Raw genomic sequence first — 56,225 nt, 5'->3', positions numbered from 1 at the left:
CCAGGACCTGGGACGGATCCACCTGGTATCCGGAGTCGCGCAGTGTCTTGTCCGCAATGGCCTTCTTCAGCTCGGGAAGGCCGGACGCCGGGGAGTACCGGTGGTACTTTGGCTGGCTGGCGGCCTCAATGGCAGCCTGCACAATGTAATCCGGGGTGGGGAAGTCGGGTTCACCGGCACCGAAGCCAATCACGGGGCGGCCCGCGGCCTTCAGTGCCTTGGCCTTGGCATCAACGGCAAGGGTGGCGGACTCGGCAATGGCGGAGATTCGTTGTGAAATGCGGGCGGCAGGTGTTCCGGCAGACATCTATGTACCGTTCTTCGCAGGCAGCTCGTGGGCTGGATGATGGGATTCGACGTAAACTACCTTATGCTGTTCTGCGGAGCTCCCGGGTGAGTGGCAGGCAATGTGACTGATGGTGCTGGTCACAGCGCATGCAACACGCCGGAAAGCCCCGGAATCGAGCCGGTTCGACTATCGCGAAATTCTTGCGTAGACTGGTTCACCGGTGTTGAAAAGCATCACAGGCTGTTCTGCGGCCTGAAACATGGATTCGATCCATAGGGTAGTGGCGCAATTGGTAGCGCAGCGGTCTCCAAAACCGCAGGTTGCAGGTTCGAGTCCTGTCTGCCCTGCGCAGGCTGTTCCGGCGGAAACGCCGGGACAAGCGCAGCAACCATGGCTCTGATCAGGGCCGGGTCAACGACTTTTCAAGGTGAGTGAGGACCAGGTGACCGAAACAGCTGCCAGCAGCTCGAAGGGCCGTCCTGCCAAGAAAGCCGAAGCCGGTTTCTTTGCCCGGATCGCACTCTTCGTCCGCCAGGTCATCGGCGAGCTGAAGAAGGTCGTCGCTCCGACCCGTAAAGAACTGATCAACTACACGCTCGTGGTGCTGGTGTTCGTCGTCATCATGATGGTCATCGTGACCCTTCTGGACCTTGCCTTCGGCACGGGTGTCAGCTGGGTCTTCGGAGGGTCAGGCGCTACGGACCGCTAAGCGGATCTGTCCGCAAGCCATGTGAAACCCCTGGAAGCAGGGATTTTGCGGGGCTTGCGGAATTGAGCCATTTAAATAGGCATGTTAGGCAATGAGGAAGCAGGAGACCAAGTGTCTGAGCAGGAGCTCGAGGTAAACGAGACTGAGCTGGATGGGACCGAAGAGAACACGACCGCTGCCGCGGACGAGTCCGAGGTCGATTCCGCTGCACCCGAAACTGCCGACGTCGACGATTCCGAAGAGGCTTTCGAGGCTGACGTAGACGACGAATCCGACGATGAGTCGGACAGCAACGACGAAGCAGACAGCGACGACGAAGCGGAAGGCGTTTCCCTGGAAGCCGCTGCCGCTGCCGCGCCGGTTGACCCCGCCGAGGAGTTCAAGTCCAAGCTTCGTCGCCAGGAAGGTGACTGGTACGTCATCCACTCCTACGCCGGTTACGAGAACCGCGTCAAGGCGAACCTGGAGACCCGCATCCAGACCCTGGACATGGAAGATTACATCTTCGAAATCCAGGTCCCCATGGAAGAGGTCGTGGAGATCAAGAACGCGCAGCGGAAGGTCATCAACCGCGTGCGCATCCCCGGCTACGTGCTGGTCCGCATGGACCTGACGGATGCTTCCTGGGGCGCCGTCCGGCACACCCCGGGTGTCACCGGCTTCGTGGGCAACGCCCACAACCCCGTGCCGCTGCGCCTGGACGAGGTCTTCTCCATGCTTGCTCCGGTCTTCGAAGAAGAGCAGGCCGAGAAGGGCAAGCCGGTCAACAAGCAGCACCAGGCTCCCGTGGCTGTCGACTTCGAAGTCGGCGAGTCCGTCATCGTCAAGGAAGGCCCGTTCGAGACCCTTCCGGCTACGATTTCCGAGATCAAGCCCGAGTCGCAGACCCTCGTGGTGCTGGTTTCGATCTTCGAACGCGAAACCCCGGTTACGCTCGCCTTCAACCAGGTCACCAAGATCTAGTCGATTCAAAGATTTCGCTCCCGGCCGCCTGCTTAGCGGTACGGAAGCGGCCGGCCGCCTTGCCATGGCGGCCACCAACCTGGGACGCGCTCCTGTGCCCCAGGAAGCTATTGAGAGAAGGACCCTACATTGGCTCCCAAGAAGAAGGTCACCGGCCTCATCAAGCTGCAGATCCAGGCAGGTGCCGCTAACCCGGCTCCGCCGATCGGTCCTGCGCTTGGCCAGCACGGTGTCAACATCATGGAATTCTGCAAGGCGTACAACGCTGCTACGGAATCCCAGCGCGGAAACGTTATCCCGGTGGAAATCACGGTCTACGAAGACCGTTCCTTCACCTTCATCACCAAGACCCCGCCGGCTGCAGAGCTCATCAAGAAGGCTGCAGGCGTCGCCAAGGGTTCGGCTACCCCGCACACCGTCAAGGTTGCCAAGCTGACCCAGGCACAGGTCGAGGAAATTGCTTCCACCAAGATGGAAGACCTCAACGCCAACGACATCGCGGCAGCAGCCAAGATCATCGCAGGCACCGCCCGTTCCATGGGCATCACCGTCGAGGGCTAATCACCTCAAAGGCTCCGTTGAGCCTTCCCGCCGGGCAACCGGCATCTGAAACATTGAAATGTCGCAGGATCCTTGCCGGATCCACGACTGTGGCAGGGCCCAGCGCGGTCCGCAGACCACAACTGCACAAGGAGAAACAAGCAGCATGGCAAAGCGCAGCAAAGCATATGAGGCAGCCGTAGCCAAGATCGAGGCGGACAAGGTCTACGCCCCGTTCGAGGCCATCACCCTCGCCAAGGACACCAACCCGTCCAAGTTCGACGCAACCGTTGAGGTAGCTTTCCGCCTCGGCGTTGACCCCCGCAAGGCCGACCAGATGGTCCGCGGTACGGTCAACCTCCCCCACGGCACCGGCAAGACCGCCCGTGTCCTGGTCTTCGCAACCGGTGACAAGGCTGAGGCAGCAATCGCAGCCGGCGCCGACTTCGTTGGTTCCGATGACCTGATCGAAAAGATCGCAGGCGGCTGGACCGACTTCGACGCAGCCGTTGCCACCCCTGACCTCATGGGCAAGGTTGGCCGCCTCGGTAAGGTCCTCGGCCCGCGTAACCTCATGCCGAACCCGAAGACCGGTACGGTTACCCCGGATGTCACCAAGGCTGTCAACGACATCAAGGGCGGCAAGATCGACTTCCGCGTCGACAAGCACTCGAACCTGCACTTCATCATCGGCAAGGTTTCCTTCGACGCCATCAAGCTGGCCGAGAACTACGCAGCAGCACTGGAAGAGGTGCTTCGTTTGAAGCCGTCCGCTTCCAAGGGCCGCTACATCCAGAAGGCCACCGTCGCCACCACGTTCGGCCCGGGCATCACCGTTGACCCGAACGTCACCAAGGTTCTCACCGAGGCGTAAGCTTCGTAGGGCTCTGGCTCTGAAGAAGGACCGTCCGGCTTTTGCCGGGCGGTCCTTTTCGTTGTCCCGGAAGAGACAGTCCGCACTCTTGTCCCCGCCAAAGGCGGGCCATAGGCTGTGGGGCGTGGCGTCGTCGAACGTTTCTCCCAGCAACCGCCTTACCGTAGAACGCATCAACGTTCCCCCAGGCCCGGACGCCGACGTGTCCGCCGACTTCCTGGCCTTCCACCGGATGCGCGTTGCCCACGAAACTGCACTGTGGGGGACCGCCGACCGGGCACCCACCCTCGCCGAAGACATCATGTTCTGGCTGGGCAACGAATACGAAGAACGCCACGTGTACCTCGCACGGCTCGGCGGCACCGTGGTGGGCAGCGGAACGCTGACGCTTCCCCTGAGCGAGAATACGACGACGGCGGGCGTGGACGTGCTGGTGGACGCCGGCTACCGGCGGCGAGGCTTTGGAACGGCGATCCTGCAACATCTGGAAGATACAGCCCGTGCGCGGGACCGGGTGTCCTTCGACGGCTATTGCGGAGCACCGATAGAGGCCGGTGTCCCGTTGGTGGACGCGAAGTCGGGCAGCGGTGGATTTCCACTGGACTCCGACGCCACCGGTTTCGCATTACGCCATGGCTATTCGCTGGAGCAGGTGGAGAGCAACAGCACGCTGTCTTTGCCTCCTGATGGGGAACTTCTGGCTTCTCTGGAGTCCGGTGCCTTGCCGTCGGCGCAGGGTTACAGCGTCATCTCCTGGCGTGACAAGTGTCCGGATGGGTTGGTAGAGGCGTTCGCTGCCCTGAAAAGCCTGATGAGTACCGAGGTTCCCATCGCGGGATTGGGGTGGGAGGGGGAGGACTGGGACGCAGCCCGTGTCCGGCAAGAGGAAGCGACGTGGCGGTCTAGCGGCATCGACGCGATCGTGGCAGCGGCGCGGCACGACGAAACGGGCGAACTGGCTGCCTACACGGTGCTGATCCACCGTGCGGAAGCGCCGGCCGTGGTCTACCAGGAAGACACCCTGGTGGCGCCCGGGCACCGTGGGCACCGGCTGGGCATGCTGGTGAAGATCGCCAATCTCCGCCAGGCCGGAGTGACGTGGCCGGACGCCACCTGGGTCATGACATGGAACGCCAGTGAAAACCGGCATATGCTGGCCATTAATATCGCCCTGGGATTCAAGCCTTCCGGCTTGGAAGGCGAATGGCAGAAACGGCTGGGATGACTGTAGACGAGGCGAAGACCGTTCAGGTGGAGCAAGTGTGGGTGCCGGATAACCTGGACAGCCCCAATGCCAAGGACTTCCTGGACGCGGTGGAAGTTGGCCGGCGGGTCCGCATGCAGACGTGGGGGAGCGACGACCTCGCCTACACACCCTTGGAGAAACTGCTGGAGTTTTCCGATCCCTATGAGCGCCAGATCATCCTCGTGGCCAAGATTGACGGCGAGATCGTGGGCACCGTGGACATCGCCCTTCCGTTGATGGACAACATGGACCTCGCCGAGTTCACCTTGGACATCCTTCCCGAATACCAACGGCAGGGCGTTGGCCGCCAACTCCTGGACGCGGCCGAGCAACTGGCCCGCGCCGAGGGTCGCACCATGATCCTGGTGGACACCAACCATCCGGCGACGTCCCTGACCGAGATCCCCGAGGACCAGTTGATCCCCGGCAGCGGCCCGGGGTTTGTCCCCGTCAGCAGCCGGGAAGTGGATTTTGCCCAGCGCGCGGGTTACACCCTGCAGCACATTGAGCAGTTCAGCTCCTGCATCCTTCCGCTCGACACCAAGCTGGTAGGCGATCTCCAGGCCGAGGCAGAGGAGACGAACGCCGGCCGCTACGCGCTGCACCATTGGACGGACCGCTGCCCGGCTCCGTGGCTGGAGGCGGTCGCCGAGCTTGAGAATGCAGCCGGTGAGGTAGTCCACGGCGAAGACGAGGAGGAAGACCCGGCAGCCGGGAGTCCCGGGATGGTTTTCGATGTCGGTGTCCTGCGCGAAACGGAAGACGCCGCCTTGGCGCAGGGCCGGCGCACCGTGGTGACCGCCGTCGAGCATCTCGCGTCAGGTCGCCTGGTGGGCCTGACCACCATCAGTGTCCTGGCGCATCGCCAGGACGTGGTCTTCCAGGACGACACCCTGGTGTTGCAGGAACACCGGGGGAACAAACTGGGCCTGCTCATCAAGGTGGCCAACATGGAACGGCTGAGCGAGCAGTTCCCGGACGCCCGGGTGATCTACACCTGGAACGCACCGGAGAACCGCTACCTCCTGACAGTGAACAAGCAGTTGGGGTTCACGACGGCGGGAGTCACCGGTCTGTGGCAGAAGGAACTTCCGGATCGGGGACCCAAGGTCACGTCATCGGACTAGGTCCCGGGCCCCGATTTGGTTTGCTGAACACTCTCCCGTAACCTTGAAGTACCAAAGACCGTCGGTTGATGGAAATCCACCCTTTCGAGCACAGCTCAACTCTGTAGCCACGCCCGTGAGAACCAGGTGAATTTCTTGACGAAGGACCCTGACATAGGGCGGCCAACGCAGGTGAACGAGTTGAGTCTCCACAGCCAAGCTGTGTTGAGCCAAGCCCCGTGCATCTGCGCGGGGCGTTTTTAGTTTTAGCTCTCATGAGCGGGGACCCGGAAGGCCGGCTTTATTCCCCGGAAGGAGGGTTATGACAACGCCTAGCAAGGTCTCCGCAGTTGCAGAGATCACCAACGATTTCAAGGAATCGACCGCGGCTGTCCTGACCGAATACCGTGGGCTCTCTGTTGCGCAGCTCAAGGAACTCCGTGTTGCTCTCGGCCAGGACACCAAGTTCTCGGTCGTCAAGAACACCCTGAGCGCCATCGCAGCCAAGGAAGCTGGTGTCGATGCATTCGACGGTCAGCTTTCCGGCCCCACTGCGATCGCCTTCATCAAGGGCGACGCCGTTGCTGCTGCCAAGAGCCTTACGGACTTTGCCAAGGCCAACAAGCAGCTGGTCATCAAGACCGGTCTGTTCGAAGGCAAGGCACTTGACTCTGAGGGTGTTGCCGCACTGGCTGCCCTTGAGTCCCGCGAGTTCCAGCTTGCACGTGTTGCCGGTGTCCTCAAGGCTCCTGCATCCGCTGCTGCACGCATCATCGATGCCCTGCGCCTCAAGCTTGAAGAAGAGGGCGGCGCACCTGCTCCGGCCGCTGAAGAAGCACCGGCCGCTGAAGAGGCTGCTGCTGAGGAAGCTGCGGCTCCGGCCGAAGCTGCTGAAGCCGCAACCGAAGAGAACTAAGTTCTCCCCCCATCAAACTCCGGTGCATGGAGCGGCAGAGTCCGGATCCGCACCACCTAATGGAAGGACGCCACCATGGCGAAGCTCAGCAACGAAGAGCTCATTGAAGCTTTCAAGGAACTGACCATCATCGAGCTCTCCGAGTTCGTCAAGCTCTTCGAAGAGACCTTCGAAGTTACGGCTGCTGCTGTTGCAGTTGCTGGCCCCGCTGCCGGCGGTGCCGCTGAAGCTGCTGAAGAGAAGACCGAATTCGACGTCATCCTCGAAGCTGCTGGCGACAAGAAGATCGCAGTGATCAAGGAAGTTCGCGCCATCACCTCCCTCGGCCTCAAGGAAGCCAAGGACCTGGTTGACGGTGCACCGAAGGCTGTTCTCGAAGGCGCCAACAAGGAAGCCGCAGAGAAGGCAAAGGCTCAGCTCGAAGAAGCTGGCGCAACGGTTACCATCAAGTAACTCGTTCTGCTTGGGAAGCCCCGTCCGGTTCGCCGGGCGGGGCTTCCTGCGTTTAACAGCAACGCGGAGTCACGTACGGCCCACCCCAAGGGGATTTAGGGGCCGTAAGTGACGCCGCGTTGCTTTAGGAGGGTTCGCTGATGTCCGCGACGACCGCACCGAGTGCAGACGTGAGGGCGTCCGCGTCCACGAAGGCGCTGCGGCCGTGCGCGCCGGCGCCCATGGAGATCCGCCGTCCCGTGATGGTCGCATCCGCGTAGACCGGCCACGCGGTGGTGCTGCCCAGCGGAGTGATGGTTCCCCGTTCGTAACCGGTCGCGGCAAGGGCCACGTCCGCGTGCGGCAGCGAGAGCTTGTTCACGCCCACCAGCGCCCGCAGCTTGGGCCACGAGATCTGCCGGTCACCCGGAATCAGGGCGAACAGGAAGCTGCCGTCCCGGTGCTTGACCACGAGGGACTTGACGATGTCGCCGGGGTTGATGCCCAGGATTCCGGCCGCCTCTTCGAGGCTGCGGGCTGCGGGACGTTCGACGACGTCCACCTCCAGTCCGCGTGCGGCGGCATCCTCAAGGAAGCGCTCCGCTCCGTTGGCTGTCTGGGTCATGGGTTTCGGTCCTCGTTGGTCGCTGATGAGACGGTCGCTGGAGTTTCAGTCACGGTACAGGAGGAGGGCCTCACCCTGGCCTCCACCGCCGCACAGGGAAACTGCGGCCTTGCCGGTTCCCCGACGCTTGAGTTCGTGGGCCGCGTGCAGGGCAAGACGGGCGCCGGATGCGCCGATGGGGTGGCCAAGGGCGATGGCGCCGCCGTGGATGTTGCACTTCTCCAGCGGGTACTGGAGGTCCTTGAGCGACTGGACGGCCACCGAGCCGAAAGCCTCGTTGATCTCGATGAAGTCAAGGTCCTCCGCGGTCCAGCCCGCCTTCTTCAAGGCCTGCGCAATGGCATTGGAGGGCTGCGAGTGGAGGGAGTTGTCCGGCCCGGCAACCTGGCCCGGCTTGCCCACGACGGCGAGATAGTCCAGACCGTTGTCCCTGGCGAAGCGGCGGCTGGCCAGCACCAGTGCAGAGGCGCCGTCGGACAGGGGAGAGGAGTTGCCCGCCGTGATGGTGCCGTCTGTGGCGAAGGCCGCCTTCAGCGGAGCCAATGTTTCGATGGTGGTGTTGGGGCGGACGCCTTCGTCCGTAGTCAGGACCAGCGGCTCTCCCTTGCGCTGCTTGACGCTCACCGCAGCGATCTCGACGTCGAAAATTCCGTCCGCGGCCGCAGCGGCGGCGCGTTGGTGGGAAGCTGCTGCCACCTCGTCCTGTGCGCGGCGGTCGATGCCGAGCGTCACGTTCTTGGACTCCGTGGAGAGACCCATGGACTGGCCGTCGAACGCATCCGTGAGGCCGTCGTGCGCCGCGGCATCCAGGGCCTGGATGGAGCCATAGGTCCACCCCTGGCGTGAGCCCGGCAGCAGGTGCGGGGAGCGCGTCATGGATTCCTGTCCGCCGGCCACCACCACCGTGGCATCGCCGCTGCGGATCATCCGGGCAGCGTCAATGACGGCCGTCAGCCCGGAGAGGCACACCTTGTTGATGGTCACGGCAGGGATGTTCCAGCCCACACCGGCCGCGATCGCGCTCTGCCGGGCGGGATTCTGGCCCGCGCCGGCTTGCAGGACCTGGCCCATGATCACGGCGTCCACCTGTTCGGCTTTGACGCCGCTGGACGCCAGGGCGGCAGTAATGGCGTGGGCGCCAAGGTCGACGGCGGTGAATCCCGCCAACTGCCCGTTGAGGCGGCCCTGCGGAGTCCGGGAAGCGGCAAGGATGACAACGTCATTGTCGTCAGCGGAGGTGGTCATGGTCTCTCTTCCAGTCCGGTGGTGTTACTGCAAGGCTATCGCGGGGCGCGTCTCCAGGTATCCGTTCCAACGAATGTGGGCGCCGCCGCATTCCTGGGCTTAGGTGCCTGCAGCAACGGTGCTTGCATTCACGGACGATCTGGGGTAGACAGGAAGGCTGCATTGCCGTATTGTAGATATTTGCGTCTTCCCTGTTAACCTTCAGCCTTCATATAGCGGTGGGCTTTACCTCTCAGCTGCGTCAATTGGCATGCCGTCCATAGCGTGCAAATGCCTTTTGCAGGGCTGGGTCCGGGTCATATAGCGGAACCGGATTAAGTATGCTGCGGAGCACTCCGCAACATGCAAACGGGGGAGATCTGAAAACGCCTGAAGGTCTGTGGAAGGATCCCTCTTGGTCGCCTCGAGCACCTCTAATAACGAAACCGCTAACACGGCAAGCACCGATGGTGCCACCCGCCGCCTCTCATTCGCAAAGATTCACGAACCCCTTGATGTTCCGAATCTTCTCGCCCTGCAGACAGACAGCTTCGACTGGCTGGTCGGAAACGAACGCTGGCAGGCGCGGGTAGCGAAGGCTGTCGAGGAGGGCGACCTCAGCGTCGCCACCACCTCCGGACTTGCCGATATCTTCGAAGAGATCTCCCCGATCGAGGACTTCCAGGGCACCATGTCCCTGAGCTTCTCCGAGCCGGAGTTCGCTGACCCGAAGTACACCATGGCCGAATGCAAAGACCGTGACGCCACCTACTCGGCTCCCTTGTACGTCAAGGCCGAGTTCATGAACAACAACACGGGCGAAATCAAGCAGCAGACCGTGTTCATGGGCGACTTCCCGCTCATGACCGAAAAGGGAACCTTCGTGGTCAACGGCACCGAGCGTGTTGTTGTTTCCCAGCTGGTCCGCTCGCCCGGTGCCTACTTCGAGCGCGCTGCCGACAAGACCAGCGACAAGGACATCTTCACCGCGAAGATCATTCCCTCGCGTGGTGCTTGGTTCGAGCTCGAAATCGACAAGCGCGACCAGGTGGGCGTCCGCCTCGACCGCAAGCGCAAGCAGTCCGTCACGGTACTGCTGAAGGCCCTCGGCTGGACCGAAGGCCAGATCCTGGAAGAGTTCGGCCAGTACGACTCCATGCGCGCAACGCTGGAGAAGGACGCCACCGAAACCCGCGAAGACGCGCTTCTGGACATCTACCGCAAGCTGCGTCCGGGCGAGCCGCCCACAGTCGAGGCTGCCCAGTCCCTGCTGGACAACCTGTACTTCAACCCGAAGCGCTACGACCTCGCCAAGGTTGGCCGTTACAAGATCAACCGCAAGCTCGGCATCGACCGCTCCCTTGGCGACAAGGAAGCTTCGGTCCTGCATGTCGAAGACATCGTTGCCATGATCAAGTTCCTCGTTGCGCTGCACGCCGGCGAGAAGACCATCATGGGCAAGCGCGATGGCGAAGACCACGAGCTCCGCGTCGAGATCGATGACATCGACCACTTCGGCAACCGTCGCATCCGCGCCGTGGGCGAACTGATCGAGAACCAGGTCCGCACCGGCCTGTCCCGCATGGAGCGCGTCGTCCGCGAACGCATGACCACGCAGGACGTCGAGGCCATCACGCCGCAGACCCTGATCAACATCCGTCCGGTTGTGGCAGCCATCAAGGAGTTCTTCGGAACGTCCCAGCTGTCGCAGTTCATGGACCAGAACAACCCGCTCTCGGGCCTGACGCACAAGCGTCGTCTCTCGGCCCTTGGCCCCGGTGGTCTGTCCCGTGACCGTGCAGGCATGGAAGTCCGAGACGTTCACCCGTCCCACTACGGACGTATGTGCCCCATCGAAACCCCTGAAGGCCCGAACATTGGTCTGATCGGTTCGTTGGCTTCCTACGGCCGCATCAACCCGTTCGGCTTCATCGAGACCCCTTACCGCAAGGTTTCCAACGGTGTGGTTTCCGACGACGTCGAGTACCTGACTGCCGACGACGAAGCCGAGGTCCTGATCGCACAGGCCAACGCTCCGCTGGATGCTGACAAGCGCTTCTCCGAAGAGACCGTCCTTGTCCGTGCCCGTGGTGGTGGAGGCGAGCCGGTTCTGGTTCCCGCCGCAGATGTCCAGTTCATGGACGTTTCCCCGCGCCAGATGGTGTCCGTGGCAACTGCCCTGATCCCGTTCCTCGAGCACGACGACGCCAACCGCGCACTCATGGGTGCCAACATGCAGCGCCAGGCTGTGCCGCTGGTCCGTTCCGAGGCTCCGTTCGTGGGCACCGGCATGGAGCGCGCCGCAGCAGTCGACGCCGGTGACGTGGTCATCGCGAAGAAGGCCGGTGTGGTCACCGAGGTCTCCGCCGAGCTCGTAGTCATGATCAATGACGACGGCACGGAGACCAACTACCGCATCAACAAGTTCGCCCGTTCCAACCAGGGCAACTGCTACAACCACCGCGTCCTGGTCAACGAAGGCCAGCGCCTGGAAGTTGGCGGCATCATCGCTGACGGTCCCGCAACGGACCAGGGTGAGCTCGCCCTCGGCAAGAACCTCCTCGTGGCATTCATGTCCTGGGAAGGCCACAACTTCGAGGACGCCATCATCCTGTCCCAGCGCATCGTCGCCGAGGACGTCCTTTCCTCCATCCACATCGAAGAGCACGAGATCGATGCCCGCGACACCAAGCTTGGTGCCGAGGAAATCACCCGTGACATCCCGAACGTGTCCGAGGAAGTCCTTGCAGGACTGGACGAGCGTGGCATCATCCACATCGGTGCCGAGGTTGAAGCCGGCGACATCCTGGTAGGCAAGGTCACCCCCAAGGGTGAAACCGAACTGACCCCGGAAGAGCGCCTGCTCCGCGCCATCTTCGGTGAGAAGTCCCGCGAAGTCCGTGACACCTCCCTGAAGGTTCCCCACGGCGAGTCCGGTACGGTCATCGGCGTCCGCGTCTTCGACCGCGACAACGACGACGAACTGCCCCCGGGCGTGAACCAGCTGGTCCGCGTCTACGTGGCAGCCAAGCGCAAGATCACCGACGGCGACAAGCTCGCCGGCCGCCACGGCAACAAGGGTGTTATTTCCAAGATCCTTCCGGTCGAGGACATGCCCTTCCTTGCAGACGGTACCCCGGTGGACATCGTCCTGAACCCGCTTGGTGTTCCGGGCCGTATGAACGTTGGACAGGTCCTGGAAACCCACCTCGGTTGGGTTGCCAAGACCGGTTGGAAGATCGAAGGCGAGCCGGAGTGGGTCAAGAACCTCCCGAACCTGCCCCGTGAAACCGGCCAGACCACCGTTGCCACCCCGGTGTTCGATGGTGCCCGCGAAGAGGAAATCACGGGCCTGCTCGATTCCACCAACGTGACGCGCGACGGCGACCGCCTGATCGACTCCTCCGGAAAGACCCGTCTGTTCGACGGCCGCTCCGGCGAGCCGTTCCCGGACCCGATCTCCGTCGGTTACATGTACATCCTGAAGCTCCACCACCTGGTGGACGACAAGATCCACGCACGTTCCACCGGTCCGTACTCCATGATCACGCAGCAGCCGCTGGGTGGTAAGGCACAGTTCGGTGGCCAGCGCTTCGGTGAAATGGAAGTGTGGGCGCTCGAAGCTTACGGTGCCGCCTACACCCTTCAGGAACTCCTCACGATCAAGTCTGATGATATCCACGGCCGCGTGAAGGTCTACGAAGCCATCGTCAAGGGCGAGAACATCCCTGAGCCTGGCGTTCCGGAGTCCTTCAAGGTCTTGATCAAGGAAATGCAGTCGTTGTGCCTGAACGTGGAAGTCCTTTCCACCGACGGAACCACGATCGAAATGCGTGACTCTGATGACGCAGTCTTCACGGCTGCGGAGGAACTGGGCATCGATCTGTCTCGTGCAGAGCCCAGTTCCGTAGAAGAGGTCTAGCAGCCGTTCCGGCAGGCGGCACCAAGAATGCCGCCTGCCGGGCAGCTCCCTCTTTCCGTAACCAAGACTTCAGAATTTAGAGAACAAGAGAGAACAGGGACCATATGTCCAGCGAATCCTCCTTCGGCCTCATGCAGATCGGCCTCGCCACCGCGGAAGACATCCGTGGTTGGTCATACGGTGAGGTCAAGAAGCCGGAAACCATCAACTACCGCACTCTCAAGCCTGAGAAGGACGGTCTTTTCTGCGAGAAGATCTTCGGACCTTCCCGCGACTGGGAATGCTACTGCGGCAAGTACAAGCGCGTCCGCTTCAAGGGCATTATCTGTGAGCGTTGTGGCGTGGAAGTTACCCGCGCCAAGGTACGCCGTGAGCGCATGGGCCACATTGAGCTCGCCGCTCCCGTGACCCACATCTGGTACTTCAAGGGCGTTCCGTCGCGCCTTGGCTACCTCCTGGACCTGGCTCCGAAGGACCTTGAGAAGGTCATCTACTTCGCTGCCTACATGATCACCAGCGTTGACGAGGAAAACCGTCACGCCGAACTGCCCAACCTCCAGGTCGAGCATGACCTTGAGAAGAAGCAGATGGTGGACAACCGCGACAGCGACATCGCCACGATTGCACGCGACCTTGAAGACGAGCTTGCCCGTCTTGAAGGCGAAGGCGCCAAGGGTGCAGACAAGAAGAAGGCCCGCGATTCCGCTGACCGCCAGATGGCGAACGTCCGCAAGCGTGCCGACGCCGACATCGAGCGCCTCGAGCAGGTCTGGGACCGCTTCAAGAACCTCAAGGTTGCCGATCTCGAAGGCGACGAAGGCCTGTACCGCGAACTGCGTGACCGCTACGGCATGTACTTCGAAGGCTCCATGGGTGCAGAGGCGATCAAGAAGCGCCTCGAAACCTTCGACATGCAGGCTGAGGCCGAGTCGCTGCGCGACACCATCCAGAACGGCAAGGGCCAGCGCAAGACCCGTGCGCTCAAGCGCCTCAAGGTTGTCAACGCATTCCTGACCACCAACAACAGCCCGCTCGGCATGGTTCTCGACGCCGTCCCGGTGATCCCGCCGGAACTGCGCCCGATGGTCCAGCTGGACGGTGGCCGCTTCGCGACCTCCGACCTCAACGACCTCTACCGCCGTGTGATCAACCGCAACAACCGACTCAAGCGCCTGCTTGACCTCGGTGCCCCGGAGATCATCGTCAACAACGAGAAGCGCATGCTTCAGGAAGCTGTTGACAGCCTCTTCGACAACGGCCGTCGTGGCCGTCCCGTCACCGGTCCGGGCAACCGTCCGCTGAAGTCCCTGAGCGACATGCTCAAGGGCAAGCAGGGCCGTTTCCGCCAGAACCTGCTCGGCAAGCGTGTTGACTACTCCGGCCGTTCGGTCATCGTCGTCGGCCCGCAGCTGAAGCTGCACCAGTGTGGCCTGCCCAAGCAGATGGCCCTGGAGCTCTTCAAGCCGTTCGTGATGAAGCGCCTGGTTGACCTCAACCACGCCCAGAACATCAAGTCGGCAAAGCGCATGGTTGAGCGTTACCGTCCGCAGGTCTGGGACGTGCTGGAAGAGATCATCACCGAACACCCGGTGCTGCTCAACCGTGCACCTACCCTGCACCGCCTCGGCATCCAGGCCTTCGAACCGCAGCTTGTGGAAGGCAAGGCAATCCAGCTTCACCCGCTGGTTTGTGGCGCCTTCAACGCTGACTTCGACGGCGACCAGATGGCAGTCCACCTGCCGCTGAGCCCGGAAGCCCAGGCCGAAGCCCGCATCCTGATGCTGTCCTCGAACAACATCCTGAAGCCGTCCGATGGACGTCCGGTGACCCTGCCTTCGCAGGATATGATCATCGGCCTGTACCACCTGACCACCAAGCGCGTCGGCTCCGCCGGCGAGGGCCGCGTGTTCTCCTCGGTGTCCGAGGCCATCATGGCCTACGACGCCCGCGATCTTCACCTGAACTCCCAGGTCAAGATCCGTCTGGAGGACTTCGTTCCCTACGCAGGGTGGGAAGCTCCGGAAGGTTGGGAGCCCGGCCAGCCGGCGCTCGTTGAAACCTCCCTTGGCCAGGTCATCTTCAACCAGACGCTGCCTGAGGATTACCCGTGGGTCGAGGCTGTTGCCGACAAGGGCGAACTGTCCCGGATCGTCAACGACCTCGCCGAGCGCTACCCGAAGGTCGTTACGGCTGCCACGCTGGACAACCTGAAGGACGCCGGTTTCTACTGGGCAACCCGTTCGGGCGTCACGGTGGCAATCTCCGACATCGAGGTTCCGGACACCAAGCCGGGCATCCTGGCCGGTTACGAGAACATGGCTGCCAAGATCCAGGGCCAGTACGACAAGGGCCTGATCGACGACGACGAGCGTCGCCAGGAACTGATCGAGATCTGGAACAAGGCAACCAACGAGATCGCCCAGGCGATGCGTGACAGCCTGTCCCCGATGAACACCATCAACCGCATGGTGTCCTCCGGTGCACGTGGTAACTGGATGCAGGTCCGCCAGATCGCGGGTATCCGTGGTCTTGTGGCCAACCCGAAGGGTGAGATCATCCCGCGTCCGATCAAGTCCTCCTACCGCGAGGGCCTGTCGGTGCTGGAATACTTCATCGCCACGCACGGTGCCCGTAAGGGTCTGGCCGATACCGCTCTCCGTACCGCCAACTCGGGTTACCTGACCCGTCGTCTGGTGGACGTTTCGCAGGACGTCATCGTCCGCGAAGAGGACTGCGGTACCGAGCGAGGCCTGGTCACGCCCATCGCCGTTCCGGACTCCAACGGTGAGTTGGTCCTGGACGAGAACGTCGAGAACAGCGCCTACGCACGTACCCTGGCTGTCGACGTCGTCGATTCCGAGGGCAACGTCCTGGCACCTGCAGGCACCGACTGCGGCGACGTCGTCATCGACCAGCTGCTGGCTGCCGGCATCACCGAGGTCAAGGTCCGCTCCGTACTAACGTGTGAGTCCAAGGTGGGCACCTGTGCGCTTTGCTACGGCCGCTCGCTGGCTACCGGCAAGACCGTGGACATCGGCGAGGCCGTGGGCATCATCGCCGCACAGTCCATCGGTGAGCCCGGTACCCAGCTGACCATGCGTACGTTCCACACCGGTGGTGCTGTTTCCGCGGGTGGTGGCGATGACATCACCCAGGGTCTGCCCCGTATCCAGGAACTGTTCGAAGCCCGTACTCCGAAGGGTGTGGCACCGATTGCGGAAGCAGCCGGACGCATCACCATCGAAGAGTCCGAGCGCCAGATGCGCCTGGTGATCACTCCGGACGATGGTTCCGAAGAGATCGCCTACCCGGTGCTGCGCCGGTCCCGCCTCCTCATCGAGGACGGCGACCACGTCAGCGTCGGCCAGAAGCTGATCAACGGTCCGGTGGACCCGAAGCAGGTTCTGCGCATCATGGGTCCGCGTGCCGCACAGAAGTTCCTCGTGGACGAAGTGCAGGGCGTGTACCGCAGCCAGGGTATTGGTATCCACGACAAGCACGTGGAGGTCATCGTCCGCCAGATGCTGCGCCGCGTGACCGTCATCGAATCCGGCGACTCCGAGCTGCTCCCGGGTGAGCTCGCAGAGCGCGCCCGCTTCGAGGACGAGAACCGCCGCGTCGTGTCCGAGGGCAAGGCACCGGCTTCCGGCCGTCCGGAACTCATGGGTATCACCAAGGCTTCCTTGGCTACCGAGTCCTGGCTGTCGGCAGCTTCCTTCCAGGAGACCACCCGCGTCCTGACGCAGGCGGCCATGGAAGGCAAGAGCGATCCCTTGCTCGGCCTCAAGGAAAACGTCATCATCGGTAAGCTCATCCCGGCTGGTACGGGTCTGCCCCGCTACACAGAGGTCACTGTGGAGCCGACGGAAGAAGCGAAGGCAAGCCTGTTCACGGGCCCCAGCGCTTTCACCGACTTCTCCTATGACGCCCTGGGTGGCGACGGTGCTCCCGAGTTCCACGCCATCCCGCTGGATGACTACGATCTCGGCAACGACTTCCGCTGAAATATAAGGCAGTAGTCAGTGACTGAAGGCCAGGCCCCGCATTCATCGAGTGCGGGGCCTGGCCCGTTAACGCGTTGGTCCGCCCGGTGAGGCGGGGGAGTGAACCACGACGGCGGCAGCCGCCTGCCGCCGTCGTCCTCCATACACCCGATTAAGGTGCCGGATCAAGCCGTGCTAGACTTTTGGTAATTGTTCTGTGTGGCAGTGGATGATGGCCGCCGCAACATCATTTTGGTTTTGTTCTCATGATGTTGGGTGGAGCCTGTTTCCGGGTTGCGGGCAACTTGCGCAACGAATGCCGCACTTTTGCACGCCTACCGGGAGTTCCGGCTGGCCGCGAGAGCAACGCCAAAGTTCCCACTGAGCACCGGCTGGCGCCTGTGTGTGGGGGCAGAGATCAAACAAACGGAGAACACGAAAGTGCCTACGATTAACCAGCTGGTCCGCAAGGGCCGCACGCCGAAGGTCTCCAAGACCAAGGCTCCCGCGCTGAAGGGCAGCCCGATGCGCCGCGGTGTTTGCACCCGCGTCTACACCACCACCCCGAAGAAGCCGAACTCGGCTCTCCGTAAGGTTGCACGTGTGCGCCTCAACGGTGGTGTGGAAGTTACCGCCTACATCCCCGGTGTTGGCCACAACCTGCAGGAGCACTCCATCGTGCTCGTCCGTGGTGGTCGTGTGAAGGACCTCCCGGGTGTCCGCTACAAGATTGTCCGCGGCGCCCTTGACACCCAGGGTGTCAAGAACCGCAAGCAGGCCCGCAGCCGCTACGGCGCAAAGATGGAGAAGAAGTAATATGCCTCGCAAGGGTCCGGCCCCCAAGCGGCCGCTCGTTTCAGATCCCGTTTACGGCTCCCCGTTGGTCACCCAGCTGATCAACAAGGTCCTCATCGACGGCAAGAAGTCCACCGCAGAGCGCATCGTTTACGGTGCCCTTGAAGGTGCCCGCGCCAAGACGGGCGGCGACCCCGTCGCAGCCCTGAAGAAGGCCATGGACAACGTCAAGCCTTCCCTCGAGGTGCGCTCCCGCCGTGTTGGTGGCGCCACCTACCAGGTTCCGGTTGAGGTCAAGCCGGGTCGCTCCACCGCCCTCGCTCTGCGTTGGCTCGTGGGCTACTCCAAGGCCCGCCGCGAAAAGACGATGACCGAGCGTCTCCAGAATGAAATCCTGGATGCGTCGAACGGTCTCGGTGCCGCTGTGAAGCGTCGCGAAGACACCCACAAGATGGCCGAGTCCAACAAGGCCTTCGCACACTACCGCTGGTAAAACTTCCCGGACGCCGCCGGCTCGACCGAGCCGGCGGCGAACGTGTAGTCCATCCGAAAGGGAGACCCCGTGGCACAGGACGTGCTTACCGACCTTAACAAGGTCCGCAATATCGGCATCATGGCCCACATCGATGCCGGCAAGACCACCACTACCGAGCGCATCCTGTTCTACACGGGTGTGAACCACAAGATCGGCGAAACGCACGACGGTGCTTCGACGACCGACTGGATGGAACAGGAAAAGGAACGCGGCATCACCATCACGTCCGCGGCCGTGACCTGTTTCTGGAACAAGAACCAGATCAACATCATCGACACCCCGGGCCACGTGGACTTCACGGTTGAGGTTGAGCGCTCCCTGCGCGTCCTCGACGGTGCAGTTGCCGTGTTCGACGGCAAGGAAGGCGTGGAGCCGCAGTCCGAGACTGTTTGGCGCCAGGCCGACAAGTACAACGTTCCGCGTATCTGCTTCGTCAACAAGATGGACAAGCTCGGCGCTGACTTCTACTTCACCGTTGACACCATCGTTTCCCGCCTTGGCGCCAAGCCGCTGGTCATGCAGCTGCCGATCGGTGCCGAGAACGACTTCGTTGGCGTTGTTGACCTCCTTGAAATGCGCGCACTGGTTTGGCCGGGCGACGCCAAGGGTGACGTGACCATGGGCGCTTCCTACGAGGTCCAGGAAATTCCTGCCGACCTCAAGGAAAAGGCCGAGGAATACCGCGCACAGCTCGTTGAGACTGTTGCCGAGGCTTCCGAGGAACTCATGGAGAAGTACCTCGAAGGTGAAGAACTCACCCTCGAAGAGCTCAAGGCCGGCATCCGCAAGATGACCATCAACTCCGAGCTCTACCCGGTCTTCTGTGGTTCTGCGTTCAAGAACCGCGGTGTCCAGCCGATGCTCGACGCCGTTGTGGACTTCCTGCCGAACCCGCTCGACGTTCCTGCGATGATCGGCCACGATCCCCGCGACGAAGAGAAGGAACTGACCCGTAAGCCTTCCGCTGACGAGCCGTTCTCCGCTCTTGCGTTCAAGATCGCAGCACACCCCTTCTTCGGCCAGCTCACCTTCGTCCGCGTGTACTCCGGTCACGTCGACTCCGGTGCGCAGGTGGTCAACTCCACCAAGGGCAAGAAGGAGCGCATCGGCAAGCTCTTCCAGATGCACGCCAACAAGGAAATGCCTGTTGAGGGCGCTACCGCCGGCCACATCTACGCAGCGATCGGCCTCAAGGACACCACCACCGGTGACACCCTGTGCGATCCCGCAAACCAGATCGTCCTCGAGTCCATGAGCTTCCCGGAGCCCGTGATCTCTGTTGCGATCGAGCCGAACACCAAGGGTGACCAGGAGAAGCTCTCCACGGCCATCCAGAAGCTCTCCGCTGAGGACCCGACCTTCCAGGTCTCCCTCAACGAAGAAACCGGCCAGACCGTTATCGCGGGTATGGGTGAACTCCACCTCGACATCCTCGTTGACCGTATGCGCCGCGAATTCAAGGTTGAGGCCAACGTCGGCAAGCCGCAGGTTGCTTACCGCGAAACCATCAAGCGCGCTGTGGAGAAGGTTGACTACACCCACAAGAAGCAGACTGGTGGTTCGGGTCAGTTCGCAAAGGTCCAGGTCTCCTTCGAGCCCCTGGAAACCACGGACGGTACCTTCTACGAGTTCGAAAACAAGGTCACCGGTGGCCGTATTCCGCGTGAATACATCCCCTCCGTTGACGCTGGTATCCAGGATGCCATGCAGTTCGGTATCCTTGCCGGCTACCCGATGGTAGGCGTCAAGGCCAGCCTGATCGACGGCGCATACCACGACGTCGACTCCTCGGAAATGGCGTTCAAGATCGCCGGTTCCCAGGTGTTCAAGGAAGGTGCCCGCAAGGCCAACCCCGTCCTGCTCGAACCGCTGATGGCCGTCGAAGTACGTACCCCTGAGGAATACATGGGCGACGTCATCGGTGACCTCAACTCCCGCCGTGGCATGATCCAGTCGATGGAAGATGCTGCAGGCGTGAAGGTGGTCCGTGCGAACGTGCCGCTGTCCGAAATGTTCGGCTACATCGGTGACCTCCGGTCCAAGACCCAGGGTCGCGCTGTGTACTCGATGACGTTCGACAGCTACGCGGAGGTCCCGAAGGCTGTTGCCGACGAGATCATCCAGAAGACCCGCGGCGAGTAATCACCCCGGTAACGGATGCAATTCCGGTCCCGGGAAGGCATCTCAGCGTGTGTGGCAGGGCCACGGCGAAAGTCGTGGCCCGGCCCCCTGCGCAAACAGACTCCAGGAACTAAGATTGGTTCCTGAATCTGAAATTTCACCAAAACCAAGCCCCCAAGTAGACTTGCATGAGTTTCTGCCGCGAAAAGCGCGGCCGAGGAGCACGTCACTTGAAATCGTTCTAGGAGGAACCTGTGGCAAAGGCAAAGTTCGAGCGGACTAAGCCGCACGTCAACATCGGCACCATTGGTCACGTTGACCACGGTAAGACGACGCTGACTGCCGCCATTTCCAAGGTGCTGTACGACCAGTACCCGGATCTCAACGAGCAGCGCGACTTCGCGTCCATCGACTCTGCTCCGGAAGAGCGCCAGCGCGGTATTACCATCAACATCTCCCACGTGGAGTACCAGACCGAGAAGCGTCACTACGCACACGTTGACGCCCCGGGTCACGCTGACTACATCAAGAACATGATCACCGGTGCTGCCCAGATGGACGGCGCAATCCTCGTGGTTGCCGCTACCGATGGTCCGATGGCACAGACCCGTGAGCACGTTCTGCTCGCCCGCCAGGTTGGTGTTCCCTACCTGCTGGTCGCACTGAACAAGTCGGACATGGTTGAGGACGAGGAACTCCTCGACCTCGTCGAAATGGAAGTTCGTGAGCTCCTGAGCTCGCAGGGCTTCGATGGCGACGACGCTCCCGTTGTTCGCGTTTCCGGTCTGAAGGCTCTGGAAGGCGACCCGGTTTGGGTCAAGTCCGTCCAGGACCTGATGGCAGCTGTCGACGAGTCCGTTCCGGACCCCGTACGTGACCGCGACAAGCCGTTCCTGATGCCGATCGAAGATGTCTTCACCATCACCGGCCGTGGCACCGTTGTTACGGGCCGCGCCGAGCGTGGTACCCTCGCCATCAACTCCGAGGTTGAGATCGTCGGCATCCGCCCGATCCAGAAGACCACGGTTACCGGTATCGAGATGTTCCACAAGCAGCTCGACGAAGCATGGGCCGGCGAGAACTGTGGCCTCCTGCTCCGTGGCCTCAAGCGCGACGATGTCGAGCGTGGCCAGGTTGTCGTCAAGCCGGGTTCCATCACCCCGCACACCGACTTCGAGGCAAACGTCTACATCCTTTCCAAGGACGAAGGCGGACGTCACAACCCGTTCTACTCGAACTACCGCCCGCAGTTCTACTTCCGTACGACGGACGTCACCGGCGTTATCACCCTGCCCGAGGGCACGGAAATGGTTATGCCTGGCGACAACACTGAGATGACCGTTGAGCTCATCCAGCCGATCGCAATGGAAGAGGGCCTCGGCTTCGCTATCCGTGAAGGTGGCCGCACCGTTGGTTCGGGACGTGTTACCAAGATCATCAAGTAGTTTCTGCTTGTAGATCGGGACGCTGCCGTTTCGGAAGCAACCCACAGAAGAACCCCATCGCCTCGGCGGTGGGGTTCTTCTTTGCTATCATTAATCCATCGTCTTGATTAATGCGGGCAGGCCTGTGCAAACAGCCGTGCCCTGGACACAATAGGGGGCTGCCGTGTACGGATTCATGGGCACAATCGGGGGCTTGCTGTTCCTGGTGCTGGTCGCCGCTGGCGGATTTGCGCTGGGCCTGGTGCGTGGACGCGGGCGGTCTCCCAAGGGTTCCGCACAGCAAACGGACGACGGCGGCGCCTACCGTGCGGGCTATCTCGCCGGCCATATGGCTGGTTGGCGCGACGCCCTGGCGAAGACGCAGGCTGCTCCGCTTGGCTCGGCCAGCCCGACCCGTGGCGGGGCGGGAACGTCGACCCCGCCGCCGGGATGGCCCGGGCAGACAACGGGTCCCCACACGTCCACCCACCCCGTCCCGTCGATGGGTTGGCGGCAAGCCGGGCCGCCGATGCGGCCGCAACAACCCGCGCCGCCGATGCAGCCGCAACAAGCCGCGCCGCCGATGCGGCCGCAACAACCCGCACAGCCGGGGTTTGCAGCGCAAACCATGGCGCCGCCGTCGTCCGTTCCCGCAGGACAGCCGCTGCCACCTGCGCCGCAGCACGCACGTGTCCGTCCTGAAAGCGCGGAGGAGGTGGCCGCGCGCAAGGACAAGCGCGACCGCCAGAACATCAACATCACTCTCTACGTGGCAAGCCTGCTGCTGGTGGCTGCGGGTGCGTTGTTCGTGGGTACCAGCCTGCCGGAGATGTTCAGGTTCGTTGCGTTGTGGGGGATCACGGTCCTGTTCTACGTGGCCGGTTTGGTCCTTCATCCCCGCGTTCCACGGCTTCGTCCGGCGGCTCTGGCGTTCACCGGCACCGGCCTGGCCCTGGTGCCGATCACTGGCCTGGCGATGTACAACTTTGCCCTGCACAACGGACCGCTCGCTTGGTTGGCAACATCGTTGCTTGGTACAGGCGCTTACGTGTTTGCGGCCGTGCGCTTGAACAACAAAGTCTTGGCCTGGCTCTCCTTGAGCTTCGTGGTGTCAACCGCCTGGTCCGGAGTGTCCGTGCTTGGCGGTGCCTTGGTCTGGTACTTCATTTCCTTGATCGCTTTGGCGGTCGTCCTGACGTTGCTTGCCCTGGCCCACCCCCGCTGGGTATCGCCGCTGTACGTACAACCACTGATGGCGCTGCATCCCTTTGTGGTTCCAGCAGTAGGGCTGGCCGCAACTGTCACGCCAAACGTTCTTGCCAAAGGCGAGTACCCGCTGGTGATGGCCATCTGCGGCACCTACTTTGCGGTGATGATGCTGGTCCCCGCGGCCCGATACCGGAATGGCCACTTCTTCGCCGCGCGTGCAGCGTTCACGCTCGCCATCATTGCCTCGGTGTGGGACGGCACCTCGGATGTCAGCTTGGCCATGCTGGCGGCAGTTGCCTGCCTGGGTGTCCAGGCGATCGGGATGTCATATGCCGGCAAGGCGGTCACGCCCAGGACCTGGTGGAACGACGCCGTGTCCTGCTTGGGATTTCAACTCCTTGTTGCCTTGGTCTTGACGGTGGTGCTTGGCGTCGGGGCCTTCGACCTGCCCAAGTACGTACCTTTCCTGGTTGTGCTGCCCACGGCGATGGTGCTGGGGTGGAGGCTGCGGCAAGGCGTCGCCTTCGCGCCGGCGGCAGTGCTTTGCTGTTCCCTGGTGCTCGCTGACTTGGTGGGCGCCTGGCCGTTGGCTTTGATGCTTGGCGCCACCGGGGCCTACTGGTTTGCGTTGGCGGCCGTTGCCCGCGGATTCCTTGGCAGGTGCCTGGTGCTGGCTGGGCGCCTTGCTTTCACCTTTGCCGTCCCCGCAGTCGTGGCCGGGGTGCTCGTGGGTCACCAGGAGCGCGTTCCGCTGACCGTGCTGGCGTTCGTGGTGGTGGCCGGAGTTCAGCAAGTGCTGAGTGCTGTCTTTGGGCGACGGGGCTTCGGCGTGGTGGCGGCGCGGGCCAGTACCGGACTCTTCGGCAGTGCTGCGGCTCTTGGATTGCTGGTTCTTGCCGTCCTGGAACATCTTCCGGGACACCCTGTGTTGGTTTCCGGAGTGCTGGCGCTGCTGGTCGCGGGGCTTGCCTCGGGATGGATGGCCTTCCCCCGGGTGCTGGTGCCACCAACCACCGGACAAAGCCGGACCCCTTGGCGCCTGACCATCGGCGAACTCCTTGCACCGGGTGCAGGCATGGTGGCTTTGTTGGTTTCTGCCACTGCTGTCTCCCGCGGAGCCGCCAACCTGGTGTTGCTGGCGATAACAGCCTATCTGCTGGCTACGGCCCTGCGCCTTCCCGTCTCGGTCCATCGGAGGGTCTACTGGTGGCTTGCCCGTGCCGCGGGCACAGTCCTCGTGGCATCGGCCTACGCCGATCTGCAGGGGCACGGGTGGGCCTTGGGCCTCGCTGGTGAGGACGTGACCGTGGCCTCCGTCGTGGTGTGGGTCCTGGCCGGGCAATTGCTGGTGGTCCTGGTGGCCGGGCGACGCGGAACTTCGCTCCAAACAGTCACTGCGGATGTGGGTGTACTTCTGGCAGCGATGGCAGTGGCAACCATCTCATTCAACGTTGCCACGCGGGTGCCCGCCCTCACGGCGTACGGTGGTTGGCAGCCCGGAGCTGCGGCCATCGTGACCACCCTCGCAGCGGCAATCTGCTCGATAGCTCTGCGCAGCCACCGGATCGCGTGGATCTTTGCGCCGGCGTCCGTGGCCCTGCTGCTGCTCCGGGCAGGCTCTGTGAGGGACGTCGAAATCATGCTCGGCATCCTCCTGGCCTACGGTTGCATCATGGCCGTGCTGGCTCAGGCCAAGCCGGTTCGCGGAGCCTACCTCGTGGCGGTCCGCGTAGCATCCGCGGCTCTGGTGACGCTTGTTGCCGCGGACGTTGCCGATTCGACGGCGGTGCCCTGGTTGGCGCTCGGGTTGGTCACTTTCCTGCAGCTCATCACGCATTGCCTGGCGCATCGCAGGCTTGATGACGTTCCCTTCCAACGGGTTGCTCTCTGGTCCACGCTGGGCCTCCAGGCCGGACTACCGCTCGTTTACCTCCTGGTTGGCGATTTCGACGGCGGCGGCCGTTGGGTGCTCCTGCTGGGCTTGGCACTCGCTGGCCTCGCGTCGTTGTTGGTGCGCCGGACGCTGCGTGCTGCGGTGGCACTGTATCCCGGACTCGCGGCGGTCACCTTGATGGTGGTTTTCGCGGGGCCATTCCTGGACTTCCCGTCCACCACGTTCCTGCACCACGCGGTTTTGGACAGGTTCCAGGTTCCGGTTCTCCTGCTGGCATGCGCCATGGTGGTGACGCTCGCAAAGACGTTGCTGCGGGGCCGTCCTACCCGTGGCGCCGGAGGAGCGGACCGATGGCTGTGGTTTGTCTCGGCTGTGGTATTCGCCGGCACTGCTTGCTTGGCCACTGTTGATACGTCACCAGGCATGGTGGGTGGCGCTGTCCTGGCCGTCGCGATTGTCTTCTTCGCTGCCTCCCACGTGGAATCAATACCCTCCCTCTACGCGGGCGCGGCGCCCACCGCCTTGGTGGGTGCCGTTACGGCCGTCGGGGGTTTGCTCGATGCGGGAGCAGCGGGTCCGTGGGCCGACTTCCTGCCGTGGCTCGTTGGGGGAGTGGGCATGGGGTCCCTGCTGTACGGCCTCCGTTGGTTTGGCGGTCTCAACGTGGCTGGCCAGCCAGGAAGGCGGGCATCGCTGGCTGCGACCACGCTGGTGGCCTACCTTGCAGGGGCAGCGGTGGGCTTGGCCTACGACTCCACGTCACTGGCGGGCGCGTTCCTGCTGGCAATCGCTGGCGGCATCGCTGCGGCGGAAGTGCCGCATCAGAAGCACTTGGTGGCGGAAGTTGCTGCCATTGTTGCACTGGTCGGTTTTCAGCGGGCACTGCTGTTCGTGGACGGCGCCCGCCCGGATTGGTTCTGGGCAGCCCAGTGGTACGTGGTTACCGCAGTTGTTTTGGCAGGGGTGCGCTATGTGCGGGGCCACAGGGGAGACGCCATCCTGCGGCTGGGCGTTGCTTCCGGATTCTTGTCGCTCAGTTCAGTGGCCACCATTTTCGGCGGAACGCCCCCGCAGCAGGTCTACGTCCTGGCGGCCCATGCCGCACTCCTGGGCGTGGGATTGCTGTTGTCCGAAAGGCTCTTCACGGCGTGGGGCGCAGCCGGGGTGGCCGCGAGCGTCATGTGGGCCTTGAGGTCATATGCCTTTGCCCTGCTGGCACTCGTTGCCGTGGCCCTCATTGTCCTCGCCGTCTGGCGGTTGAACCGCGGACCCCGTCCATCCGATCGCGCTGCATCCGATGGCAGTGGGCGCGGCGGGGAGGGAGTCGGATAGTGTTGCTTGGGTAGAAAGGATCAGCATGGAATTCCTGATTTTCCTGGTCATCGTTGTTGGCATCGGCGGAGGCATCCTGTGGGGTCGCAAGTACTTCCGGAATGAGATCGACCGGGCCAAGCGCATCAACCGGGCCAACAAGAACAAGTAGGTTTTTAACCCGATCGGGTTAAGCGTGGTGCCTCCGGGCGCGCTCAAGTGCCCTGAGCCAGTAGAACGATTCCTTGGGCGTCCGTTCGAGGGTTTCGAAGTCCACGTGAACCAGTCCGAAGCGCTGGGAGTACCCGGCGGCCCATTCGAAATTGTCCAGCAACGTCCACACGTAATAGCCGCGAAGGTCCACGCCCTCGGCTTGCCCGCCTGGTCCCGTTGCCGTGAGGGCATGGCCCAGGTGCTCTGCCAGATACGTGATCCGGTCGGTGTCCTGGACTGGGCCGCTGACATGGTCCGGCTCCGGGAAGCTCGCGCCTCCTTCGGTGATGTAGATCGGCGGGAGCGACGCCCCGTACCGCCCTTTCATCTCCTGCAGCAGCGTTGCCAGCTGTTCAGGCGCCTCGGGCCAGCCGAATCCCGTGACCGGGTATTCCTGGTAGGCGGCCAGATGGAAAGGAACGTTCACCATTTCCTCGGCCGTGCCGGTGGGTATTTCCGCCGGTCCGCGGCCAGAGGCCACCTTGATGGGGTAGTAGTAATTCACGCCGTAGAAGTCCAGCGGCTGGGCGATCACGGCGAGGTCGCCGTCCTGGACCGGACCCAGGGAGCGGAACCATGGCCACAGCGCGAAATGTGGCTTGGGGTATTGGCCCAGCAGAATGGCATCGGCATAGATGCGGTTGAGGATCAGGTCCAGGGCCTCAGCCATGAGCCGGTCGGAGAGCTTGTTGGTGGCAGGGCGGACCGGGGAGTGCATGTTGGAAATGCCGATCTGTCCGGAAACCCCTGCGGCGCGCAGTGCCTGCACGGCCATGCCATGGCCAAGGAGTTGATGGTGGGCCGCTGGCAGGCAATCGAAGAGGAGTTGGTGACCCGGGGCGTGGGCGCCCAAAGCGTATCCCTGCAACGTGACTGACACCGGTTCGTTGACAGTGACCCACGAGTCCACCCGGTCGCCGAACCGCTCAGCCACGATCGCGCTGTAGGCGGCAAAGCGCAACGCCGTCTGCCGGTTCAACCAGCCACCGGCGTGCTCCAGCGGGAGGGGAGTGTCCCAGTGGTAAAGCGTGACCATGGGGGAGATCCCGGCAGCGAGCAGCTTGTCGATCAAGCGGTCGTAGAAATCCAGGCCCCGCTGGTTGATGGATCCCTGGCCATCAGGCTGGATCCTTGGCCAGGACAAGGAGAAACGGTACGAGTCCACCCCGAGCTCCTGCATCAGGGCGATGTCCTGGTCGGCGCGGTTGTAGTGGTCGCAAGCAATGGCGGGGGAGCCGCCGTCGACGATTGCTCCCGGCTTTTCCGAGAAGGCGTCCCAACCCGACGGGCCCCGGCCGTCAGTAGTAAGGGACCCTTCGATCTGGAACGCGGCTGATGCGACGCCGAGCGTGAATCCCGGACGAAGGCGCGCGGCAAGATCTTCCACAGAACCCGTATCCTGGACGGTCATTCACCTATCATCCATACCGCGGCTCGGCTGTGGCAATGGGCTGAAGAGGCCCGATTAGCCATCGGCTCCGATTTCCGGCATACTGGATGAGTTGTTCAAGCGCTTCTTCGCGTCCCGATCCGGATAATGCCGGGTGCCAGGGTCCAAGCTGAAGCCCAAACATAACCCTGAACCCCATGGAATGCGGTCGAGTTTGCGTGAAAATCGCGACACGCCCGACCGCGGGGGTCGGTGCGCCGGCAGGTTGAGGAACCCGGAATTATCCGGATTCAGCTTGTGCGGCGTGTGGTGGTAAATCCTCAAACGCTTCGGCGGCCACAACAACAGGTAAGTAAACAGAGCAGCCCTAACTAGAGCAGCACTAGCTGAAAGAGAGTCAGGCGACATGGCGGGACAAAAAATCCGCATCCGGCTGAAGTCATATGACCACGAGGTCATTGATGTTTCAGCGCGGAAGATCGTTGAGACGGTCACGCGCGCAGGCGCAACGGTAGTCGGCCCGGTGCCGCTGCCCACGGAGAAGAACGTTTACTGCGTTATTCGCTCTCCTCACAAGTACAAGGACAGCCGTGAGCACTTCGAAATGCGTACTCACAAGCGTCTGATCGACATCATCGACCCCACGCCGAAGGCCGTTGACTCGCTTATGCGTCTCGACCTGCCTGCCGACGTGAACATCGAAATCAAGCTCTAGGGAGGTGCTGAGAGACTATGACCGCAACCCGTAACGTAAAGGGCCTGCTGGGCACGAAGCTCGGCATGACCCAGGTCTGGGACGAGAACAACAAGCTCATCCCGGTAACTGTTGTCCAGGCTGACTCCAACGTCATCACCCAGCTCCGCAACGCTGAGTCCGATGGCTACGTCGCCGTACAGATCGGCTACGGCCAGATCGACCCCCGCAAGGTCACCAAGCCGCTGGCTGGTCACTTTGAGAAGGCAGGCGTAACTCCTCGCCGCCACGTCGTCGAACTGCGTACCGCAGACGCCGCATCCTACGAGCTGGGCCAGGAGCTCTCTGTTGAGATCTTCGAAGCCGGCCAGAAGATCGACGTCGTCGGCACCTCCAAGGGTAAGGGCTTTGCCGGTGTTATGAAGCGTCACGGCTTCTCCGGTGTTGGCGCTTCCCACGGTGCCCACAAGAACCACCGTAAGCCTGGCTCCATCGGTGGCGCATCCACCCCGAGCCGCGTCTTCAAGGGTCTGAAAATGGCCGGCCGCATGGGCGCCGTTCGTCACACCACGCTGAACCTCACGGTTCACGCTGTTGACGTTGAGAAGTCGCTGCTCCTTATCAAGGGTGCCGTCCCCGGTGCCCGCGGCCAGGTCGTACTCGTACGTTCCGCCGTGAAGGGAGCCTAGTTCAATGACTAGCACTGTCAAGGTTGACCTGCCTGCAGAGATCTTCGACGTCCAGACCAACGTGCCCCTGCTGCACCAGGTTGTCGTCGCCCAGCTCGCTGCTGCCCGCCAGGGAACCCACAAGACCAAGACCCGCGCCGAGGTTTCCGGTGCCGGTCGCAAGCCGTTCAAGCAGAAGGGCACCGGCCGCGCCCGTCAGGGTTCCATCCGTGCTCCGCACATGACCGGCGGTGGCATTGTCCACGGTCCCACCCCGCGCGACTACAGCCAGCGCACCCCCAAGAAGATGAAGGCTGCTGCTCTCCGCGGCGCCCTGTCTGACCGCGCCCGTAACGACCGCATTCACGTCATTGAGGCCTTGGTTGCCGGCACCAAGCCGTCCGCCAAGGAAGCCCTGGCGTCGCTGCGTGCGGTTTCCGAGCGCAAGAACCTGCTCGTTGTGATCGAGCGCGCCGAAGACGTTGCCGCACTGTCCGTGCGCAACCTCGCAGATGTTCACGTTCTGTACGCAGACCAGCTGAACACCTACGACGTGCTGATCTCTGACGACGTGGTCTTCACCAAGGCTGCTTTCGATGCGTTCGTCGCTGACAAGGCAAAGAACGAGGAGGCCTCCAAGTGAGCGTAACCACCATCAAGGACCCGCGCGACGTCGTGCTTGCACCCGTCGTTTCGGAAAAGAGCTACGGTCTGATCGACGAAGGCAAGTACACCTTCCTGGTGGACCCCCGCTCGAACAAGACCGAGATCAAGCTGGCCGTGGAGAAGATCTTCTCCGTCAAGGTCGACTCGATCAACACCATCAACCGTGCCGGTAAGCGCAAGCGCACCAAATTCGGCTGGGGACAGCGCAAGAGCACCAAGCGTGCAATTGTCACCCTCAAAGAAGGCACAATCGACATCTTCGGCGGTCCGCTCGCGTAGCGGAGACCACTTTAACGAGGAAATAAATTATGGGAATCCGTAAATACAAGCCGACTACCCCGGGCCGTCGTGGCTCGAGCGTAGCCGACTTTGCTGAAATCACGCGGTCGACTCCGGAAAAGTCGTTGCTGCGTCCGCTGCACAAGACCGGCGGCCGTAACAACACCGGTAAGATCACCACCCGTCACAAGGGTGGCGGACACAAGCGCCAGTACCGTCTGATCGACTTCCGTCGTCACGACAAGGACGGCATCAACGCCCGCGTTGCCGAAATCGAGTACGATCCGAACCGCACGGCTCGCATCGCCCTCCTGCACTACGTTGATGGCACCAAGCGTTACATCATCGCCCCGAACAAGCTGTCCCAGGGTGACTTCGTCGAGGCTGGTCCCGACGCTGACATCAAGCCGGGCAACAACCTGCCGCTGCGCAACATCCCGGTTGGTACCGTTATCCACGCAGTTGAACTGCGTCCGGGTGGCGGCGCCAAGATGGCCCGCTCCGCAGGTGCTTCGGTTCAGCTCGTCGCCAAGGAAGGCCGCTTCGCACAGTTGCGCCTGCCCTCCGGCGAAATCCGCAACGTTGACGTGCGCTGCCGCGCAACCGTCGGCGAGGTTGGCAACGCCGAGCAGTCGAACATCAACTGGGGCAAGGCCGGCCGTATGCGCTGGAAGGGCGTTCGCCCGACCGTCCGTGGTGTAGCCATGAACCCGGTTGACCACCCGCACGGTGGTGGTGAAGGTAAGACTTCCGGTGGTCGTCACCCGGTCAACCCGAACGGCAAGCCCGAGGGCCGTACCCGCCGTCCGAACAAAGAGAGCGACAAGCTTATTGTTCGTCGCCGCCGTACTGGCAAGAACAAGCGATAGGAGCCTGGACACATGCCACGCAGCCTGAAAAAAGGTCCTTTCGTTGACCAGCACCTCTTTGTGAAGGTCGCACGGGAAAACGATAAGGGCACCAAGAACGTCATCAAGACCTGGTCCCGCCGTTCGATGATCATCCCCGACATGCTCGGGCACACGATCGCCGTACACGACGGACGCAAGCACATCCCGGTGTTTGTCACTGAGTCGATGGTCGGGCACAAGCTCGGCGAATTCGCTCCTACGCGGACATTCCGCGGCCATGTTAAGGACGACCGTAAGGGCAAGCGCCGCTAAGGCGCCTGACCTTACGTCTTAGACGAGAGAAGGAAAGCAATGGAAGCCAAGGCAATTGCGCGTCACATCCGCGTAACGCCTATGAAGGCCCGGCGCGTCGTCAACCTTGTTCGTGGCAAGCAAGCGAATGAGGCTCTGGCAATTCTGAAGTTTGCCCCCCAGGCAGCTTCGGAGCCGGTATTCAAGGTACTTCAGTCGGCAATGGCCAACGCACGCGTCCTCGCGGACCGTGACGGCGTTGCATTCGACGACAGTGACCTCTTCATCAGCGAAGCATTCGTTGATGAGGGCCCGACCATGAAGCGGTTCCAGCCGCGTGCCCAGGGCCGCGCCTACCGCATCAAGAAGCGGACCAGCCACATCACCGTGGTCGTCGCAACCCCGGAGAAAGAGGAGGCTCGCTAAGTGGGACAGAAAGTAAACCCGCACGGGTTCCGACTCGGCATCACCAGCGACCACGTTTCGCACTGGTTCGCTGACAGCAACAAGCCGGGCCAGCGCTACAAGGACTTCGTCCGCGAGGACATCAAGATCCGCCAGCTCATGTCCACGGGCATGGAGCGCGCCGGCATCGCCAAGGTCGAGATCGAGCGCACCCGCGACCGTGTCCGCGTGGACATCCACACGGCACGTCCGGGCATCGTCATCGGCCGCCGCGGCGCTGAAGCAGACCGCATCCGCGGCGAGCTCGAAAAGCTCACCGGCAAGCAGGTCCAGCTGAACATCCTCGAGGTCAAGAACCCGGAGATCGAAGCACAGCTCGTTGCCCAGGGCATCGCAGAGCAGCTGACTTCCCGCGTGGCTTTCCGCCGTGCGATGAAGAAGGCCATGCAGTCCGCACAGCGCGCAGGTGCCAAGGGTATCCGTGTTGCTTGCTCCGGCCGTCTGGGTGGCGCAGAAATGTCCCGCTCGGAGTTCTACCGCGAAGGCCGTGTGCCCCTGCACACCCTCCGCGCGAACATCGACTACGGCTTCTACGAAGCCAAGACCACCTTCGGCCGCATCGGTGTGAAGGTTTGGATCTACAAGGGTGACGTCACCGCCAAGGAACTGGCGCAGCAGGCAGCTGCTGCTCCGTCCCGTGGCCGTGGAGGAGACCGTCCGGGCCGCCCGGGTGGCGACCGCCGTCGTCGTAACGACCGTCCGGCAGCTGAGGCAGCACCCGCTGCCGTTGAAGCACCGGCCGCTGAAGCTGCTGCTCCGGCAGCAGAAGGAGGACAGGCTTAAATGCTTATCCCACGTCGAGTCAAGCACCGTAAGCAGCACCACCCGGGTCGTTCCGGCGCTGCTACGGGTGGCACCAAGGTCACTTTCGGTGAGTACGGCATCCAGGCCCTGAGCCCGGCATACGTCACCAACCGTCAGATCGAGTCCGCCCGTATCGCGATGACCCGCCACATCAAGCGTGGCGGTAAGGTCTGGATCAACATCTACCCGGACCGTCCGCTGACCAAGAAGCCTGCCGAAACCCGTATGGGTTCCGGTAAGGGTTCCCCGGAATGGTGGGTCGCAAACGTCAAGCCGGGCCGGGTTCTCTTCGAACTCTCCGGTGTCAATGAAGAGGTAGCTCGCGAGGCCCTGCGCCTGGCAATCCACAAGCTCCCGTTGAAGGCACGCATTGTGCGTCGCGAAGGTGGTGAATAGAAATGGCAGTAGGGTCGAAGGATCTCGCACCCGCACAGCTGGACGGTTTCGACAACGAGCGTCTCGTTGAAGAACTCCGCAAGTCCAAGGAAGAGCTGTTCAACCTGCGTTTCCAGTCCGCCACCGGTCAGCTGGAGAACCACGGTCGTCTGCGCGCGGTAAAGAAGGACATCGCACGCATCTACACCGTTCTTCGTGAGCGCGAGCTGGGCATTCGTGCCGAGGTTGCCGCACCGGTTGTGGAAGCCAAGGAAGAAAAGAAGTCCAAGAAGGCTGCCAAGGCAGAAGCTGCCGAGGTTGAAGCTGGAGAGGACGCCAAGTGAGCGAGAAGGAAAACGTGACGGAAGCAGCAGCCAGCGCTGAACAGCGCGGTTACCGTAAGACGCGTCGCGGCTACGTAGTCTCCGACAAGATGGAAAAGACCATCGTTGTTGAGGTTGAAGACCGCGTGAAGCACGCTCTGTACGGCAAGGTTATTCGCCGCACCTCGAAGATCAAGGCTCACGACGAGCAGAACACCGCCGGCATCGGCGACCTCGTTCTGATCGCCGAGACCCGCCCGCTGTCCGCTACCAAGCGGTTCCGCCTGGTGGAGATCCTCGAAAAGGCCAAGTAAATCCGACGCCGGGCATGCCCGGCCGGGCTTACTGGAAGGGCCCGCGTTCCTTACGGAGCGCGGGCCCTTCCGCTTTTCCTGCCAGTTATGGTATGGCCTCAAAGCATGCTAGGATTTTGAGTTTGTATGGCGCCATTTGTGCGTCATCAACCACCTCGTAAACAATCGTGCCACTGCATACTGCCCCGCGCAGGGTTTTCCTGCAAGGGAAGCTGATGCTTGTGGCACGGGCGTTTAGGCCTGTTCTGGCAAAATCCAGGCAGGTCCAGAGACACCCCGATCAACCGTTCCGCAAGGCTCATTCCGTATGCATGATTTCGGTCTGAGAACCGGCGCGACGCAAGGAGTAAAAATTGATTCAGCAGGAGTCGCGACTCAAGGTCGCCGACAACACGGGTGCTAAGGAAATCCTTACCATTCGCGTTCTCGGTGGATCCGGCCGTCGCTACGCAGGCATTGGCGACGTCATCGTCGCAACCGTCAAGGACGCTATCCCTGGCGGCAACGTAAAGAAGGGTGACGTCGTCAAGGCTGTCATCGTTCGTACCAAGAAGGAACGCCGCCGTGCGGATGGTTCCTACATCAAGTTTGACGAGAACGCAGCTGTGATCCTGAAGAACGACGGTGACCCCCGCGGTACCCGTATCTTCGGCCCGGTTGGTCGTGAACTTCGCGACAAGAAGTTCATGAAGATCGTTTCGCTGGCCCCGGAGGTGCTTTAGTCCATGGCTAAGATCAAGAAGGGTGACCTGGTTCAGGTCATCACCGGCGCCAAGCAGGAACGCGGCGGCGACCGCGGCAAGCAGGGCAAGGTCCTGCGCGTATTCCCGGACACCAACCGCGTGTTGGTCGAGGGCATCAATCGCGTCACCAAGCACACCAAGGTTGGTCAGTCCCAGCGCGGCACCAAGACCGGCGGCATCGAGGTTGTTGAAGCCCCGATCCACGTGTCCAACGTTGCTCTGGTAGACCCGTCGACCAAGAAGCCGACCCGCGTTGGTTTCCGTCTCGACACCGTTGAGAAGGACGGCCGCACCAAGACCGTTCGTATCCGCGTGTCCAAGGCCACCGGGAAGGACATCTAATGACTGAGACTCTCGAGACTCCAGTGAAGATCGTTCCGCGTCTGAAGACGAAGTACGCAGAGACCATCAAGAAGTCCCTGCAGGACGAGTTCAACTACGCGAACGTGAACCAGGTTCCCCGCCTGGTGAAGGTTGTTGTGAACATGGGTGTTGGAGATGCCGCCAAGGACTCCAAGCTGATCGACGGCGCTGTCCGCGACCTCACCCTGATCACCGGCCAGAAGCCGCAGGTAACCAAGGCCCGCAAGTCGATCGCACAGTTCAAGCTGCGCGAAGGCATGCCGATCGGTGCACACGCAACCCTGCGTGGCGACCGCATGTGGGAATTCGTGGACCGTCTGGTATCGCTGGCACTGCCGCGTATCCGTGACTTCCGCGGCCTCAACGGCAAGCAGTTCGATGGCAACGGCAACTACACCTTCGGTCTGACCGAGCAGGTTATGTTCCACGAAATCGACCAGGACTCCATCGACCGCGTTCGCGGCATGGACATCACGGTCGTCACCACCGCCAAGACCGACGACGAAGGCCGCGCGCTGCTCAAGGCGCTTGGTTTCCCGTTCAAGACTGAAAACTAACTACGTAACAGGTCCGGCAGCGCAGGCTCATGAGAGCAAGCGCCGCGGAAACCATTACGAGGAAGGGCTATAGCCCAAATGACTATGACAGATCCTGTCGCAGACATGCTCACGCGTCTGCGCAATGCAAACTCGGCATACCACGACTCCGTGACCATGCCGTACAGCAAGCTGAAGGCACGCGTTGCCGACATCCTGAAGGCAGAAGGCTTCATCGCCGGCTGGAAGGAAGAGGAAGCCGAAGTTGGCAAGAAGCTGACCATCGACCTCAAGTTCGGTCCGAACCGCGAGCGTTCGATCGCTGGTGTCCGCCGCATCTCCAAGCCGGGTCTCCGCGTTTACGCGAAGTCCACCAACCTGCCTCACGTGCTGGGTGGCCTGGGTATCGCAATCCTGTCCACCTCTTCCGGCCTCCTGACTGACAAGCAGGCCGGCAAGAAGGGCGTGGGCGGCGAAGTCCTCGCTTACGTCTGGTAACGGGAAAGGAAGAGAATAATGTCACGTATTGGACGTCTCCCCATCACCGTTCCCGCCGGCGTTGAGGTCAAGCTCGATGGCTCCGTCATCAGCGTCAAGGGTGCCAAGGGCGAGCTGAGCCACACTGTTGCCAGCCCGATCGAGGTTTCCCTCGAAGAGAACACCCTCACGGTCACCCGCCCGAACGACGAGCGCAACTCGCGTTCGCTGCACGGCCTGACCCGTACCCTGATCGCCAACATGATCCAGGGCGTCACCGAGGGCTACGAGAAGAAGCTTGAAATCGTCGGTACCGGTTACCGCGTTCAGGCCAAGGGCGCTGACCTGGAGTTCGCTCTGGGCTACAGCCACCCGGTCAACGTCTCGGCTCCCGAGGGCATCACCTTCGCAGTGGAGGGCCCCACGAAGCTCTCTGTTTCGGGTATCTCCAAGCAGCAGGTCGGCGAGGTTGCTGCCAACATTCGCAAGCTGCGCAAGCCCGACCCCTACAAGGGCAAGGGTGTCCGTTACGCCGGCGAAGTCATCCGCCGCAAGGTCGGAAAGGCTGGTAAGTAAACCATGGCCATCGCAATTAACAAGAAGCGTTCGAACAAGAGCAAGTCTGCTGCACGCAGCCGCCGCCAGCTTCGTATCCGCAAGCGCATCACGGGCACGGCTGTTCGTCCCCGCCTGATCGTCAACCGTTCGGCACGTCACGTGTTCGTCCAGGTTGTCGATGACAGCAAGGGCGTCACCGTAGCTTCGGCTTCCACCCTCGAAGCCGACCTCCGCGCTTTCGACGGTGACAAGACGGCCAAGGCCAAGCGCGTTGGCGAACTCGTCGCCGAGCGTGCCAAGGCTGCAGGCATCGAAGCTGTTGTCTTCGACCGTGGCGGTAACAAGTACCACGGCCGCATCGCCGCCGTCGCTGACGGTGCTCGCGAAGGTGGGCTGGCACTGTGACCGCTGAAAACAACGAAAAGGACATTCAGGTGACTGAAGCTGCAGCTGCTGAAGCAACTGAGACCGCTGCCGCTACCGACGACCGCCGCGGCGGACGTCGTGGCGAGCGCGGCGAGCGTGGCCAGGGCCGCGGCGACCGTGGTGGCCGTGGGGGCCGCGACGGCGGCCGTGAGGCCGAGAAGAGCCAGTTCGTAGAGCGCGTTGTAACCATCAACCGCGTTGCCAAGGTCGTCAAGGGTGGTCGTCGCTTCAGCTTCACCGCTCTCGTCGTCGTCGGTGACGGCAACGGTCTGGTTGGCGTTGGCTACGGCAAGGCCAAGGAAGTTCCCGCAGCGATCGCCAAGGGCGTTGAAGAGGCCAAGAAGTCCTTCTTCCGCGTACCGCGCGTTGGCAGCACCATCCCGCACCGCGTGCAGGGTGAAGCTGCTGCAGGCGTTGTCCTGCTGCGTCCGGCTTCCGCTGGTACCGGTGTTATCGCCGGTGGTCCGGTCCGTGCAGTACTGGAGTGCGTGGGTATCCACGACATCCTCTCCAAGTCGCTCGGTTCCTCCAACGCGATCAACATCGTTCACGCGACCGTTGACGCCCTGAAGCAGCTCGAAGAGCCCGCTTCCGTGGCAGCCCGCCGTGGCCTGCCGCTGGACGAGGTTGCTCCGGTTGCCCTGGTGCGTGCGCTCCAGAACCAGAAGGCAGGTGTCTAGTCATGGCTAAGAACCTGACTCCTTCCGACGCTAAGTTGGAAATCACCCAGATCAAGGGCGTCATTGGCGCCAAGCAGAACCAGCGCGACACCCTTCGGTCCCTCGGCCTGAAGCGCATCGGACACACCGTTGTCCGTGACGCCGACGCCGTGACCGTTGGCATGCTCAACACGGTTCCGCACCTCGTGAATGTTGAGGAGGCGAAGTAATGGCAGAGAACAAGACCGCCGCAGAGGCTGCTGAGAAGCAGAACGCTCTGAAGGTCCACCACCTGCGTCCCGCCCCGGGTGCCAAGACCGCCAAGACCCGTGTTGGTCGTGGTGAAGGCTCCAAGGGTAAGACCGCTGGTCGCGGTACCAAGGGTACGAAGGCCCGCTACCAGGTAAAGGCTGGCTTCGCCGGCGGCCAGCTGCCGCTGCACATGCGCCTGCCGAAGCTGCGCGGCTTCAAGAACCCGTTCCGGGTTGAGTTCCAGGTTGTGAACCTGGAGAAGCTCAACGAGCTGTTCCCGGAAGGTGGCGCTGTCACCGTTGAGTCCCTGGTTGAGAAGGGTGCCGTTCGCAAGAACCAGCCCGTCAAGGTGCTGGGCACCGGCGACATCACCGTCAAGGTTGACGTCACCGCCCACGCATTCTCTTCCAGCGCGGCTGAAAAGATTGCTGCAGCAGGCGGAAGCACCACCGCTCTCTAAGAGTCGGCGGGGCAAAAGCCCGTTGTGAAAGGATCCCGGTTTGCGGGGCTTCGGCCCTGCAGGCCGGGATTTTTTTCGTGGTTGTGGACTCTCGATTATTACGACGGCGTCACAAGCGGCTAGACTCGGTTGTTGGGTTTCATTGAGCCCATCCACATCCTTGTACTTAAACTCAGGAGGACGCTTGCTCAGCGCATTCGGACGGGCGTTTCGGACGCCCGATTTGCGACGCAAGTTGTTGTTCACGCTGGGAATCATCACAATCTTCCGCTTGGGAGCTTTCATCCCCTCGCCTGGTGTGAACTACCAGAATGTCCAGCAATGCTTGAATAACGGTGACACCTCGCAGGGCATCTACCAGCTGGTGAACCTGTTCAGCGGCGGTGCTTTGCTGCAGGTATCCATCTTCGCGCTCGGCATCATGCCGTACATCACGGCGAGCATCATTGTGCAGCTGCTCCGGGTGGTCATTCCCCGGTTCCAGCAACTGTATGAGGAAGGCTCGTCCGGCCAGTCGAAGCTCACCCAGTACACCCGGTACCTGACCATCGCGCTGGGCCTCTTGAACGCGACCACCTTGGTGTCGCTGGCCCGCTCGGGCCAATTGTTGCCGGGCTGCAACCTGCCGATCATTCCCGATGACAGCATCGTTACCACGATCCTCATCATCATCACCCTGACGGCCGGCACCGGCCTCATCATGTGGATGGGCGAACTGGTTACGGAGAAGGGCGTGGGCAACGGTATGTCCCTGCTCATCTTCACGTCCATCGCAGCCGGCTTCCCGCGCTCCCTGGGCTCCATCTGGGAGTCGAAGGGTCCGGGTACGTTCTTCATCGTGCTGGCCATCGGCTTGGTCACTGTGGCGTTGGTTGTCTTCGTGGAGCAGTCGCAGCGGCGCGTTCCGGTGCAGTACGCGAAGCGCATGATTGGCCGCCGCACGGTTGGCGGAACCAGCACCTACATTCCCATCAAGGTGAACATGGCCGGCGTCGTGCCCGTCATCTTCGCTTCCTCCATGCTTTACCTGCCCGGCCTGATTGCCCAGTTCAACCAGCCCAAGGCAGGGGAGCAGATGGCGCCCTGGGTTGAGTGGATCAACAACAACCTCACCCGTGGCGACCACCCCATCTACATGGCGCTCTACTTCGCCATGATCGTGTTCTTCACCTACTTCTACGTGGCCATCACCTTCAACCCTGAAGAAGTGTCGGACAACATGAAGAAGTACGGCGGGTTCATTCCGGGCATCCGGGCGGGTAAACCGACCGCGGACTACCTGCAGTACGTGCTTTCCAGGATCACCCTGCCTGGAGCCCTTTACCTGGGCTTCGTGGCGCTGATTCCGCTGGTTGCACTCGTCCTGATCAACGCCAACCAGAACTTCCCGTTCGGTGGCACGTCAATCCTGATCATGGTGGGTGTGGGCCTGGAAACCGTCAAGCAGATTGATGCGCAGCTACAACAACGTCACTACGAAGGGCTTTTGCGATGACGAGAATGCTGATTATCGGACCTCCGGGTTCAGGCAAGGGTACGCAGGCTGAGCGGATTTCCGAGCGCCTTGGCGTAGTCGCCATCTCCACCGGCGACATCTTCCGGGCCAACGTCAAGGGCGAAACACCTTTGGGCATCGAGGCCAAGAAGTACATGGACGCCGGGGACTTCGTTCCGGACAGCGTCACCAACAAGATGGTCCGCGACCGCCTGGGCGAATCCGACGTCGAGAACGGGTTCCTCCTTGACGGCTACCCGCGCACCACGGCCCAGGTGGACTACCTGGACCACATCCTCGCCGAGGGCGAGCAGGAGCTCGACGTCGTGCTCCAGCTGACCGCCGACGACGAGGAACTGGTGCAGCGCCTTCTCGGTCGCGCCAAGGAAACCGGCCGTTCTGACGACAATGAAGCCGTCATCCGCCACCGCCTTGACCTGTACCACGAGCAGACCGAGGCCGTTGTTGCGAAGTATGCCGAGCGTGGCATCCTGACGCAGGTGGACGGCATCGGCGGCATTGACGAGGTCACCGACCGTGTCCTCACCGCTATCGAGTCGGCGAAGGCCGTCTAAGCAGGTTTGTCCACATAGCCCGTGAAACGGCTCCGGACGCAAAGGGTGTGTCCCGTACGATTGGTGCGGGACACACCCTTTTCCTTTTCCGCGGCAATCTTGGGGGAACCGCATGCATGGAGTCTTTTCCGGGAACAGCCGGATCGCGGGCCTGGAGGTCTACCTGCCACCCGCTCGCCTGGACACGGCCGCCGTCGAACGCCGCATCGCTGAGGCGAGCCCGGGCTTCCGCCTGCCGAAAGGCCTGATTGGCCGCGTGACCGGTATCCGGACCCGGAGCGTCATGGCTGAGTCCGAGCAGGCCTCCGATCTTGCCGCCAACGCCGCGGCAAAGGTTCTGGCAGGGTGCGGGCTGCAGGCCCCGGACGTTGACCTGCTGATCTTCGCCTCGGCCAGCCAGGACATGGTGGAGCCGGCTACCGGCCACATGGTCGCCGCCAAACTGGGGCTGCAATGCCCCGTGATGGACGTCAAGAACGCCTGCAACAGCTTCCTGAACGGTGTAGAGGTGGCAGACTCGCTGATCGCTGCCGGGCGTTATGCGCAGGTTCTGGTGGTCACGGGTGAGTCGCCGTCACGGGCTGTACGGTGGTCGGTGCCGGACTTCGAGACGTTCGCAGGCAGCTTCCCCGGGTACACCATGAGCGACGGCGGTGCTGCCGTGCTGCTCGAGGCTGCACTCCCGCCGGGCGCGGGCACGGGTTCGGCGAAGGCAGGGTCGGAGGGAATCCTCGCCATGGCGTTCACAGCCAAGAGCAGCCACTGGTCCGTGGGGACGTTGGCCGGGGGCGGATCGGCCTTCCCCCGTGACCCCGAAGCCACCTACTTCACCATGGATGGGGAGAAGCTCAAGGACGCGTTCCTGGACCTTGGCTGTGAAGCGCTGGACCAGACCTTGGAGAGCCTGGGCATGAAATGGGAGGACTTCGCTGTTGTCTGCGTGCACCAGGTCAGCGCCCCCTACCGGGAAATCTTTGCTGAGCGCGCGGGAGTACCGCAGGGCAAATTGGTGCCCACCGTAGAGGAGTTCGGCAACCTCGCGTCTGTGAGCTTGCCGCTGCAGCTCAAAATAGCGATTGATGGAGGGCGTTGCGGCCCGGGTGACGTGGTGGCACTGGTTGGTTTGGCCGGCGGGGTGAGCCTGGGAATGGCCGTGGTGCGGCTGTGAACCCAGCGCAGTCCGGATCCCTGGGCAGCCTGGCTCCCACCCGGCGTTTGTCCGTCGCCGTGCCCATGCTCAACGAAGCGAAGCTGGTCCGGCAGACCTTGGAGTCCCTCGCTGCCCAGGTCGAGGCCAACTTCACGGTTGTGGTGGTGGATAACGGTTCCACTGACGGCAGTTGCGGCATTGTGGAGGCGTTCGCCGCAGAGAACCCCGGCATGGATATCCGCCTCCTGCACGAGGCAGAGAAGGGCACTGGCGCGGCCGCCGATACCGGGATGCGCTTCGGCGTTGACCACGGCGCCACGTGGCTGGCACGGACCGACGCCGACTGCCTCGCCGCGAGCGACTGGACGGCCCGCATCGTGGCCGGATTCGAGGCGGGGCTTGAACTCATCGCCGGGCAGCTTGTACCGCGGCATGACGAGGGCATCACGGCCGCAGAGCGGAGGATGATGCTGCTGGCTGTTGAAGTGGCGTCGTTCTTCGGCAGGATCCGTCCCGGCAACAAGGGGGAGGGCTACCTGGGTCCCTACCAGATGCTGCCGGGTTGCAACATGGCCATCACCTCCGACATGTACCACCGTTCCGGAGGCTTTCCGAGGACCCGCATCGAGGATCTGCACGAGGACCGGGCACTGTCCAACCAAGTACGGAAACTGACCCGCAACTACGCGCTGCGCCGGGATGTGGTGGTGTACGGCTCTTCCCGGCGGGTGAAGGCTTGGGGGCTGAAAAACACCCTGGCCTGGTATGCGGACCACCGCTACCGTCCCGAGCACGTAGACATCCGATGACGGGTTCCGTCATCGCTGCAGAGCGCTGGGAACGCAGGGTCCAGCTGGGCGCCCATCCGGTGCTCTATCCGCTGGTCCGTTCGCTGGGTGCGTTGGGTCCCGTGCTTCGTCTCCCAGGGCTGGGCGTTTTGGTCAGCGAAGCGTCCCTGGTCCGTGGTGTGCTGATGGACGGGGAGCGATTCGTGAAGAACGGAGCCTCGGCCTCGGGTGGCTTGTGGACCCCAGTGGTGGGGCCGCGGGCGCTGGTCAACATGGACGGAAAGGACCACCGTGAACTGCGGCGGAAGCTGGCCGACCTCTTCACCCCGGGCTCCGTCGCGGCCATGGTGGAACCGGCCAAGGAAAGTTTCCTCTCCCGCGTGGAGCAGGGACTGGACAACGGGGCCAGGGTGGACCTGGTGGACTGCGTTAAGGAGTTGGCCGGGGGAGTCATATCCCGGCTGTTGGGCGTCCCCGATGACGCGCCTGGGCGTTTGCCGGACAGGGAACTGTTCAATCTCGGTTCCTCGATTTCCTCGCTGGTCCGCTTGGGTCGCCCCAGCCTGACGCCACGGCAGGCGGCCAAGGGGCGTGCCGCCGTCGAGCTTCTGGCCGGTCCGGCGAGGGCGGCCTTCCACGGGAATGACCCCAGAACGTTCCCCGGCCGGCTTCGCAGCTTGGGCATGACCGAGGAAGAAGCCTTGGGCATCATCAGTGCCTTCGTCATGGTGGGGACGGAGACGCTGGTTTCCTTCGTGCCGCGGTTGGTGGCCTTGCTGAGCGATTCCGGACGGGTTTCTGCGCTCGCGGCCGATCGTTCCGGCCTACCTGCGGCGGTCAACGAGGCTTTGCGGTACACCGTGCCGTCACCCATGATGCTCCGGAACGTCGTTGTTGACGGAGCCATCGGGGCAAAGGCAGTCCGCACCGGCGATCGTATCCTCTTGTCCACCGTGCATGCCGCGAAGAGCCTGGGAGGATTTGATCCCGACCAGCCCACGCCGCCGCAGGCCCGGCAGTTGTGGTTCGGGGCCGGTACCCACTTTTGTATCGGCATGCCGCTTGCCATGGCGGAGATCAACGCTGCCCTCGACGTGCTGCTGGACAGGTACCTCAAGAAGCCCTGGACCATCCCGTCCAGGAAGGTCAGCACGGGCGTGCTGATCCCGGGTTACCAGAAACTGGAGTTGGCCAATGAAAGCTGACGGGCACACGGATTTGGTGGAGGCTGTGTATGCAGCCGCCGCGAAGGTCCCGGACCATCCTGCAATCACGGCCCCCGGCCGGGCTCCCGGAAAGCGCAGCCAAGGAAGACCTGGAAAGACCATCACCTACCGCGACCTTGTGGCCGGAATCGAGGCGACCTCCACCCGGCTCCAGGACCAGGGCTTTGGCTCCGGAGAGCGGATGCTCTTTTCCGTCAGGCCAAGCCCCGCCGCCTTCATCCTCGCCTTGGGCGCCGTCAGGGCCGGCGGCTCGGTAGTGTTCATCGATCCAGGCATCGGTCCTTCCCTCTTCCACGACCGGGCCGAACTCGCCGCTCCCCGCTGGGCGGCCGCGGAATCGCTGCTGTATGCGCTCAGCACCAGAAGTCCCCTGCGGCCACTGGCCCGTCGGCGGGGCCTGCTCCTTCCCGATTACGGGGCCATGAACGTCCGGCACTATTACGCGGGACCGTGGCTACCCGGAGTTCCGGGCGGAGCCACGGCGGTGGGGAAGTTGCGGCGTCCGTTGCCTCAGGCCGTAACGGCTCCCGGAATACCAGCGGGCTCGGACTCGGAACTCCCCTCCGGCGATTCCGGACAGGAAGCGGTGATCATCTTCACCTCGGGGACCACAGGAGCCCCCAAAGGTGTGGTCCACACACGGGGTTCGCTTGCCGCGGGCTTCAGCCAACTCACCCGCCGCTGCACCTTCGGGGAAGGCGACCGGATCCATTCGGAGCAGCTCATGATGGGCCTGCCCGCCCTGATCGCCGGTGCCCATTGGACCATGCCGGCCTATGGCTTCTCCGCCCACATCGACCCCCTCCGGTTGGCACGCGAGCTGGGGCCGGTTGTTGGGAAACGAGACGGCTATGGCGCGGCAACCCATCTCTTCCTTGTTCCCTCGCAATTGGCGCCCATCCTGGACGCCGTGGAGGACGGCTCTGTCCGGCTTCCGGCTACGTTGAAGACAGTGATGCTGGGTGCGGCTCCTGTCCTGGCGCCTTTCCTTCAACGTGCCATGCACTTGCTGCCGGGCGTCGATTTCAAGCTCATCTACGGCATGACGGAACTGTTGCCCATAGCGATCGCCGACGGCTCGGAAAAACTTGCCTTCGCCGCGGGAACCACTGCCGAGTTCACTGCGGCTGATGGAAGCGGTGAAGGAGACTTCCTTGGGGAACCGCTGCCCGCCGTCGGCATCCGGGTGGGGGAGGACCACGAACTGTTCGCCCACGGTCCCAACATGTGCCACGGCTACCTTGGCGAGAAACCCATGGCGGAACACGCCACGGGGGACCTGGTTCGCCTGGACCACGGAAAGGACGGGCCGGGTGGGCGGGCCCGGTTGGTGATGATCGGCCGGAAGAAGGACATGATCATCCGAGGAAAGACCAACATCTATCCGGCCTTGTATGAACCAGTGATCGCCGGCGTGGAAGGCGTGCAACAGGCCGTGATGATCGGCGTGGCCGATTCCATTGGCGACGAGTCCGTGTGGCTCGCCGTGGTGCCGGCGCCGGGCCACAGCGCCGAGGTCCTCCGGGCACGGCTGGCGAAGGACCTACCCCGGCTGATCGACGAATCAGCCCTTCCGGACCGCGTGGAACTACTGGACACCATCCCGGTCGCCGGACGCCACAGGAAGCCTGACCGCGCAGCCCTTCGGCGGCAGTTCACTGACACAGCGCTTGCCGTGGACCACGCATGAAAATCGCCGTCACGGGAGCTACCGGATTCATCGGGGCAGCCGTAGCCCAGGCCGCGGAAGCCCGGGGCTGGGAAGTGGTCCGCTTTGCCCGGCGCACAGGTGATGGCCTTTCTTACTGGGATCTCGCCGGCCTTGCGCCGGCGCGCTTACCGGATGTAGACGCCGTCGTCCATGCCGGTGCCTTCGTCGCCGACTGGGGCGACGCCGGGCAGTTCCACCGCACCAACGTCCTGGGGACACGGGCGGTGGCTGAGGCGTTTGCGGGAACACGCCTGGTGCACATCTCAAGCTCAAGCGTCTACCCATGGTGGGAGCCTTGCCGCAACCGTCGCGAAGAGGAGCCTGCAACACGCCACCTCAACGCCTATGGTCGCAGCAAGGCGCTCGCGGACATCGAGGCCAGGCAGCACGGCAATGCCCTGGTCTTGCGGCCGCACGGTGTCTATGGCCCAGGGGACCGTACCCTCTTGCCGAGGCTCGTCGGTAACGTCCGTGGGGGACAACTCCTCAGTGTTGGCCACCCCGCGGTGAGGCACCAACTCACGCACATCAGCAACCTGACCGGCGCCGCGCTCGCTGCCTGCACCTCAGGGCTTCGGGGAGCCGTCAACGTCGCTGACGCGGAACCGGTGGAGCTCGGTGACGTGCTGCGGCAGGTACTGGATGTGACCGGACATGGAGACGTGCGGATCCGCTGTATCCCCTTCGCCGGGGCTATGGCCATGGCGCGTGTTTCGGAGACAGCCGCCTTGGCAACCAACAGGCCGCCGCGGCTGACGCGGTACGCCGTGAGCCAGTTGGGACGCGAACGGACTTACTGCTTGGACAGGCTCCGGGAAGGCCTGGGGGTCGAGCCAATTTCGACCTCGCTGTCGGATGCTGGAAAATGGTTGGAGCATGGGGCCCGATCGGCACCCGTATAAACATTCCAGAGGAGAACATGGCGTTCGGTCAGCCCCGCATTGAATACAAGTCCAACGAGCAGATGCGCAAGATGCACGAGGCGGGCCTGGTGCTCAGCCGTGCGCTGGACGCTGCCGTTGCGGCGGCGAAGGCGGGTGTGACCACCAAGGACCTGGACGACGTCTTCGCGGCGGTCCTGAATGACGCCGGAGCCAAGTCCAACTTCCTCGGTTACCACGGCTTCCCCGCCACTATCTGCACCTCCGTGAACGAGGAAGTGGTGCACGGGATCCCGGGTGGCCGCGTGCTGCAGGATGGCGACATCATTTCGATCGACGGCGGCTGCATCGTGGACGGGTGGCACTCGGACTCCGCCCGTACCGTGATTGTCGGCACGGCCGATCCGGAAGACCAGCGCCTCTCGGACGTCACGCAGGCAGCCATGTGGCGGGGCATCGCCGCGCTCGCCAAGGGCAAGTTCGTGGGGGACATCGGCAACGCGATCGATGATTACGTTTCCTCCGTTCCCGGCAAGCCGCTGGGCATCCTTGAGGACTACGTAGGCCACGGCATCGGTTCCGAGATGCACATGGCACCGGATGTCCTGAACTACCGCACCAACCACCGTGGTCCCAAGGTCCGTCCCGGGCTGTGCCTGGCCATCGAGCCCATGTTGGTGCGCGGTGGCATCGACACCGCCACCCTTGACGACGATTGGACCGTGGTGACCACCGACGGCAAGCGATCCTGCCAGTGGGAGCACTCCGTCGCTGTCCACGAAAAGGGCATCTGGGTCCTGTCCGCGCCGGACGGTGGCGCAGAGCAATTGGCGCCGCTCGGCGTCGTGCCTGTTCCGATTCCGTAGCAAACCCAAAAGAAAGCGCGGAGCTGCCATGCAGCCCCGCGCTTTTTTATGCAGCCGGGAGGCTATGCCTTCAGCTTGGGCTTCACATCCTTGGTGTAGATGCCTTCAAGCGTCTTCTTGAGTTCGGTCAAGGTTGCCTTGACGTCGCCCTGCTGGGTGAGGATCTTGGCGGAAGCCTTGGCCATTTCCTGGTCCGCGCCGGGCAGGAACACACGGGCGTTGTCCTGGACACGGGTGACCGCGAGCTGGTCCATGGCGGTCTTGATCTGCGGGGTGGCTGCCAGGACAGCCGACATGTCCGCCGAAAGCCGCGTGGGCATGTAGCCGGTTGCGGCGGAGAACGCGGCAGTGTTCTCGGGTTCGGTCATGAACTTGAGGAACGTGGCTGCGGCGAGCTGTTCTTCCTTGCTGATGCCGCTGGGGATGCCCAAGCCTGCACCACCGGTGGGGCACACGCCCGTGGCAACCTCGGGGCCGCCCGGCAGGAAGCCCACGCCGACGTTGAACTTGGCGGCCTTGAGCACGCCGAGCAGCGAACCGGTGGAGGAAATCGTGGCGGAGGCGATGCCCGCAGCGAAGTCGTCGGCAGCTTCCTTGGAGGAAACGCCGGCCCATGCGTCCTTGTAGATGGAATCCTGCGCCCACTGGAGGGCAGCCACTGCTTTGTCCGAATCACACGTGATGTCCCAGTCCTTGGACCAGTTGCCACCCCAGCCCCACAGGTTGTTCTGCAGGGTCCAGCCCGCATAGCCGGCCAGGGCGGGGTACATGTAGGCGTGTTGCGCACCCGAGGATGCCTTGAGCTTGGGTGCCCACTCGGCGAATTCCTGCCACGTGGCCGGAGCACGGTCCGGAAGGCCAGCAGCCTTGAAGTGGTCCTTGTTGTAGTAGAACAGCGGGGTGGAACGGCCGTAGGGAAGGGCCCACTGCTGGTTGTCGTACTTGTAATCGTCAACCAGCGATTTCTGAAAGTCTTCGAGCTTGATGTCCAGCTGCTTCACGAGCCCATCCAGGGGGATGATGCTGCCGTTGGAGAAGTAGCGGAACCACCACACGTCGGAGAGGACAACCAAGCCGGGCAGGCCGGTCCTGGCAGCCTGCGAGGTCTGGAACTTCTGGGCAATCTCCTCGTAGTTGGCGCCCGCGGTCACCAGGTTCACCTTGATCTCCGGGAACGCGGCGTGGAATTTGTCGATGATGGATTCTTCCACGTCCTGGGACTTTCCCGGGTGGTTGGTCCAGAAATCGATGGACGCGGCTGGCTTGACGCCGCTGAAGTCGACGGCCGCCGATTCGACGGTTGTTCCGGGGCCCGCCGTCGACGGTCCACCGCAAGCGGCCAGTGCCGCTGCTCCGGCGCCCAGGCCTGCGAGGCCAAGGAAATGCCGACGGTCAAGATTCGTGCGCATAGTGCTTCCTCTCAATGACTGACTTCGATGCGAAATAGTGCGGGTGGAGTTGTTAGCCGGTGACGCTGCCTTGCGTCAGGCCGGCGACGATGTAGCGCTGCAGGGCGGCGAAGACCAGAAGGATGGGGACAATCACCAGGACTGCGCCCGCCATGAGGATTCCCCAGCCCGCGCCGTTGCCCTCGGAGTTCTGCAGCAAGGTCAGGCCCACCGGGAGCGTCATGGTCTCGGGCCGGTCGGTGATGATGAGCGGCCAGATGTAGTCGTTCCATTCACTGACCACGGTTACCAAGGCCACGGTCGCCACCGAGGGCAGGGAAACAGGCACAATGATTTGCCACAGACGTCGCCAATGTCCGGCGCCGTCGATCTCGGCCGCTTCCAGGATGGACGGCGGGAGGGTGAGGAAATGCTGCCGGAGCAGGAAGGTTCCGAATGCCGTACCCAGGCCGGGGAGGATGATGCCCCATAACGTGTTCTTTCCTCCCATGCCTGCGATCAGGATGTAGTTGGGCAGGATCGAGACCTGCGCCGGAACCATGAGGGCCACCAGGATCAGCACGAAGATGACGTTCTTGTACGGGAACCGGACGAACACCAAGGCATACGCCGTCAGGATCGCCAGGACCACCTTGATGGTGGAACCGACGGAGGTGACGATCAGGCTGTTGGCGAAGAACTGCGCGAACGGGACGGTGGTCATCGCAGTGGCATAGTTCTCCAGGTTCAACGACTCCGGGAGGATCTTCAGGTCCGTGGTGACAATCTCGCCGGGCTGTTTGAAGGAGCTCAGCAGCATCCACAGCAAGGGCAGGAAGACCACCAGCGTTGCCACGAGGAGCGGGACGTATCCGGCGGCCAGCGTCTGGAGCAGGTTGGACCTGGACAGCGGCCGCTGCGGTGCTGCTTGGTCCGGGTCCGTGGGACGTACGACGGCGGCGGGAGACTGGGCGCTCACGAGTAGTGGACCTTTCGCTCAACAAAGCGCAGTTGGAGGACGGTGATGACCAGCAGGATGGCGAAGAGGACCACCGAAATCGCGGCCGAATAGCCTGCCCGGTTGTAGGCGCCGAAGGCCTGCAGATAGGCCTCGTAGATCAGCGTGCTGGTGCCGTTCCCCAGCGGCGTCATGATGCGGATGAGGTCGAACGCCTGCAGGGAGCTGAGCATGGTGGTGATCAGGAGGAAGAACGTGGTGGGGGAGAGCAGGGGCACCGAGATGTTGAAGAACCGGCGGATGTTGTTGGCTCCGTCCAACGCCGCAGCTTCCATGACGTCGCGGGGGAGGGACTGAAGGCCCGCGAGATACACCACGGCGCAGTAGCCGAGGTTCTTCCAGACGTACACGATGATGACCATCACCAAGGACAACTGGGGATCGTTGATCCACTGCGGGCTCTGCTGTCCCAAGCCACGGAGGATCCACGCGAGGACTCCGTAGCCGGGGTCGAAGATAAACAGCCACACCAGGCCCACACCCACGCCGGAGAGCACGTACGGTGCAAACACCGCCGAACGGGCGAACGTGGTGCCGCGGACCTTCGAGTTCAATGCCAGGGCCACCAGCAGCCCGAGCACCATGGAACCGCCCACCGTCACGACCGTGAAGATGCCCGTGGTTCCGAGGACCTTGGCTGCGTCCTCGCTGGTGAAGAACGTGATGTAGTTCTGCAGCCCCACCACCGTTGCCGACGCCGAACCCAGCGTCCAGTCCAAGGTGGAGTAGTAGATGTTGTTGATCAGCGGCCAGTAGGTGAACGTGGCAATCAGTGCGATGTTGGGCAGGGCCATGGCGAGGAAAGCGACGAAGTCCTTGCGGCTGCGGCCGGACCACCGCTTGGCGTAGCGGCCAGGTGCGGACCCGTTCGGGGGCGGCACCGCGACCGGAACGCCCGAACGGTCAGGGAGGGTGTTGACGAGTCGGGTAGTCATGGATCACTTACGTTGTGAGGCGAACTTTGGGTGCCGGTCCGGATCGGGGCGGCGGGAGACAGCCCTAGCTCACCACAGGGCCGAGGCTCCGTTGGACCAAAAACGGGCACCGTACCGATAGTTGGCTGACACTTCCGGACCCGTTTACTCACCGTTACTCCGGAGTTCGAATTCGAGGCCGGGCTACCAGTTGGCCGCACCGCTTGAGGTGGAGAATGGAGCCATGGGTCAGATAACCGATGTTCCAGGAATCCGGATTGGCCACACCCAAAAGAACGACGGCGGGTGGCTCAGTGGCGTGACCGTCGTCCTTCCGCCTCCGGGAACCGTGGGGTCGGTGGACGTGCGGGGCGGGGGACCAGGGACGCATGAGACCGACGCCCTGGACCCGACCACCTTGGTTTCCACTGTGGACGCCGTTGTCCTCACGGGTGGGAGCGCCTTCGGATTGGTGTCCGCGCATGGGGCGCAGCAGTGGTGCGAAGAACAGGGGAGGGGCTTCGCGGTTCCCGGGACCGTTGTTCCGATCGTTCCTGCCGCCGCTATTTTCGACCTCGGTCGCGGCGGCGACGTCCACGCCCGGCCCGACGCCGGCATGGGTTACCAGGCAGCCGCCGCAGCGTTCGCCTCAGGCGACCATGCCGCCGTCGTGCGCGGAAACGTCGGTGCCGGAACCGGTGCCGTCATAGCCAGAGGCCAGTACAAAGGGGGCGTGGGCACGGCGTCGATCTCCTTGGAAAACATCTCGGCCCATGGACCTGTCATCGTGGGGGCCATTGCCGTGGTCAATGCGCTGGGGACTCCTGTGTTCGGTGCGGCGGGGCCGCAACCCTCTGCGCGCTCGGTCGTTCCTCCCTTAGACGCGCGCGGCCGGGTTCCAGCCCCGCCGCAGGGAATCAACACCACTCTGGTAGTGATCGCGACTAATGCTGTCCTGGATGTCGCCGAGTGTAAGCGGACCGCCAGTTCGGGTCACGCTGGCCTGGCCAGGGCCCTCGACCCGTCCCATACCCTCGCGGACGGTGACACCGTGTTCGCCCTGGCGACTGGCGCCGTCGGGCTTGACCGCAGCACCGACCAGGCGCGGCAGGTGTCCCTGATAACCCTCCAGAGCGCGGCGGCGGAGGCAGTGCGGTTGGCGATCCTGGACGGCGTTTCGGCCGCGGAAAGCATCACGACGGCGGCGGGCACCTTCCCTGCCTACCTCGCCACTGGAGGGTGACGAGGACGCCCGCGTGCGCTACCATGATCGGATTTAACTTTCCCGCCCGAGTGGCGTAGAGTTGTCTGTTGGTTGTCTGTACAGCCACGCCCTTTTTGGTGTGGTGGTTCCAAGAGGACCAAAGCAAACAAAAAACGTCCGCTGGATCGCCGGTGCCTAACCGGAGGACTGCGGCAAACAACAGTTAGCGGAGGATATGGCCAAGAAGGACGGGGTCATTGAGATCGAGGGCGTTGTGACTGAGGCGCTGCCCAACGCGATGTTTCGTGTTGAGCTCACCAACAAGCACGTCGTTCTCGCGCACATCTCTGGGAAGATGCGTCAGCACTACATTCGTATCCTCCCCGAGGACCGGGTAGTGGTGGAGCTGAGCCCGTACGACCTCACACGTGGTCGTATCGTCTACCGCTACAAGTAAATTGCTGGGCGGCTAAGGCAATGCCTTGGTTGCTCCAGCTGATCAACTGCTAAACACGCAAAGGAACGCCATGAAGGTCAAGCCGAGCGTCAAGCAGATCTGCGACAAGTGCAAAGTGATCCGCCGTAACGGCCGGGTCATGGTGATCTGCGAGAACCCGCGCCACAAGCAGCGCCAGGGCTGATTCCCCGCAAGGGAACCAGCGCCCGCAAGGGCAAACCTGGGTTGCTTAACCCACGCAAGTAAATAAAGGCAGCACAAGCTGAGCTGGGACGCTTCACAGAGCCCGGACAGCGAACCCCCGGTCGGAGGCTGGGGCCGCATGGAAAATGCGGGTGTACTGCCTACGACCTCCGGTTTATTCAAGGAGTACCGCCACTATGGCTCGTCTCGCTGGCGTAGACATTCCCCGCGAAAAGCGGTTGGAAATTGCGCTTACTTACATCTACGGCGTGGGTAAGACCCGTGCACACGAAACCCTGGCTGCCACCGGCATCAGCCCTGACGTTCGCGTCAAGGACCTGACTGACGCCGAACTGGTTCAGCTGCGTGACTACATTGAAGGCAACTACAAGGTTGAGGGTGACCTTCGCCGCGAGGTAGCCGCTGACATCCGCCGCAAGGTTGAGATCGGCAGCTACGAAGGCCTGCGCCACCGCAAGGGCCTGCCCGTACGCGGTCAGCGTACGAAGACCAACGCTCGTACCCGCAAGGGCCCGAAGCGCACCGTCGCCGGCAAGAAGAAGGCCGGACGTTAATCCCTCGGGATTGACCTGGTTTTCCCCCGATAACTTTCTGTAGGAGAAACAATGCCCCCGAAGACTCGTGGAGCGGTCCGTAAGCCGCGTCGCAAGGATAAGAAGAATATTGCGCTTGGACAGGCGCACATCAAGAGCACCTTTAACAACACCATCGTGTCCATCACGGACCCGACTGGCGCTGTGATCTCCTGGGCTTCCGCCGGTGAGGTTGGCTTCAAGGGCTCCCGTAAGTCCACCCCGTTCGCTGCCCAGATGGCTGCCGAGGCTGCTGCAAAGCGCGCCCAGGAGCACGGTCTGCGCAAGGTTGACGTTTTCGTCAAGGGACCGGGTTCGGGACGCGAAACCGCAATCCGTTCGCTCCAGGCTGCTGGCCTTGAGGTTGGCTCCATCCAGGACGTCACCCCCAGCGCCCACAACGGTTGCCGCCCGCCGAAGCGCCGCCGCGTCTAATTAGGTTCAACCTGCCTGACGGCCGGGCCTGCTTGTGGATCCACAAGCATGGTCCGGCTGGTCAGGCTGGAAACCGAAGCCGATTTCCACCACCTGTGTTGCGTCATATAGCGGATGCTCGCCGAAAGGAAACCTAAGTGCTCATTGCACAGCGCCCCACTCTGTCTGAAGAAGTTGTAGCCGAGAACCGCTCCCGTTTCATCATTGAACCGCTGGAGCCGGGCTTTGGTTACACCCTCGGAAACTCCCTCCGCCGTACCCTGCTCTCCTCCATCCCCGGTGCCGCTGTTACCAGCATCCGGATCGATGGCGTGCTGCACGAGTTCACCACGGTTCCGGGTGTCAAGGAAGATGTCACTGAGATCATCCTGAACATCAAGAACCTTTCGGTTTCCTCCGAGCACGACGAGCCGGTTGTTGCGTACCTGCGCAAGCAGGGCCCCGGAGTCGTCACCGCCGCGGACATCGCTCCGCCGGCCGGCGTCGAATTCCACAACCCGGATCTGCACATTGCCACCCTTAACTCGAAGGGCAAGTTCGAACTCGAACTGACCATCGAGCGCGGCCGTGGCTACGTTTCGGCAGCTCAGAACAAGTCCGGCGACTCCGAGATCGGCCGTATCCCGGTCGACTCGATCTACTCGCCGGTCATGAAGGTAACTTTCCGCGTGGAAGCTACCCGTGTTGAGCAGCGCACCGACTTCGACAAGCTCATTGTCGACGTCGAGACCAAGCAGGCTATCGCTCCGCGTGACGCTGTTGCTTCTGCAGGCACCACCCTGGTGGAACTGTTCGGTCTGGCCCGTGAGCTGAACACCGCAGCTGAAGGTATCGAGATTGGCCCGTCGCCGACTGACGCTGCACTTGCAGCTGACATGGCTCTGCCGATCGAGGATCTGGACCTCACGGTCCGTTCCTACAACTGCCTCAAGCGTGAGGGCATCCACACCGTGGGTGAACTCGTTGCCCGCTCCGAGGCTGACCTGATGGACATCCGCAACTTCGGTGCAAAGTCCATCGACGAGGTCAAGGCAAAGCTCGTTGAACTGGGTCTGTCCCTCAAGGACTCCCCTCCCGGTTTCGATCTCGCAGCCCGCGCCGCAGCCATCGAAGAGGACGACGCCGCGTTCAGCGACGACGAGCTCTAAAAAGCAGATCTTGGCCGCCGGGTCCAGTGATGGAACCGACCGGCCACCACAACAGGAGAAATAACTATGCCTACCCCCACTAAGGGTCCGCGCCTCGGAGGCGGCCCGGCTCACGAGCGCCTGATGCTCGCGAACCTGGCAGCATCGCTCTTCGAGCACAAGCGCATCACCACCACGGTTACCAAGGCCAAGCGCCTCAAGCCGTACGCAGAGCGTCTGGTCACCTTCGCCAAGCGTGGCGACCTCGCTTCCCGCCGTCGTGTTCTCGGCCTGATCAGCGACAAGGGCATTGTCCACGAGCTGTTCACCGACATCGCCGGTGCTGTTGCCAACCGTGACGGTGGCTACACCCGTATCACCAAGATCGGCAACCGCAAGGGCGACAACGCTCCCATGGCTGTCATCGAGCTGGTCCTCGAGCCCGTTTCCCCGAAGCAGGCCGTAGTTGCTGAAGCAACCGCTGCTGCTGCCAAGGCTGCTCCGGCTGCCGAAGCTCCTGCTGCTGAGGAAGAGGTTGTTGAGACCGAAGCTGCAGAAACCGAAGCTGCTGAGGCTCCTGCCGCTGAAGCTGCTGAGACCGAAGCTGCTGAATCCGAAGAGGCCCCGGCCGACGAGGACAAGAAGTAAATTTCAGTAGACTTGAGTCTATGAACGAACAAAAACCCGCTGCCCCCGTTTTGGAGGGCGGCGGGTTTTTGCGTATCCGGATGGATCTCTCGTACGACGGCGGTCCCTTCAGCGGCTGGGCCGTGCAACCAGGGCTCGTGACCGTCCAGGGGTCGCTTGAGGAAGCGCTTGCTCTTTTGGTGCGCCGACCGGTCCGGGTGACGGTTGCGGGACGGACCGACGCGGGTGTCCACGCCCGTGGCCAGGTGGTTCACGTCGACTTCACGTCAGACGAATGGTCCGGCCTGACGCGGGGACACGACGTCGACCCCTCTGTTTCGCTGTTGCGGCGGCTGCGCGGCGCGTTGAGCCGCGTTCTCGGTGACCTCACCGGTGCCATCGAAGTGCACGACGCCGGTCCGGCGCCCTTGGGTTTCGATGCCCGGTTCTCTGCGTTGTGGCGCCGTTACAGTTACCGGATTGCCGATGGCCCCGGGCACTGGGACCCCGTGCTACGTGGGATTACGTTGTGGCACAAAGCTTCCTTGGACGTCTCGTTGATGAATGAGGGCGCCTCGTTGTTGCTCGGGTTGCAGGACTTCCGTTCCTACTGCAAACCCCGTGAGGGTGCCACCACCATACGTGAGCTCCAGCAGTTCTCGTTTTCCCGGGGAGCGGACGGGATCATCGTCGCAACCGTGCAGGCGGACGCTTTCTGCCACAACATGGTTCGTTCCCTGGTGGGCTCCACCTTGCGGGTAGGGGAGGGGCTGGAACCGCCTGCCTGGCTGCATGAGCGTTTGTTGGCACGTGCCCGGGATCCGAAGTCTTTGTTGGCGGCCCCGCATCCCTTGGTGCTGGAGGAAGTAGCTTATCCGTCCGATGATGAGCTGCTGGCCCGGGCTGAACTGACGCGGGCGCGGCGGGAGTAACTCGGCGCTCAGGCGCAGGTGAGGTTGCCTTTGAGGACTTTGCCGGTCCAGGCGTTGGAGGTGCCGGGAACCTTGTAATAGCCGCGGATCTCGTAGGACCACGTGCCGATGACCTCATAGCCGGAGGTGTACGTCTTGCCGGCAGCCTTGCTGAGGTCACCGGTAAACTCAAGGTTTCCGGAGCGGTCGAAGATCTTGACCTCGTGGTAATTGGCGTTGGCCACCGCGCTGAAGGAATTCACTGTCACGGTTGCCCGGATGCCGAAGGTGCAGCTCATGGTGACGTTTGCACTGGCCGGGGCTGCGATGTTTGCTGCTGAGAACTGTGGAGCGGCCTGTTCGCTGTCCTTGAAGGATGCCAGAGCTGCGGTGGGTGCTGCGAGAAGTCCAATGACGACGACGGCGACGGCCATCAAGGTCCGGAGAAGGCGGTTGAACGTAAGCATCTGCAGTCTCCTTGTCCTGATGGCGGCCGGTCTCTTGGGTATTCTCGCCGGGTCTGATCGGGCTGGGGTAAAGAATCCGATCAGCCCCGGCGAAGCTCTTTGCGCAGCGCCTACTTGATGGTTTCGGTGCGTTGGGTGCCGGTGAAGGAGAAGGCGATGGTGGAGGTGGCGCCTTGGAAGGTGTTGTCCGCGGTGGTGGGGAACGCGGTGGTGACCTTGAGGTTGTCGGTCTTGGCCGAGGTCAGGGAGGTCAGGTTGTTCAGGACCTTGTTCGCGCCGATCAC

60 protein-coding genes and 1 tRNA gene (1 of these 61 running past the window's edge) are annotated in these 56,225 nt (G+C 62.7%); 53 read left to right on the top strand and 8 right to left on the bottom strand.

Annotation, left to right across the window (positions count from 1 at the left end):
- Positions 1–307 carry the start of a pyridoxal phosphate-dependent aminotransferase gene (locus ACIQTZ_RS06675; protein WP_400329091.1) on the bottom strand. The gene continues 923 nt to the left of window position 1, outside the view, so only the first 307 of its 1,230 coding nucleotides appear in the window; its start codon is at positions 305–307; its stop codon lies off the left edge, out of view.
- A 256-nt stretch (positions 308–563) separates the two neighbouring features.
- On the opposite strand from ACIQTZ_RS06675, the gene ACIQTZ_RS06670 reads away from it, so the two are divergent.
- The 9 genes from ACIQTZ_RS06670 to rplL all read left to right on the top strand — a co-directional run bounded on the left by ACIQTZ_RS06670 (position 564) and on the right by rplL (position 7,096).
- A tRNA-Trp gene (locus tag ACIQTZ_RS06670) sits at positions 564–636 on the top strand.
- A gap of 80 nt (positions 637–716) precedes the next feature.
- Positions 717–998, top strand: a complete 282-nt coding sequence (gene secE, locus ACIQTZ_RS06665) for a preprotein translocase subunit SecE (protein WP_387435083.1) — start codon at positions 717–719, stop codon at positions 996–998.
- A gap of 111 nt (positions 999–1,109) precedes the next feature.
- Positions 1,110–1,961 carry a transcription termination/antitermination protein NusG gene (gene nusG, locus ACIQTZ_RS06660; protein WP_402978709.1) on the top strand — a complete coding sequence of 284 codons (852 nt, stop codon included), beginning with the start codon at positions 1,110–1,112 and terminating at the stop codon, positions 1,959–1,961.
- 129 nt (positions 1,962–2,090) lie between these two features.
- Positions 2,091–2,522, top strand: a complete 432-nt coding sequence (gene rplK, locus ACIQTZ_RS06655; RefSeq protein WP_166183617.1) for a 50S ribosomal protein L11 — start codon at positions 2,091–2,093, stop codon at positions 2,520–2,522.
- Positions 2,523–2,667: 145 nt separating this feature from the next.
- Complete coding sequence (gene rplA / locus ACIQTZ_RS06650; RefSeq protein WP_400329096.1) at positions 2,668–3,375, top strand: 50S ribosomal protein L1; 708 nt, start codon at positions 2,668–2,670, stop codon at positions 3,373–3,375.
- Positions 3,376–3,499: 124 nt separating this feature from the next.
- Entirely contained in the window at positions 3,500–4,600 is a 1,101-nt protein-coding gene (locus tag ACIQTZ_RS06645; protein ID WP_402978706.1) for a GNAT family N-acetyltransferase, read from the top strand.
- Positions 4,579–5,748 (top strand): GNAT family N-acetyltransferase, encoded by a 1,170-nt coding sequence (locus ACIQTZ_RS06640; protein WP_400329101.1) that lies wholly within the window; start codon positions 4,579–4,581, stop codon positions 5,746–5,748. Before ACIQTZ_RS06645 ends, ACIQTZ_RS06640 begins: the two co-directional genes overlap by 22 nt.
- Positions 5,749–6,049: 301 nt before the next feature.
- A complete protein-coding gene (rplJ, locus tag ACIQTZ_RS06635) occupies positions 6,050–6,643 on the top strand; it encodes a 50S ribosomal protein L10 (protein ID WP_400269568.1) in 594 nt (197 codons plus the stop codon).
- A gap of 75 nt (positions 6,644–6,718) precedes the next feature.
- Positions 6,719–7,096 (top strand): 50S ribosomal protein L7/L12, encoded by a 378-nt coding sequence (gene rplL / locus ACIQTZ_RS06630; RefSeq protein ID WP_387435074.1) that lies wholly within the window; start codon positions 6,719–6,721, stop codon positions 7,094–7,096.
- 124 nt (positions 7,097–7,220) lie between these two features.
- Here the strand turns inward: rplL and ACIQTZ_RS06625 are convergent, their stop codons facing one another.
- Positions 7,221–7,700 (bottom strand): aminoacyl-tRNA deacylase, encoded by a 480-nt coding sequence (locus ACIQTZ_RS06625; RefSeq protein WP_402944646.1) that lies wholly within the window; start codon positions 7,698–7,700, stop codon positions 7,221–7,223.
- 45 nt (positions 7,701–7,745) lie between these two features.
- Positions 7,746–8,945, bottom strand: a complete 1,200-nt coding sequence (locus ACIQTZ_RS06620) for an acetyl-CoA C-acetyltransferase (protein ID WP_402978703.1) — start codon at positions 8,943–8,945, stop codon at positions 7,746–7,748.
- 394 nt (positions 8,946–9,339) lie between these two features.
- Here ACIQTZ_RS06620 and rpoB point away from each other — a divergent pair, with 394 nt between their 5' ends.
- The 8 genes from rpoB (at position 9,340) to ACIQTZ_RS06580 (ending at position 26,290) form a co-directional block, all read left to right on the top strand.
- Entirely contained in the window at positions 9,340–12,846 is a 3,507-nt protein-coding gene (rpoB, locus tag ACIQTZ_RS06615) for a DNA-directed RNA polymerase subunit beta (RefSeq protein WP_397325854.1), read from the top strand.
- Between the two features lie 104 nt (positions 12,847–12,950).
- Complete coding sequence (locus ACIQTZ_RS06610) at positions 12,951–16,850, top strand: DNA-directed RNA polymerase subunit beta' (RefSeq protein ID WP_400329110.1); 3,900 nt, start codon at positions 12,951–12,953, stop codon at positions 16,848–16,850.
- A 420-nt stretch (positions 16,851–17,270) separates the two neighbouring features.
- Positions 17,271–17,645 (top strand): 30S ribosomal protein S12, encoded by a 375-nt coding sequence (gene rpsL, locus ACIQTZ_RS06605; RefSeq protein ID WP_009358312.1) that lies wholly within the window; start codon positions 17,271–17,273, stop codon positions 17,643–17,645.
- Between the two features lies 1 nt (position 17,646).
- On the top strand, positions 17,647–18,117 hold the full coding sequence (gene rpsG / locus ACIQTZ_RS06600; protein WP_021472399.1) for a 30S ribosomal protein S7: 471 nt from the start codon (positions 17,647–17,649) through the stop codon (positions 18,115–18,117).
- A 69-nt stretch (positions 18,118–18,186) separates the two neighbouring features.
- Entirely contained in the window at positions 18,187–20,301 is a 2,115-nt protein-coding gene (gene fusA, locus ACIQTZ_RS06595; RefSeq protein ID WP_397325852.1) for an elongation factor G, read from the top strand.
- A 233-nt stretch (positions 20,302–20,534) separates the two neighbouring features.
- Complete coding sequence (tuf, locus tag ACIQTZ_RS06590; RefSeq protein ID WP_021472401.1) at positions 20,535–21,725, top strand: elongation factor Tu; 1,191 nt, start codon at positions 20,535–20,537, stop codon at positions 21,723–21,725.
- 175 nt (positions 21,726–21,900) lie between these two features.
- Positions 21,901–26,139 (top strand): hypothetical protein, encoded by a 4,239-nt coding sequence (locus ACIQTZ_RS06585; protein WP_402978700.1) that lies wholly within the window; start codon positions 21,901–21,903, stop codon positions 26,137–26,139.
- A 25-nt stretch (positions 26,140–26,164) separates the two neighbouring features.
- Positions 26,165–26,290, top strand: a complete 126-nt coding sequence (locus tag ACIQTZ_RS06580) for a hypothetical protein (RefSeq protein WP_402978697.1) — start codon at positions 26,165–26,167, stop codon at positions 26,288–26,290.
- A gap of 18 nt (positions 26,291–26,308) precedes the next feature.
- Here ACIQTZ_RS06580 and ACIQTZ_RS06575 read toward each other — a convergent pair whose 3' ends face one another.
- Positions 26,309–27,742 (bottom strand): GH1 family beta-glucosidase, encoded by a 1,434-nt coding sequence (locus ACIQTZ_RS06575; protein ID WP_402944634.1) that lies wholly within the window; start codon positions 27,740–27,742, stop codon positions 26,309–26,311.
- 385 nt (positions 27,743–28,127) lie between these two features.
- Between ACIQTZ_RS06575 and rpsJ the strand changes: the two genes are divergently transcribed.
- From rpsJ to map, 28 genes are all read left to right on the top strand, one after another.
- A complete protein-coding gene (gene rpsJ, locus ACIQTZ_RS06570; protein WP_003803825.1) occupies positions 28,128–28,436 on the top strand; it encodes a 30S ribosomal protein S10 in 309 nt (102 codons plus the stop codon).
- A 17-nt stretch (positions 28,437–28,453) separates the two neighbouring features.
- A complete protein-coding gene (gene rplC / locus ACIQTZ_RS06565; RefSeq protein ID WP_347108077.1) occupies positions 28,454–29,104 on the top strand; it encodes a 50S ribosomal protein L3 in 651 nt (216 codons plus the stop codon).
- Between the two features lie 4 nt (positions 29,105–29,108).
- Positions 29,109–29,726, top strand: a complete 618-nt coding sequence (gene rplD / locus ACIQTZ_RS06560; protein ID WP_400329124.1) for a 50S ribosomal protein L4 — start codon at positions 29,109–29,111, stop codon at positions 29,724–29,726.
- Positions 29,723–30,028, top strand: coding sequence for a 50S ribosomal protein L23 (gene rplW, locus ACIQTZ_RS06555; protein WP_011775593.1), 306 nt, complete (start codon positions 29,723–29,725; stop codon positions 30,026–30,028). The genes rplD and rplW overlap by 4 nt, the downstream gene beginning before the upstream one ends.
- A gap of 29 nt (positions 30,029–30,057) precedes the next feature.
- Positions 30,058–30,897 carry a 50S ribosomal protein L2 gene (gene rplB, locus ACIQTZ_RS06550; protein WP_021472409.1) on the top strand — a complete coding sequence of 280 codons (840 nt, stop codon included), beginning with the start codon at positions 30,058–30,060 and terminating at the stop codon, positions 30,895–30,897.
- 12 nt (positions 30,898–30,909) lie between these two features.
- Positions 30,910–31,191, top strand: a complete 282-nt coding sequence (gene rpsS / locus ACIQTZ_RS06545; protein ID WP_011775591.1) for a 30S ribosomal protein S19 — start codon at positions 30,910–30,912, stop codon at positions 31,189–31,191.
- Positions 31,192–31,230: 39 nt separating this feature from the next.
- Entirely contained in the window at positions 31,231–31,596 is a 366-nt protein-coding gene (gene rplV / locus ACIQTZ_RS06540; protein ID WP_021472410.1) for a 50S ribosomal protein L22, read from the top strand.
- On the top strand, positions 31,597–32,418 hold the full coding sequence (rpsC, locus tag ACIQTZ_RS06535) for a 30S ribosomal protein S3 (protein WP_387435059.1): 822 nt from the start codon (positions 31,597–31,599) through the stop codon (positions 32,416–32,418).
- Positions 32,419–32,835, top strand: a complete 417-nt coding sequence (gene rplP, locus ACIQTZ_RS06530) for a 50S ribosomal protein L16 (RefSeq protein WP_021472412.1) — start codon at positions 32,419–32,421, stop codon at positions 32,833–32,835. It begins immediately after the preceding gene.
- Between the two features lie 2 nt (positions 32,836–32,837).
- Positions 32,838–33,158: a 50S ribosomal protein L29 gene (gene rpmC, locus ACIQTZ_RS06525; RefSeq protein WP_347108074.1), complete on the top strand. Its 321-nt coding sequence runs from the start codon at positions 32,838–32,840 to the stop codon at positions 33,156–33,158.
- The gene (rpsQ, locus tag ACIQTZ_RS06520; RefSeq protein ID WP_144659419.1) at positions 33,155–33,451 is read left to right on the top strand and encodes a 30S ribosomal protein S17; all 297 of its coding nucleotides are present in this window, start codon (positions 33,155–33,157) and stop codon (positions 33,449–33,451) included. Before rpmC ends, rpsQ begins: the two co-directional genes overlap by 4 nt.
- Positions 33,452–33,804: 353 nt before the next feature.
- Positions 33,805–34,173, top strand: a complete 369-nt coding sequence (gene rplN, locus ACIQTZ_RS06515; protein ID WP_003803789.1) for a 50S ribosomal protein L14 — start codon at positions 33,805–33,807, stop codon at positions 34,171–34,173.
- Positions 34,174–34,176: 3 nt separating this feature from the next.
- Entirely contained in the window at positions 34,177–34,536 is a 360-nt protein-coding gene (gene rplX, locus ACIQTZ_RS06510; protein WP_144659420.1) for a 50S ribosomal protein L24, read from the top strand.
- Positions 34,536–35,114 carry a 50S ribosomal protein L5 gene (rplE, locus tag ACIQTZ_RS06505; protein WP_144659421.1) on the top strand — a complete coding sequence of 193 codons (579 nt, stop codon included), beginning with the start codon at positions 34,536–34,538 and terminating at the stop codon, positions 35,112–35,114. Before rplX ends, rplE begins: the two co-directional genes overlap by 1 nt.
- 78 nt (positions 35,115–35,192) lie before the next feature.
- The gene (gene rpsH, locus ACIQTZ_RS06500; RefSeq protein ID WP_397325848.1) at positions 35,193–35,591 is read left to right on the top strand and encodes a 30S ribosomal protein S8; all 399 of its coding nucleotides are present in this window, start codon (positions 35,193–35,195) and stop codon (positions 35,589–35,591) included.
- A gap of 18 nt (positions 35,592–35,609) precedes the next feature.
- The gene (rplF, locus tag ACIQTZ_RS06495) at positions 35,610–36,146 is read left to right on the top strand and encodes a 50S ribosomal protein L6 (RefSeq protein ID WP_347108069.1); all 537 of its coding nucleotides are present in this window, start codon (positions 35,610–35,612) and stop codon (positions 36,144–36,146) included.
- Between the two features lie 3 nt (positions 36,147–36,149).
- On the top strand, positions 36,150–36,533 hold the full coding sequence (rplR, locus tag ACIQTZ_RS06490; RefSeq protein WP_397325847.1) for a 50S ribosomal protein L18: 384 nt from the start codon (positions 36,150–36,152) through the stop codon (positions 36,531–36,533).
- A 29-nt stretch (positions 36,534–36,562) separates the two neighbouring features.
- On the top strand, positions 36,563–37,234 hold the full coding sequence (gene rpsE, locus ACIQTZ_RS06485) for a 30S ribosomal protein S5 (RefSeq protein WP_397325846.1): 672 nt from the start codon (positions 36,563–36,565) through the stop codon (positions 37,232–37,234).
- A 2-nt stretch (positions 37,235–37,236) separates the two neighbouring features.
- Entirely contained in the window at positions 37,237–37,443 is a 207-nt protein-coding gene (rpmD, locus tag ACIQTZ_RS06480; protein WP_347108066.1) for a 50S ribosomal protein L30, read from the top strand.
- Positions 37,443–37,925: a 50S ribosomal protein L15 gene (gene rplO, locus ACIQTZ_RS06475; protein ID WP_347108065.1), complete on the top strand. Its 483-nt coding sequence runs from the start codon at positions 37,443–37,445 to the stop codon at positions 37,923–37,925. Before rpmD ends, rplO begins: the two co-directional genes overlap by 1 nt.
- Positions 37,926–38,109: 184 nt before the next feature.
- Complete coding sequence (gene secY / locus ACIQTZ_RS06470; protein ID WP_402978694.1) at positions 38,110–39,420, top strand: preprotein translocase subunit SecY; 1,311 nt, start codon at positions 38,110–38,112, stop codon at positions 39,418–39,420.
- Between the two features lie 5 nt (positions 39,421–39,425).
- Positions 39,426–39,995 (top strand): adenylate kinase, encoded by a 570-nt coding sequence (locus tag ACIQTZ_RS06465; protein ID WP_397325868.1) that lies wholly within the window; start codon positions 39,426–39,428, stop codon positions 39,993–39,995.
- Between the two features lie 112 nt (positions 39,996–40,107).
- On the top strand, positions 40,108–41,163 hold the full coding sequence (locus ACIQTZ_RS06460; RefSeq protein WP_402978691.1) for a 3-oxoacyl-ACP synthase III family protein: 1,056 nt from the start codon (positions 40,108–40,110) through the stop codon (positions 41,161–41,163).
- Positions 41,160–41,954 (top strand): glycosyltransferase family 2 protein, encoded by a 795-nt coding sequence (locus tag ACIQTZ_RS06455; protein ID WP_402978688.1) that lies wholly within the window; start codon positions 41,160–41,162, stop codon positions 41,952–41,954. Before ACIQTZ_RS06460 ends, ACIQTZ_RS06455 begins: the two co-directional genes overlap by 4 nt.
- Positions 41,951–43,138: a cytochrome P450 gene (locus tag ACIQTZ_RS06450; RefSeq protein ID WP_402978685.1), complete on the top strand. Its 1,188-nt coding sequence runs from the start codon at positions 41,951–41,953 to the stop codon at positions 43,136–43,138. The genes ACIQTZ_RS06455 and ACIQTZ_RS06450 overlap by 4 nt, the downstream gene beginning before the upstream one ends.
- On the top strand, positions 43,128–44,849 hold the full coding sequence (locus ACIQTZ_RS06445) for a class I adenylate-forming enzyme family protein (protein WP_402978682.1): 1,722 nt from the start codon (positions 43,128–43,130) through the stop codon (positions 44,847–44,849). Before ACIQTZ_RS06450 ends, ACIQTZ_RS06445 begins: the two co-directional genes overlap by 11 nt.
- Entirely contained in the window at positions 44,846–45,772 is a 927-nt protein-coding gene (locus ACIQTZ_RS06440) for an NAD-dependent epimerase/dehydratase family protein (protein WP_402978679.1), read from the top strand. The genes ACIQTZ_RS06445 and ACIQTZ_RS06440 overlap by 4 nt, the downstream gene beginning before the upstream one ends.
- A 17-nt stretch (positions 45,773–45,789) precedes the next feature.
- Entirely contained in the window at positions 45,790–46,617 is an 828-nt protein-coding gene (gene map / locus ACIQTZ_RS06435) for a type I methionyl aminopeptidase (RefSeq protein ID WP_402978676.1), read from the top strand.
- A gap of 62 nt (positions 46,618–46,679) precedes the next feature.
- Here the strand turns inward: map and ACIQTZ_RS06430 are convergent, their stop codons facing one another.
- Genes ACIQTZ_RS06430 through ACIQTZ_RS06420 form a run of 3 tightly spaced genes read right to left on the bottom strand, consistent with a single transcriptional unit; the run spans position 46,680 to position 49,958 of the window.
- A complete protein-coding gene (locus tag ACIQTZ_RS06430; RefSeq protein WP_402978673.1) occupies positions 46,680–48,026 on the bottom strand; it encodes an ABC transporter substrate-binding protein in 1,347 nt (448 codons plus the stop codon).
- 52 nt (positions 48,027–48,078) lie between these two features.
- The gene (locus ACIQTZ_RS06425) at positions 48,079–48,984 is read right to left on the bottom strand and encodes a carbohydrate ABC transporter permease (protein ID WP_402978670.1); all 906 of its coding nucleotides are present in this window, start codon (positions 48,982–48,984) and stop codon (positions 48,079–48,081) included.
- Positions 48,981–49,958 carry a carbohydrate ABC transporter permease gene (locus tag ACIQTZ_RS06420; RefSeq protein ID WP_402978667.1) on the bottom strand — a complete coding sequence of 326 codons (978 nt, stop codon included), beginning with the start codon at positions 49,956–49,958 and terminating at the stop codon, positions 48,981–48,983. Before ACIQTZ_RS06420 ends, ACIQTZ_RS06425 begins: the two co-directional genes overlap by 4 nt.
- A 223-nt stretch (positions 49,959–50,181) precedes the next feature.
- Here ACIQTZ_RS06420 and ACIQTZ_RS06415 point away from each other — a divergent pair, with 223 nt between their 5' ends.
- From ACIQTZ_RS06415 to ACIQTZ_RS06380, 8 genes are all read left to right on the top strand, one after another.
- Positions 50,182–51,180 carry a P1 family peptidase gene (locus ACIQTZ_RS06415; RefSeq protein ID WP_402978664.1) on the top strand — a complete coding sequence of 333 codons (999 nt, stop codon included), beginning with the start codon at positions 50,182–50,184 and terminating at the stop codon, positions 51,178–51,180.
- A 196-nt stretch (positions 51,181–51,376) separates the two neighbouring features.
- Positions 51,377–51,598, top strand: coding sequence for a translation initiation factor IF-1 (gene infA, locus ACIQTZ_RS06410; protein ID WP_011775571.1), 222 nt, complete (start codon positions 51,377–51,379; stop codon positions 51,596–51,598).
- Between the two features lie 70 nt (positions 51,599–51,668).
- Entirely contained in the window at positions 51,669–51,782 is a 114-nt protein-coding gene (rpmJ, locus tag ACIQTZ_RS06405; protein WP_011775570.1) for a 50S ribosomal protein L36, read from the top strand.
- A 196-nt stretch (positions 51,783–51,978) separates the two neighbouring features.
- Positions 51,979–52,356, top strand: a complete 378-nt coding sequence (gene rpsM / locus ACIQTZ_RS06400; RefSeq protein ID WP_021472434.1) for a 30S ribosomal protein S13 — start codon at positions 51,979–51,981, stop codon at positions 52,354–52,356.
- 51 nt (positions 52,357–52,407) lie between these two features.
- A complete protein-coding gene (rpsK, locus tag ACIQTZ_RS06395) occupies positions 52,408–52,809 on the top strand; it encodes a 30S ribosomal protein S11 (RefSeq protein ID WP_021472435.1) in 402 nt (133 codons plus the stop codon).
- Between the two features lie 137 nt (positions 52,810–52,946).
- The gene (locus tag ACIQTZ_RS06390) at positions 52,947–53,957 is read left to right on the top strand and encodes a DNA-directed RNA polymerase subunit alpha (protein WP_347108054.1); all 1,011 of its coding nucleotides are present in this window, start codon (positions 52,947–52,949) and stop codon (positions 53,955–53,957) included.
- A 66-nt stretch (positions 53,958–54,023) separates the two neighbouring features.
- On the top strand, positions 54,024–54,584 hold the full coding sequence (rplQ, locus tag ACIQTZ_RS06385) for a 50S ribosomal protein L17 (RefSeq protein WP_400329154.1): 561 nt from the start codon (positions 54,024–54,026) through the stop codon (positions 54,582–54,584).
- A 20-nt stretch (positions 54,585–54,604) separates the two neighbouring features.
- A complete protein-coding gene (locus ACIQTZ_RS06380) occupies positions 54,605–55,495 on the top strand; it encodes a tRNA pseudouridine synthase A (protein ID WP_402978660.1) in 891 nt (296 codons plus the stop codon).
- An 8-nt stretch (positions 55,496–55,503) separates the two neighbouring features.
- On the opposite strand, the gene ACIQTZ_RS06375 is transcribed toward ACIQTZ_RS06380, so the two are convergent.
- On the bottom strand, positions 55,504–55,941 hold the full coding sequence (locus tag ACIQTZ_RS06375; RefSeq protein WP_402978657.1) for a hypothetical protein: 438 nt from the start codon (positions 55,939–55,941) through the stop codon (positions 55,504–55,506).
- Positions 55,942–56,225: the final 284 nt, after the last annotated feature.

The sequence above is a fragment of the Paenarthrobacter sp. NPDC090520 genome (assembly GCF_044769205.1).
GTDB lineage: Bacteria > Actinomycetota > Actinomycetes > Actinomycetales > Micrococcaceae > Arthrobacter.
This window is presented reverse-complemented; position numbering and strand designations above follow the sequence as displayed.

Excerpts from the sequence above, each read along its gene's own strand:
- rplA (WP_400329096.1), top strand. The coding sequence starts at position 2,668 with ATGGCAAAGCGCAGCAAAGCATATGAGGCAGCCGTAGCCAAGATCGAG.
- ACIQTZ_RS06640 (WP_400329101.1), top strand. The coding sequence starts at position 4,579 with ATGGCAGAAACGGCTGGGATGACTGTAGACGAGGCGAAGACCGTTCAG.
- rplJ (WP_400269568.1), top strand. The coding sequence starts at position 6,050 with ATGACAACGCCTAGCAAGGTCTCCGCAGTTGCAGAGATCACCAACGAT.
- rplL (WP_387435074.1), top strand. The coding sequence starts at position 6,719 with ATGGCGAAGCTCAGCAACGAAGAGCTCATTGAAGCTTTCAAGGAACTG.
- ACIQTZ_RS06625 (WP_402944646.1), bottom strand. The coding sequence starts at position 7,700 with ATGACCCAGACAGCCAACGGAGCGGAGCGCTTCCTTGAGGATGCCGCC.
- ACIQTZ_RS06620 (WP_402978703.1), bottom strand. The coding sequence starts at position 8,945 with ATGACCACCTCCGCTGACGACAATGACGTTGTCATCCTTGCCGCTTCC.
- ACIQTZ_RS06610 (WP_400329110.1), top strand. The coding sequence starts at position 12,951 with ATGTCCAGCGAATCCTCCTTCGGCCTCATGCAGATCGGCCTCGCCACC.
- rpsG (WP_021472399.1), top strand. The coding sequence starts at position 17,647 with ATGCCTCGCAAGGGTCCGGCCCCCAAGCGGCCGCTCGTTTCAGATCCC.
- ACIQTZ_RS06585 (WP_402978700.1), top strand. The coding sequence starts at position 21,901 with ATGGGCACAATCGGGGGCTTGCTGTTCCTGGTGCTGGTCGCCGCTGGC.
- ACIQTZ_RS06580 (WP_402978697.1), top strand. The coding sequence starts at position 26,165 with ATGGAATTCCTGATTTTCCTGGTCATCGTTGTTGGCATCGGCGGAGGC.
- ACIQTZ_RS06575 (WP_402944634.1), bottom strand. The coding sequence starts at position 27,742 with ATGACCGTCCAGGATACGGGTTCTGTGGAAGATCTTGCCGCGCGCCTT.
- rpsJ (WP_003803825.1), top strand. The coding sequence starts at position 28,128 with ATGGCGGGACAAAAAATCCGCATCCGGCTGAAGTCATATGACCACGAG.
- rplC (WP_347108077.1), top strand. The coding sequence starts at position 28,454 with ATGACCGCAACCCGTAACGTAAAGGGCCTGCTGGGCACGAAGCTCGGC.
- rplD (WP_400329124.1), top strand. The coding sequence starts at position 29,109 with ATGACTAGCACTGTCAAGGTTGACCTGCCTGCAGAGATCTTCGACGTC.
- rplB (WP_021472409.1), top strand. The coding sequence starts at position 30,058 with ATGGGAATCCGTAAATACAAGCCGACTACCCCGGGCCGTCGTGGCTCG.
- rpsS (WP_011775591.1), top strand. The coding sequence starts at position 30,910 with ATGCCACGCAGCCTGAAAAAAGGTCCTTTCGTTGACCAGCACCTCTTT.
- rplV (WP_021472410.1), top strand. The coding sequence starts at position 31,231 with ATGGAAGCCAAGGCAATTGCGCGTCACATCCGCGTAACGCCTATGAAG.
- rplP (WP_021472412.1), top strand. The coding sequence starts at position 32,419 with ATGCTTATCCCACGTCGAGTCAAGCACCGTAAGCAGCACCACCCGGGT.
- rpmC (WP_347108074.1), top strand. The coding sequence starts at position 32,838 with ATGGCAGTAGGGTCGAAGGATCTCGCACCCGCACAGCTGGACGGTTTC.
- rplX (WP_144659420.1), top strand. The coding sequence starts at position 34,177 with ATGGCTAAGATCAAGAAGGGTGACCTGGTTCAGGTCATCACCGGCGCC.
- rplE (WP_144659421.1), top strand. The coding sequence starts at position 34,536 with ATGACTGAGACTCTCGAGACTCCAGTGAAGATCGTTCCGCGTCTGAAG.
- rpsH (WP_397325848.1), top strand. The coding sequence starts at position 35,193 with ATGACTATGACAGATCCTGTCGCAGACATGCTCACGCGTCTGCGCAAT.
- rplF (WP_347108069.1), top strand. The coding sequence starts at position 35,610 with ATGTCACGTATTGGACGTCTCCCCATCACCGTTCCCGCCGGCGTTGAG.
- rplR (WP_397325847.1), top strand. The coding sequence starts at position 36,150 with ATGGCCATCGCAATTAACAAGAAGCGTTCGAACAAGAGCAAGTCTGCT.
- rpmD (WP_347108066.1), top strand. The coding sequence starts at position 37,237 with ATGGCTAAGAACCTGACTCCTTCCGACGCTAAGTTGGAAATCACCCAG.
- rplO (WP_347108065.1), top strand. The coding sequence starts at position 37,443 with ATGGCAGAGAACAAGACCGCCGCAGAGGCTGCTGAGAAGCAGAACGCT.
- ACIQTZ_RS06465 (WP_397325868.1), top strand. The coding sequence starts at position 39,426 with ATGCTGATTATCGGACCTCCGGGTTCAGGCAAGGGTACGCAGGCTGAG.
- ACIQTZ_RS06460 (WP_402978691.1), top strand. The coding sequence starts at position 40,108 with ATGCATGGAGTCTTTTCCGGGAACAGCCGGATCGCGGGCCTGGAGGTC.
- ACIQTZ_RS06450 (WP_402978685.1), top strand. The coding sequence starts at position 41,951 with ATGACGGGTTCCGTCATCGCTGCAGAGCGCTGGGAACGCAGGGTCCAG.
- ACIQTZ_RS06445 (WP_402978682.1), top strand. The coding sequence starts at position 43,128 with ATGAAAGCTGACGGGCACACGGATTTGGTGGAGGCTGTGTATGCAGCC.
- ACIQTZ_RS06440 (WP_402978679.1), top strand. The coding sequence starts at position 44,846 with ATGAAAATCGCCGTCACGGGAGCTACCGGATTCATCGGGGCAGCCGTA.
- map (WP_402978676.1), top strand. The coding sequence starts at position 45,790 with ATGGCGTTCGGTCAGCCCCGCATTGAATACAAGTCCAACGAGCAGATG.
- ACIQTZ_RS06430 (WP_402978673.1), bottom strand. The coding sequence starts at position 48,026 with ATGCGCACGAATCTTGACCGTCGGCATTTCCTTGGCCTCGCAGGCCTG.
- ACIQTZ_RS06420 (WP_402978667.1), bottom strand. The coding sequence starts at position 49,958 with ATGACTACCCGACTCGTCAACACCCTCCCTGACCGTTCGGGCGTTCCG.
- ACIQTZ_RS06415 (WP_402978664.1), top strand. The coding sequence starts at position 50,182 with ATGGGTCAGATAACCGATGTTCCAGGAATCCGGATTGGCCACACCCAA.
- infA (WP_011775571.1), top strand. The coding sequence starts at position 51,377 with ATGGCCAAGAAGGACGGGGTCATTGAGATCGAGGGCGTTGTGACTGAG.
- rpmJ (WP_011775570.1), top strand. The coding sequence starts at position 51,669 with ATGAAGGTCAAGCCGAGCGTCAAGCAGATCTGCGACAAGTGCAAAGTG.
- rpsM (WP_021472434.1), top strand. The coding sequence starts at position 51,979 with ATGGCTCGTCTCGCTGGCGTAGACATTCCCCGCGAAAAGCGGTTGGAA.
- rpsK (WP_021472435.1), top strand. The coding sequence starts at position 52,408 with ATGCCCCCGAAGACTCGTGGAGCGGTCCGTAAGCCGCGTCGCAAGGAT.
- rplQ (WP_400329154.1), top strand. The coding sequence starts at position 54,024 with ATGCCTACCCCCACTAAGGGTCCGCGCCTCGGAGGCGGCCCGGCTCAC.
- ACIQTZ_RS06380 (WP_402978660.1), top strand. The coding sequence starts at position 54,605 with ATGAACGAACAAAAACCCGCTGCCCCCGTTTTGGAGGGCGGCGGGTTT.
- ACIQTZ_RS06375 (WP_402978657.1), bottom strand. The coding sequence starts at position 55,941 with ATGCTTACGTTCAACCGCCTTCTCCGGACCTTGATGGCCGTCGCCGTC.